This window comes from Cupriavidus sp. GW821-FHT02F09 (genome assembly GCF_059421605.1).
This window is the reverse complement of the sequence record NZ_JBWKVH010000055.1, coordinates 1-40,583: the sequence shown is the minus strand read 5'-3', so window position 1 is coordinate 40,583 and position 40,583 is coordinate 1. Positions and strand designations below refer to the sequence as shown.

Sequence of the window (40,583 nt, the reverse complement as noted above, 5' to 3'; positions counted from 1 at the left end):
GCCACCGCTACCGCCGTCATGTTGACGATGCGGCGGGTGGTAGCTTGCGGGTTGAGAATGTGCACCGGCTTGGCCGCACCCAGCAGGATCGGGCCAATGGTGACGCCTTGCCCGCCCGTGATCTTGAGCAGGTTGAAGGCGATGTTGGCTGCATCCAGCGTCGGCATGACCAGCAGGTTGGCGCTGCCGGCCAGCTTGGTGCCCGGCAGGAAGTGGCGGCGCACGTCCTCGACCAGGGCGGCGTCGCCCTGCATCTCGCCCTCCACTTCCAGATGCGGTGCCTCGCGGGCCAGGATCTCCTGGGCCGCGCGCATCTTCCTGGCCGACGGGCGGTCCGACGAGCCGAACATCGAGTGCGACATCAGCGCCACCTTCGGGTGCTGGCCAAAACGCGCGATCTCCTCGGCGGCCAGCTGCGTGATGGCGGCGAGTTCCTCCGCGGTGGGATCGTCATTGACGAAGGTGTCGGTGATGAACAGCGTGTACTTCTCGAGCATCAGCGCGTTCATCGCGGCGAACACCTTGGCGCCTGGCGCCAGGCCGATCACGTCCCGCACATGCTCCAGGTGGGCTTCGAAGCGGCCCACGGTGCCGCACAGCATCGCGTCGGCGTCGCCCATATGCATCAGCATGGTGCCGATCAGCGTATTGGAGCGGCGCAGCGCCACCTTGGCCATGTCCGGCGTGACGCCGTCGCGGCCGCGCAGCGCGTGGTAGGCCTCGTGGTAGGCACGGTAGCGCGGGTCGTCTTCCGGGTTGATCAGCTCGAAGTCCGTGCCGGCCTTCAGGCGCAGGCCGGCCTTGTCGATGCGCATCTGGATCACGTGCGGGCGGCCGATCAGGATCGGACGGGCCAGGCCTTCGTCCACCACGGTCTGCACCGCGCGCAGCACGCGCTCTTCTTCGCCCTCGGCATAGACCACGCGCTTGGGCGCGGCCTTGGCGGCCGTGAACACCGGCTTCATGATCAGGCCGGTGTGGTAGACATACTGGGTGAGCTGCTGGCGGTAGGCTTCCAGGTCCTTGATCGGACGGGTGGCCACGCCGGATTCCTCGGCGGCCTTGGCCACCGCCGGCGCGATCTTCTCGATCAGGCGCTGGTCGAACGGCGTCGGGATGATGTAGTCCGGGCCGAACTTCAGTTCCTGGCCACCGTAGGCGGCAGCAACGGCGTCGTTCAGCTCGGCTTCGGCCAGGTCGGCGATGGCCTTGACGCAGGCCAGCTTCATGGCTTCCGTGATCTTGGTGGCGCCGCAATCCAGCGCGCCGCGGAAGATGTACGGGAAGCACAGCACGTTGTTGACCTGGTTCGGGTAGTCCGAGCGGCCGGTGGCGATGATGCAATCCGGGCGCGCGGCCTTGGCCACTTCCGGGCGGATTTCCGGCTCAGGGTTGGCCAGTGCCAGGATGATGGGCTTGTCGGCCATGGTCTTGACCATCTCGGCGGTCAGCACGCCGGCGGTCGAGCAGCCCAGGAACACATCGGCGCCATTGACGATGTCGGCCAGGGTGCGGTTCGAGGTGTCTTGCGCGTAGCGCGCCTTGTTGGGTTCCATGTTGGCGTCGCGGCCCACATAGATCACGCCCTTGGAATCGACCACCGAGATGTTCGAGCGGGTCACGCCCAGGCTCACCATGGTGTCCAGGCAGGCGATGGCCGCGGCGCCGGCGCCCGAAACCGCCAGCTTGACCTTGGCGATATCCTTGCCGACCACCTTCAGGCCGTTGAGCAGCGCCGCGCCCGAGATGATGGCGGTGCCGTGCTGGTCATCGTGGAAGACGGGGATGTTCATGCGTTCGCGCAGCTTCTTCTCGATGTAGAAGCACTCGGGCGCCTTGATGTCTTCGAGGTTCACGCCGCCGATCGTCGGCTCCAGCGCTGCCACGATCTCGACGATCTTGTCCGGGTCGTGCGCATCGAGCTCGATGTCGAACACGTCGATGCCGGCGAACTTCTTGAACAGGCAACCCTTGCCCTCCATCACCGGCTTGCCGGCCAGAGGACCGATGTCGCCCATGCCGAGCACGGCGGTACCGTTGGTGATCACTGCCACCAGGTTGCCACGCGAGGTGTACTCGGCGGCCATCGCGGGATCCTTGGCGATCTCCTCGCAGGCGTAGGCCACGCCCGGGGAGTAGGCCAGGGACAAGTCGCGCTGGTTGGACAGCGCCTTGGTCGCGTTTACCTGGATCTTGCCCTTGGTCGGGCTGCGGTGGTATTCCAGCGCGGCCAGGCGCAATTGCGCTTCAGGACTGTTGGGGGCATGTTGCGGTGCATCACCGCCGGTCTTGCTGGTCATTATGCTCGTCCAGGAAGTGGCCCTGCCAGTGCCCGCCGAGGCCGCGCCGGTCGTATCCGGCGTGGCTTGCCGGAATCTTCCATTGCAGCTTTCAAAGACGGGCTCCGGCGGCTCGGGCCGAAAAATCGAGCCGTCATTCTAGCTCACCCAAGCCCGGCGCGAAGCCCCTCCCACTGGGGCATCCGGGGATTTAAGGCTTTTCGCCGGGCAATTCAGTTTTTACCACCGCACAGGCAATGCCTTGCTTGTGGCTTGCCACCTGCTACTTGTCATTCGGGTCCAGCGGCAATGTCACCCGCCGTGGCCGGCCGCTCTCCGCCGGGAACTGCACGAAGGCGCTGCGGATCAGGTAGGGCATCGCCGCCTGCAGGGACGCCCCCTCTGCGCGGTGGTTCGCCGTGACCTGGTAGACCCGGCGGCCGCTGGCGGCATCCTTGAAGAATACGCGCAGCGTGGACTGGGTGACCGGCACATCGCGCACCGTGGTCACCGGCGGCCAGTAGCCCGGGCCACCCCAGCCGTACGGGCCCCAGGGGCGGTAGTAAGGCCCCCAGTAAGGGCCGGGATAAAAGCCGGGGCCCCACGGGTCGACGTAGTTGGTCTCCTGGATCCGCATCAGCCGCGAGTTGCTGTCGTACTCCATGCTGACCAGGTAATGCGCCTGTGGCCGGGCCACCTGCTCGAAGCCGATTCCGGAGAGCGCCTGCGCCAGCCACTGCTCATAGGTCTGGTCCTCGAGCTGCGTCTGCTGGCCGCCGGTGCGATCGAAGGCATAGGTGCGCGGCGGATCGTTCTGCCAGTCGCCCTGGCGGAAGGCCGTCACCTCGGTGGTGACGGTGCTGGCGCAGCCGGACAGCAGCGCCACGCCGAGCAGCGCCGCGCCCGCCATCAGGCGGCTGCCGCGCCAGCCTTCGCCGGCTATCCGGCCCCAATCCTGACCAAGCTTCACCAGCTTTCCGAGCGTTGCCAGCCATCGTTTTGGCATCATGCCCCTCATCGATTCGTTGTCCGTTGTGTGACTCTGACCGTGCCGGGCCGGCGGAATTCCGTCCCGATCGGCCACCAGCGCCGCGCGCCCGAGCCGGGGCGCCCGCGCTTGGCTACAATGGGTTCTTCAGTGCCGTGGCACGCGGCCCGGCAGCGCCTTCCGCCCTGCCCGCCTGCCGTGACCATGGTGACCATGCCGCCCCAAGTGGCCCTCAGAGGACAGGATTCCTTCATGCTGCGCACCGACACGCCCGTTACCGTCCATCGCAAAGACTATACTCCGCCGGCCTTCGCTTTTGAGCACGTCGACCTCACCCTCGAGCTCGACCCGGCGCGCACGGTGGTCACCAATATCCTGCGCTTCACGCGCCAGGCACCCGGCCCGCTGGTGCTGGCGGGCGAGGCACTGGAGCTCGTCGGGGTCCGCCTCGACGGCAAGCCGCTGGAAGGCGCGCAGCAGACACCCGACAGCCTGACGCTGCCCGAGCTGCCCGCGCAAGGCACGCTGGAAATCGTCACCGCCTGCCAGCCGGCCGCCAACACGTCGCTGTCCGGCCTCTACGTTTCCAACGGCAACTTCTTTACCCAGTGCGAAGCCGAGGGCTTCCGCAAGATTACCTATTACCTGGACCGCCCCGACGTGATGTCGACCTTCCGGGTCACGCTGCGCGCGCAGCGCGCTGCCTACCCGGTGCTGCTGTCCAACGGCAACCTGATCAGCGAGCGCGAGCTGCCCGACGGCCGCTTTGAGGCTGTCTGGGAAGACCCGTTCAAGAAGCCCGCCTACCTGTTCGCGCTGGTGGCCGGCAAGCTGGAGTGCATCGAGGAGCGGATCCAGTCCGCCTCCGGCAAGGAGAAATTGCTGCAGGTCTGGGTGGAGCCGCAGGACCTGCCCAAGACGCGCCATGCCATGGATTCGCTGATCCACTCGATCCGCTGGGACGAGCAGCGCTTTGGCCTGGAGCTGGACCTCGACCGCTTCATGATCGTCGCCGTGGGCGACTTCAACATGGGCGCGATGGAGAACAAGGGCCTCAACATCTTCAACACCAAGTACGTGCTGGCCAACGCCGAGACCGCCACCGATGCCGATTTCGGCAATATCGAATCCGTGGTCGGGCATGAGTACTTCCACAACTGGACCGGCAACCGCGTGACCTGCCGCGACTGGTTCCAGCTCTCGCTCAAGGAAGGCCTGACGGTGTTCCGCGACCAGGAATTCTCAGCCGACATGATGGGCTCCGAATCCGGGCGCGCGGTCAAGCGCATCGAGGACGTGCGCATGCTGCGCCAGGTACAGTTCCCCGAGGATGCCGGCCCCATGGCGCATCCGGTGCGCCCCGACAGCTACGAGGAAATCAACAACTTCTACACCGTGACGGTGTACGAGAAAGGCGCCGAGGTCGTGCGCATGTACCAGACCCTGCTAGGCCGCGACGGTTTCCGCAAGGGCATGGACCTGTACTTCCAGCGCCACGACGGCCAGGCCGTGACCTGCGATGACTTCCGCGCCGCCATGGCCGACGCCAACGGCCGCGACCTGACGCAGTTCGGCCGCTGGTACAGCCAGGCTGGCACGCCGGTGGTCGCGGTGCGCACCGCGTGGGACGCGGCCACCGGCACCCTGGCGCTGACGCTGTCGCAAACCAGCCCCAAAGTCGGCATCGAGACGCGCCCCGGCACGCCGGACAAGCTGCCCTTCCATATCCCCTTCGCACTGGGCCTGATCGACGCCAGCGGCGCCGACCTTGCGCTGCAGCTCGAGGGTGAAAGCCAGCCCGGCGCCAGCACGCGCGTGCTGGATTTCACCGAGGCCGAGCAGACCTTCCGCTTCATCAACCTGCCGCGCGGCGCCGAGCCGCCGCTGGCGTCGTTGCTGCGCGACTTCTCCGCGCCAGTCATCATCGACGCCGAGTACAGCGAAGCGCAGCTGACCTTCCTGCTCGCGCACGACAGCGATCCGTTCAACCGCTGGGAGGCCGGCCAGCGCCTGACCACGCGCGCGCTGCTGCAACTGGTGGCCCAGAGCCAGGCCGGCCGCGAGCTCCAGCTCGACCCGGCGCTGGTGGCCGCGCTGCGCACCGTGCTCAACGACCAGCAGCTCAGCCCCGCCTTCCGCGAGCAGGCCCTGACGCTGCCGGCCGAAGCTTACCTCGCCGAGCGCATGGGCGTGGCCGATCCGGCGGCCATCCATCGCGCCCGCCAGTTCATGCGCGAGGCGCTGGCGTGCGCGCTCAAGGCCGACTGGCTGGCCGCGTTCGAGGCCAACGCCACGCCGGGCGCCTACAGCCCCGATGCGGTGTCCGCCGGCAAGCGCGCGCTGCGCAACCTGGCGCTGGGCTACCTGGCCGACAGCGGCGATGCCGCCATGCAAGCGCTGGCCGAAGCGCAATACAAGGCCGCCGACAACATGACGGACCGCTTCGCCGCGCTCAGCGCCATGGTCAACACCTTTGCCCCCGGCCGCGAGGCCGCGCTGGCCGATTTCTACCAGCGCTTCGAGCAAGACCCGCTGGTGATCGACAAATGGTTCTCGCTGCAAGGCACGCAGCGCGGCACCGTAGGGCCGCAAAGCGCCGGCCACAAGGGCAAGCACACCATCGACACGGTGCGCGCGCTGATGCAGCATCCCGCCTTCAACCTGCGCAACCCCAACCGCGCGCGCTCGCTGATCTTCAGCTTCTGCGCGGCCAACCCGGCCCAGTTCCATGCCGAGGATGGCTCGGGCTACGCCTTCTGGGCCGAGCAGGTGCTGGCGCTGGACGCCATCAACCCGCAAGTGGCGTCCCGCCTGGCGCGGGTGATGGATCGCTGGCAGAAGTACGCCCTGCCGCTGCGCGACCGCATGCGCGCCGCGCTGGAGCAGGTGGCGGCGGCCAGCGACCTGTCCCGCGACGTGCGCGAGATCGTGAGCAAGGCGCTGGCGCCGTAAGGCAGCGCCGGGCTGGCCGGGGCGCGGCTGGCAGCACCGCGCCCCGGCCCCGCCGACAGTACCCCACAGGCCGGTGGCATTGGCCTGGCGGGCTGGCGCCCATGTAGAATTGCGGCCATTCAAGGAGAATCCCCATGAGTCGCATCAGCCTCACCCGCTACCTGGTCGAGGAGCAGCGCAAGCACAACACGATCGAGCCCGAACTGCGGCTCCTGATCGAAGTGGTGGCGCGCGCCTGCAAGGCCATTTCCAACTCCGTGAGCAAGGGCGCCCTCGCCGGCATCCTCGGCTCGGCCGGCACCGGCAACGTGCAAGGCGAGACCCAGCAAAAGCTGGATGTGATCGCCAACGAAGTCCTGCTCGACGCCAATGAATGGGGCGGCCACCTCGCCGCCATGGCGTCCGAGGAAATGGACAGTTTCTACGAGATCCCGAACCGCTATCCCAAGGGCGAATACCTGCTGCTGTTCGACCCGCTCGACGGCTCGTCCAACATCGACGTGAACGTGTCGATCGGCACCATCTTCTCGGTGCTGCACATGCCCAAGCCGGGCCAGACCGTCACTGAAGCCGACTTCATGCAGGCCGGCAGCCGCCAGGTCGCCGCCGGCTACGCCGTGTACGGCCCGCAGACCACGCTGGTGCTGACCGTTGGCAACGGCGTGCACATGTTCACGCTGGACCGCGAGGCCGGCAGCTTCGTGCTGACGCAGTCGGACGTGATGATCCCGGAAGACACCAAGGAATTCGCGATCAACATGTCCAACATGCGCCACTGGGCCCCGCCCGTGCGTCGCTATATCGACGAATGCCTGGCCGGCGACGAAGGCCCGCGCGGCAAGAACTTCAACATGCGCTGGATCGCCTCGATGGTGGCCGACGTGCACCGCATCCTCACGCGCGGCGGCATCTTCATGTACCCGTGGGACAAGCGCGAACCGGAGAAACCCGGCAAGCTGCGCCTGATGTATGAAGCCAACCCCATGGCCATGCTGATCGAGCAGGCCGGCGGCGCGGCCACCAATGGCCATGAGCGCATTCTCGACATCCAGCCGGAAAAGCTGCACCAGCGCGTGTCGGTGATCCTCGGCTCGAAGAACGAAGTGGAACGCGCAACCCGCTACCACCAGGAAGAGAAAGCGGCCGGCTGATCGCTGGCGGCTTCATCGACGAAAAAGGGACGCCGCGGCGTCCCTTTCTCTATTGCGTCTATCGCGCCCGTGCGGCAACGTTGCGCGGCGGCCAGGGCGTAGCGGACGCGCCCAGTACCGGCTTGCCAAGCAGGGGCGTCGACAATGCGTAGGCGCCGTTCTCGGTGAAGGCCCAGAGGATATTGCGGTCGTACTCGGTGTAGATCGCGAATACGCCTTTGCCGGCGCGGCCCGCGAGGCGCGCCGGCGGTAAACCTCAATATAGCGGCACCGGTGCCCACCCTATAATCGGCGCATGGTCTTCCGCCCCACCAGGCGGTCAAAGCAATGTGCCTCATGTCCAGCCGTCCCACCGTTACCTTGAGCGACGTGATGCTGCGCCGCCTCAAGCTCAAGCCCCTGTTGATCTTCGATCGCGTGCTGCAGTCCGGCTCCATCGTGCGGGCAGCGCGTGAGCTGAGCCTGACCCAGCCCGCCGTCACCAAGGCGATCCAGGAGCTGGAAGAAGACCTCGAAGTCCCCCTGTTCGAGCGCACCAACCGCGGCGTGGTGCCGACCAGCTACGGCCTGCTGCTGGGCGAGCGCGTGAAGTCGGTCATCGCCGAGCTGCGCTACCTCACCGACGAGCTCAACAGCTTCCGCTCGGGCGACACCGGCAACGTCATCGTCGGCACGCTGATCTCCGCCTCGGCCCGGCTGCTGCCGCGCACCATCGCGCTGATGAAAACGCGCCGCCCCGGCATCCTGGTGACGGTGCGCGAAGCCCCCACCGACCGCCTCTTCCCCGCCCTTGCCACCGGCGAGCTCGATCTGGTCATCGGCCGCCTGCCGGAGAGCGATCTGCCGCTCGCCCGCATGTTCTCACTCACGCACACCGCGCTGTACGACACCGCAATGTGCGTGGTGGTGGCACGCGACAACCCGTTGGCGATCAGTGCCGGCCTGCGCCTGGCCGAACTGGCCGCGCATCCGTGGATCCTCCCGCTGAACGAATCTCCCGCGCGCCTGGCCGCCGAGCGCCTGTTCCTCGACGCCGGCCTGCAGGTGCCCGCCAACCTGGTGGAGTCGCTCTCGCTGCTGACCAATATCGGCCTGATGCAGGATCTCGGCGCCATCGGCCTGATGGCGCGCGATGTGGCCGATCATTTCGTGCGCCTCGGGCTGCTGGCCATCCTTGACCTGGGCGATATCGGGCGCTTTGGCACCATCGGCTATTCGGTGCGCACGGACCGCGCGCCGGCACCCGCCGCCGCGCATTTCATCGCCTGCCTGCGCGAAGCCGCCGCACTGCCGCCAGAGCGCTGAGCACTCCGAAGCCGGCCACCCTGGCCCCTTCCAGACATGCCATTTTGGAATACCAGGGGCCTTCTTCTTCATTATGCAAGGCCGGGGGGCGCTCCATATACTGGTCCTCGCTGCGCACCCTTCCCCCACCCCGCGCAGCACGGAGACCAACCCGTGCCCAAGCAAAACATTCCACTCATCCGGCACTACATCGACGGCGAGTTCGTCGCCAGCGCCGGCACTTTTCCCGACACCTGCCCGGTGGACGGCCAGCTTGTCGCCAACGTGTGCGAAGCCGATGCGGCGCTCGTGGACCGCGCCGTGCAAGCCGCGCGGCGCGCGCTGCAAGGCCCCTGGGGACAACTCGACGTACAACAGCGCGCGGCGCTGCTGCACCGCATCGCCGACGGCATCGAAGCCCGCTTCGACGCGTTCGTGGCCGCCGAGGTGGAAGACACCGGCCGCCCCGAGCACCAGGCCCGCACGCTGGACGTAGCACGCGCCGTCACCAACTTTCGCACCTTCGCCGACCTTGCCAAGACCGCCGGCAACGAACTGTACGAGACGCCCACGGCGGATGGCGCGGGCGCGCTCAACTACACGGTGCGCAAGCCCGTGGGCGTGGTCGGCATCATCTCGCCGTGGAACCTGCCGCTGCTGCTGCTGACCTGGAAGGTGGCGCCCGCGCTCGCGTGCGGCAACACCGTGGTGGCCAAGCCATCGGAAGAGACCCCGGCCTCGGCCGCGCTGCTGGCCGAGGTCATCCACCAGGCCGGCGTGCCGCACGGCGTGTTCAACCTGCTGCACGGCTTCGGCGGCGGCTCCACCGGCGAGTTCCTCACCCGCCACGACGGCATCGACGCCATCACGTTCACGGGCGAGTCCAGGACCGGCAGCACCATCATGCGTGCGGTGGCCGACGGCGTGAAGGAAATCTCCTTCGAGCTCGGCGGCAAGAACGCCGCGGTTGTGTTCGCCGACGCCGATTTCGACGCCGCGGTGGCGGGCGTGCTGCGCTCGTCCTTTACCAACGCCGGCCAGGTTTGCCTGTGCTCCGAGCGCGTATTTGTCGAGCGGCCGATCTTCGATGCCTTCGTGGCGGCGCTCAAGGCGCGCACGCAGGCGCTCAAGCTCGGCTACCCCGGCGACGATGGCGTGGACATGGGCCCGTTGATCTCGCGCGGCCACCGCGACAAGGTGGAGTCGTATTTCCGCCTCGCGGTGGAAGAAGGCGCCACCGTGGTCTGCGGCGGCAAGGTGCCGGTGTTCGGCGATGCGCGCGACGAAGGCGCGTACGTGATGCCCACCATCTGGACCGGCCTGCCGGACAGCGCGCGCTGCGTCACCGAGGAGATCTTCGGCCCGGTCTGCCATATCGCGCCGTTCGACAGCGAAGACGAAGTCGTCGCCCGCGTCAACGACAGCGCCTACGGCCTGGCCTGCGCGCTGTGGACCACCAACCTGACACGCGCCCACCGCGTAGCGCGCCAGGTGCGCGTGGGCCTGACCTGGGTCAACACCTGGTACCTGCGCGACCTGCGCACGCCCTTCGGCGGCGTCGGCCTCTCGGGCCTGGGCCGCGAAGGTGGACGCCACTCGCTCGACTTCTACTCGGAAGTGGCGAACATCTGCATCAAGCTCTGAGCCATGACAACCATGACAAACGAGACCCAACAACCCTCCAACGCCGACGCCGCCATCCGCGCCGCCGCCGACCTGCTGTGGCAGGCGCATGCCGGGCATGCGCCCTGCGCGCCGGTGCGCACGCTGATCGGCGAAACCGATCCGCAGGCCGCCTATCAGGTGCAGGAGATCAACACGCAGCGCTGGCTCGCCGCAGGCCGCCGCCTGGTGGGCCGCAAGATCGGCCTGACCTCGCGCGCCGTGCAACAGCAGCTGGGCGTGGGCGAGCCGGATTTCGGCATGCTGTTCGCCGACATGGCCGTGGCCGAGGGCGAGGAGATCGACCTGCGCCGCGTGCTGCAGCCCAAGATCGAAGCCGAGATCGCGCTGGTGCTGGCGCATCCGCTTGCGCATGAGCGCCACACCATCGCCGACCTGATCCGCGCCACCGCCTACGCCTTGCCCGCTGCGGAGATCGTCGGCAGCCGCGTGGCCAACTGGGATATCCGCCTGGCCGACACGATTGCCGACAACGCATCCAGCGGCCTGTTCGCGCTCGGCTCGCGCCCCGTCAAGCTGGCGGACCTGGACCTCATCGGCTGCGGCATGGTGATGGAGCGCCGCGGCGAACAGGTCTCGCTCGGCACCGGCGCCGCCTGCCTGGGCAATCCGTTGCACGCCGCATTGTGGCTGGCCGACACCATGGTGCGCGTGGGCCGTCCGCTGCAGGCCGGCGACATCGTCATGACCGGCGCGCTGGGCCCGATGGTGCCGGTTGCCGCCGGCGACGCCTTCGACCTGGAGATCGAAGGGCTGGGACGCCTGTCCACGCGCTTCGCCCCGGCCAACAAGGAGCCATCCGCATGAGCATGAACATGAGCATAAGCAAGCCATCCCGGACGCGCCTGCGCGCAGCCATCATCGGCTCCGGCAATATCGGCACCGACCTGATGATCAAGATCCTGCGCCACGGCCAGCACCTGGAAGTCGGCGCCATGGTCGGCATCGACGCCGCCTCCGACGGCCTCGCCCGCGCGCAGCGCCTCGGCGTGCCCACCACGCATGAAGGCATCGAGGGGCTGCTTGGCATGCCCGGCTTCGCGGACATCCGCGTGGCCTTCGATGCCACCTCGGCCGGCGCCCATATGCATCACAACGCCGTGCTGCAGAAGCACGGCATCCAGGTGATCGACCTCACCCCGGCGGCTATCGGCCCCTATGTGGTGCCGGTGGTCAACCTGGACGCCCACCTCAATGCGCCCAACCTCAATATGGTCACCTGCGGCGGGCAGGCGACGATCCCCATCGTGCGTGCCGTATCGCAAGTGGCGCCGGTGAGCTACGCCGAAATCGTCGCGTCCATCGCCAGCCGCTCGGCCGGCCCGGGCACGCGCGCCAGTATCGACGAGTTCACCGAAACCACCTCCAATGCGATCGTGGAAGTGGGCGGCGCCGCGCACGGCAAGGCCATCATCGTGCTGAACCCGGCGGAGCCGCCGCTGCTGATGCGCGACACGGTGTTCTGCCTGACCGCGGCCGATGCCGACCAGGATGCCATCCGCGCCTCGGTCGAGCGCATGGTGGCGCAGGTGGCCGCCTATGTGCCCGGCTACCGGCTCAAGCAGCGAGTCCAGTTCGAGCGCATCGACCCGGCGCGCCCGCTCACGCTGCCGGGCATCGGCCGCCTGGCCGGCCTCAAGGTCTCGGTGTTCCTGGAGGTGGAAGGCGCCGCGCACTACCTGCCCGCCTACGCCGGCAATCTCGACATCATGACGTCCGCCGCGCTGGCCGCCGCCGAGCGCGTGGCCGGGCACAAGCTGGCGCGCGCGCAAGGAGCAACGCAATGACCGCAGCACCACATCCCGCAGGCAATACCATGAAGAAAGTCCATGTGTCGGACGTGACGCTGCGCGACGGCATGCACGCCATCCGCCACCAATACAGCCTGCCGCAAGCCGTGGCCATCGCCCGCGCGCTGGACGCGGCACGCGTGGACAGCATCGAGGTGGCCCACGGCGACGGCCTCAACGGCTCGAGCTTCAACTACGGCTTTGGCGCGCACACCGATCTCGAATGGATCGCCGCGGTGGCGGCGGAACTCAAGCACGCACGCGTGGCCACGCTGCTGCTGCCCGGCATCGGCACCATCCACGACCTGCGCGCCGCCTACGACGCCGGCGCGCGCACCGTGCGCATCGCCACCCACTGCACCGAGGCCGACATCTCGCGCCAGCATATCGAGTACGCGCGCAAGCTCGGCATGGATACCGTGGGCTTTCTGATGATGTCGCACATGACCACGCCGGCGGCGCTGGCGCAGCAAGCCAGGCTGATGGAATCCTACGGCGCGCAGTGCGTGTACGTGGTGGACTCCGGCGGCGCGCTGTCGATGCGCGACGTGGCCGAGCGCTTCGATGCGTTCAAGCAAGTGCTAGATCCCGCCACCGAGACCGGCATGCACGCCCACCACAACCTGTCGCTGGGCGTGGCCAATTCCATGGTGGCGCTGGAGCATGGCTGCGACCGCGTGGATGCCTCGCTCGCCGGCATGGGCGCGGGTGCGGGCAACGCACCGCTGGAGGTCTTCATCGCGGCGATCGACCGCGCGGGCATTGCGCACGGCACTGATCTCTACGCGCTGATGGACGCCGCGGACGACCTGGTTCGCCCGCTGCAGGACCGCCCCGTGCGCGTCGACCGCGAAACACTGGCGCTTGGCTATGCTGGCGTGTACTCCAGCTTCCTGCGCCACGCCGAGGCTGCCTCCGCGCGCTACGGCATTGCCACCGTCGACATCCTGGTCGAGCTCGGACGCCGCCGCATGGTCGGCGGACAGGAGGACATGATCGTGGACGTGGCGCTGGACCTGTTGCGCCAGCGCGATCCGGCCACCAATCCCACCGCCCCCACCAACAACCCGATCGCGAGTGCCGCATGATTGCCGATCAGATTACCCAGTACGCCACGCGCCTCGACGACGCCGCGCGCCAGCGTGAAGCCATCGACCCGCTGGGTGGCGCCACACCATTTTCCATCGATGACGCCTACGCCATTCAGGCCGGCGCCATCGCGCTGCGCCACGCGCGCGGCGAGCGACCGATCGGCATCAAGCTCGGCTTCACCAGCCGCGCCAAGATGGTCCAGATGGGCGTGGACAGCCTGATCTGGGGCCAGCTCACCGATGCCATGTTGTGCGAGGAAGGCGCCGCGCTCGCGCTCGACGCCTTTATCCATCCGCGCATCGAGCCCGAGGTGTGCTTCCTGACATCGCGCGACATCGCTGGCCCGCTCACCTTGCTCGATGCCGGCGGCTACATCGAGGCGGTGGCCCCAGCCATGGAGATCATCGACTCGCGCTATCGCAACTTCAAGTTCTCGCTGGCCGACGTGATCGCCGACAACTGCTCGTCCGCCGCGCTGGTGGTGGGGCCGTGGTCGCGCCCGGACAGCGCGCTGGCCAACCGCGGCGTGCAGCTCGAGATCGACGGCCGCCCGGCGCTGCTGGGCACCACCGCGGCCATCCTAGGCAACCCGCTGCGCGCGCTGGTGCAGGCCTCGCAACTGCTGGCGCGGGCCGGCATGGTGCTGCCGGCCGGCTCGCTGATCATGGCCGGCGCTGCCACCGCGGCCGAGCCGCTGCGTCCCGGCTGCCACGTGCGCACCCGCGTGAGCGGGCTGGGGCAAGTCGAACTGAGCACACGCTGACAACCGGAGACCACGCATGACTACGCTTTCCAAAGTCCTGACCGGCAAGGCCACCCCGCGCGGCCGCTTCCCGCACGTGAAGCGGGCCGGCGACTTCCTGTTCGTCTCGGGCACCAGCTCGCGCCGTGCGGACAACAGCTTCGCCGGCGCCAGCGCCGACGCCATGGGCGTGACCGCGCTCGACATCCGCGAGCAGACCCGCGCCGTGATCCTCAATATCCGCGAGATCCTGCAAAGCGTCGGCTGCGATCTGTCCGACCTGGTGGAGATCACCACCTTTCTCGTCAACATGAACGATTTCGGCGGCTACAACGAGGTCTACGGCGAGTACTTCGATTACGACGGCCCGACCCGCACCACTGTGGCCGTGCACCAGTTGCCGCACCCGCACCTGCTCATCGAGATCAAGGCCGTGGCCTACCAGCCGCTTCCGCGCTGATGCGCTGATGCGCTGATGCACAGACACGCCCGACATCGCAACCGCAACCTCACCCGCACAAGAGACTCGCGCCATGTTCACCTACGGCATGCCCCTCAACTTCCCGCGCTGGCTGGACGAGCACGCGCACCTGCTCAAGCCGCCCGTGGGTAACCAGCAGGTCTGGCAGGACGCCGACACCATCGTCACGGTGGTGGGCGGCCCCAACCAGCGCACGGATTTCCATGACGATCCGCTCGAAGAGTTCTTCTACCAGTTCAAGGGCAATGCCTGGCTGGACATCATGGACCGTGGCAAGCGCGAGCGAGTGGACCTCAAGGAGGGCGACATTTTCCTGTTGCCCCCGCACGTGCGGCATTCCCCGCAACGCCCCGAAGCCGACAGCCGCTGCCTGGTCATCGAGCGCCAGCGCCCCGAAGGCGTGGTGGACGGCTTCGAGTGGTATTGCCCCGCGTGCAGCGCACTGGTGCACCGCGTGGAGGTGCAGCTCAAGAGCATCGTCACCGACCTGCCGCCGCTGTTTGCCGGCTTTTACGACAACGCAGCGCCGCGCCGCTGCGGGCAATGCGGCACGGTGCATCCGGGCCGGGCCTCGGCATCAGCCAGCAAGGACCCTGAATGAGCACCAACAGCGTGGTGGACATCCACAGCCACTTCTTCCCGCCCATCACCCGCCAGGAGGCCGCGGCGCTTGACCCCGTCGCCGCGCCCTGGCTGCAGACCAATGGCACTGACACGGCCATGATCATGACCGGCGACCAGCCGTTCCGCCCGGTCTACTCCGCGCTGTGGGACCCCGCGCGCCGCATCGAGGAAATGGACCGCTGCGGCGTCGACATCCAGTTGATGTGCGCCACGCCCGTGATGTTCGGCTACCGCTATCCGGCAGACGTCGCGGTGCCCTGGTCGCAGCGCATGAACGACTACGCGCTGGCGCTCTGCGCGCACCGTCCCGCGCGGCTCAAGGCGCTGGCCCAGGTGCCGCTGCAGGATATCGACGCCGCCTGCCGCGAAGCCTCGCGCGCCAAGGCCGGTGGCCATGTCGGCGTGCAGATCGGCAACCACCTCGGCGACCGCGACCTCGACGACGAAGGCCTGATCACTTTCCTCATCCACTGCGCCAACGAAGGCATTGCCGTACTGGTGCACCCGTGGGACATGATGGGCGCCCCGCGCATGAAAAAGTGGATGCTGCCGTGGCTGGTATCCATGCCGGCGGAAACGCAGCTCGGCATCCTGTCGCTGATCCTGTCCGGCGCGTTCGAGCGCATCCCGGCCTCGCTCAAGCTGTGCTTCGCGCATGGCGGCGGCAGCTTCGCCTTCCTGCTCGGCCGCGTCGACAACGCCTGGCGCCATCGCGACATCGTGCGAGAGGACTGCCCGCACCCGCCCTCGTCGTATGTCAACCGCTTCTTCGTGGACTCCGCTGTGTTCGACCCGCGCGCGCTCAAGCTGCTGGTCGACGTGATGGGCGAGGACCGGGTGATGCTGGGTTCGGACTACCCCTATCCGCTCGGCGAGCAACAGGTCGGCGCGCTGATCCGCGGGACCGATCTTGCCGACGCGGCGCGCCGCAAGCTGCTGGGCGCCAATGCAGCCGCATTCTTCGGGCTCGGGGATAACGAGTCATAAACGACAAACAACAAACAACAAGCCACAAACGACCAGCCACAAATGACGCCGCCCGCGCCCCACAAGGCACGGGCGTCGGGCAAACCAAGGAGGAGACATGGAACAAGGAAACGGGCAACGCCACGCAAGCGGAGGCTTCCAGCAAATCGTCCAGCGCGAGCAAGGCCTGCACCGCAGCCTCAAACCCGCTCAGCTCGCCATGATCGCCATTGGCGGCGCCATCGGCACCGGCCTGTTCATGGGCAGCGGCTTTGCCCTCGGCTTCGCCGGCCCCGGCGTGCTGCTCAGCTACGCCATCGGCGCGCTGGTCACGCTGCTGCTGATGGGCTGCCTGGCCGAGATGACGGTAGCCCACCCCACCTCCGGCTCCTTCGGCGCCTATGCCGAGCACTATGTCAGCCCGCTCGCCGGCTTCCTGGTGCGCTACGCCTACTGGGCCTCCATCGTGCTCGCGGTCGGCACCGAAGTCACCGCCGTGGCGCTCTACATGGGGTACTGGTTCCCGCAGGTGCCCGCCTGGTTCTGGATCGTCTCGTTCTCCGCCGCGCTGATCCTGATCAACCTGGTCGGCGTAGGCATCTTCGGCGCCGTCGAATACCTGTTCTCGATGGTCAAGATCATCGCCATCGTCGCCTTTATCCTGGTGGCCGCCTACATCGTCTTCGGCGCGCCCGGCAGCACCGGCAGCACCGGCAGCAGCGCGGCCGGCGCCGGCTTCCACCACTACACGGCGCACGGCGGCTTCCTGCCAAACGGTTTGTGGGGCATGTGGGTCGCGGTGATCGTCTCGATCTTCAGCTACCTCAGCATCGAGATGATCGCGGTCGCCGCCGGCGAAGCCCAGGACCCCGAGCGCGCCGTGCTGATGAACCAGGTGAAGAGGGCGCCGAACATGGAGATGGCCATCATCAGCAGGAAGGCGTCGCCGGGGTGATCTTCGTCACCCACTACCGCTTCCGCCGCCAATGGGCCGCCGCCGGCAACCGCCCCCTGGCCTTGCGCATGCGCGGCTTCCCCGTGCTCACGCTGCTAGGCGCCGGCATGCTGCTGGCCATCATGCTGACCACCCTGTTTACCGACGCCTTCCGCATGACGCTGCTCACCGGCATCCCCTTCCTGGCGGTGCTCAGCGTGGCCTACCTGCTCTGGTTCCGCCAGCGCGCCGAACCCGCGCCACTGGCCGCCAACGATGCCGCCTGAATGATCGTGCCGCCACCTGGCGGCGCGCCTGCGGGGACTCCCGGCAAAATTTTTGCGCCGGGGCTTCCCAGCAAAAAAAAACGCTGCTATGATTGCGGGCTTCATCCGGTTGTTGACGGATGGTGGGCCGAAGTAGCTCAGTCGGTAGAGCAGCTCATTCGTAATGAGAAGGTCGGGGGTTCGATTCCTCTCTTCGGCACCATAAGATTCAAGCACTTAGCCCAACCTGTCCGGTTGGGCTTTGTTGTTTCTGGACTTCGTGTAACCGCCTTGTAAGCGAATTTCGTCAACGGGGCACGGGCCACCCCCGGCAGCACCACCAGAAGTCCTTGGCCGACTTTTAGGGCGACTGCATCCCCTGTATCTCCGATCCCTTGTCCACACCTTCACCGGCGATCGGGGAGGCAAGCACATCGTGGGTGTAGGTATGAACCTTCCACGCGCCGCACTGCTTTCCCACCACTCAGAAGTGCCCTGCGTCGATCGCTACGATCTAGGAGTTACCGTGCAGCCAATGTTCATCGTCAGGGCTGATGGCATCGTTAGGCACGCAAAGGCCCCGTGAAGGACGAAATCGGCTTGCCAGTGGACTCGTCGTCATCCCCCCTCATCAATTTGAGGGAGGAAAGGAACTCGATATTTTCCTTTTCGGCCTGCCCAGGATTCAAGATGTCATCCGCGATCCCGACAGCGCCTACGAAACGCCCCAGATTGACGGGATCGGACCGGCTTCCATATACGTCTATTTGGCCGATCTTTCCTGCGCCGCTCACTTTCAGTAACAGCCCGACAGGATGATTTCGCTACTAAAGTTGCCGTTTGCTAAGTTCAGCCTTTTCAGCTCGTTGATTCCGCGCTGGAAACGCTCATCGTTCAGCACAACCACGATGCCATTCTTCGCCTTTCGCATTTGCCTGATCGTGTCGGAACCATCAGCTAGCGCAAGCGCATCGAACTTCGCGTGAAATGCCTCGGGAGTGAGGTCGCCCCACGGCTCGACACCGTTGCCGTTGCTCGGCGACGAACCTGTAGAGGTTTGCGCCAACGGTGGCGACTGACTCAATGAGGAAGAATCGGCAGCCGCGGCAACAGGCGGTGACGATTTCAGTTGCTGCTCCGTCGACTTAGGTGGTTCGTCGACTTAGGTGGTTCGTCGATTCGCCTTTTTCGACTTGCTCCACCACCGCCAGCTTAAAAGCCAGGCTGTCATCCCGCTGAGTTCGCTTTTCGACCGCTTCCAATGGACTCTCCTTCCTTGCAAGGGAAAAAGTGTCAACCTTAGTCAGGACGGGTCAGGTCAAAGAGAAAAGCCCGCGAACTGCGGGCTTTAAACGACGGATCGGTTCAAGCGATTAGCTCTTGCGATGCGAATGCGCCTTCCCGTTGGGCGCACGGGCACGCATCTCGCTCCGATCCGCTGCACGCGCATGACCTCTGTCACGGTCTATCGCGTCCGGACCGTTGGAGTTGCGCAAGCCGCTGCCGCTGATGTGGCTGTCCGAGCGGCCACCAAAATCGCCCCTGGCTCCAGCGGCTCCGCCGCCCATGCCGCCACCGCCGCGCTGGGCGAAGGCGGCCATCGAGCTCGTCGCCAGGATGGCGATAGCGATCAAGGATAGTACGCGGGTCTTGCTCATCAAATTCTCCTTTCTCTAATCAGCTTAGCAACGTCCTTTCTTGGCCTGCCCTGGTGGGCAGAAGCCAGAACTGGGGCCCGGATCTACGACCACCGCAGGTGTCTGAACGGCGACACCAGGCGTATAGACCGTGCAGCCGGTCACAAGCGTGGTGGCCAGCAGCGCGCCGAGTACGAATTTCATTTCTTGTTCTCGCTTGTCTGAATCGGGCGCCGGCGATGCCGGCACCCTTCCTTGCTTCGCGTCAGAATGCGAAGTTCTGGGTTACGTTACTCACGGTCACATTGACCTGCTGCGTGCTGACCGTCCCGCCGGAGCTCGTGGCCTGGATGCTGTACTTGCCTGCCGCAGTCGCGTCTGCCGCCAGCGGAATTGGCAGGGAGGTCTGGTAAGTCCCTACCGATGGTGCGCCCGCCGGCAGAGCCGGCTGCGTCGGGAACAGGCTGTAGGCACCGGTATCGGACGCGGCCGCAGTCGCGGCAACCTCGAAAGTGCCGCCGCCAGTCAGTTGCAGGGCGCGGATCGTCGCCTGCGCGCTGGCCGGAGTCACGGTACCGGAAACGGTGCGGAACACTGACGTCGGTAGGCTGATCGGTGCCGCTGCGGTCGCAACGGCGGTGCTGCCGCCCGCCACCACCGGCACGCTGCGCACGATGCCGGTGCCTCGGCCATTCGTCGAGGTCGGCACAATCACCACATCCACATTGCCGGCGGTACTGCTCTGTTCGATCGGCGACAGAGTGAAGTTGCCATTGGCATCAGCCGCGGTCGCCTTGACCACCACGCCGTTGCGTTCGGCATAGACCTGGGCGCCGGGCGCGCCGGCCAGCACACCTGTGACGGCGCCGCTCACGACGGTGGGCAGCGCCGTCACCACAGGCTTAAGACCAAAGGTGCCGTTGCCGCGCGTGACGATCGACTTGCAGGCATCGAAGTCCAATACCAGGTCGGTCAGGGTATTGGGCGCCACGGTGAAGGGGCGGATGATCTTGATGCCGGTCTGTACCGCGCTGGGCGTATCAAGGGCCTGCTCGGTACCGCCGGTTGGCACCACCGAATTAGCCGGCGCGCCGGCGCCGTTGGGTACGAGCACGAGGCGGATCTGCTGATACGTGCCGGCCGGCAGCGGGGTCTGGCCGAGCGTGGTGAGCACGCCATTGGTGAGCGAAAGCAGGTCGATTCGTCGCGCCGGGCTAAGCACAACGTCGGTCCAGCCGCTGCCGTTGATGTCGGCATTGGAATCGGTGTTGACGCGCACCCTGTCGACCGTGACGAACACATGGTCGAAACCGCAAGCGGGCGCGTCGGTCATCGACACGCTTAGCGTGCCCGAACCGCTTGTGCCGGACGACGAGCCATCACCCCCACCGCCACAGGCAGCAAGAGCAAGCGCGCCGAACGCAGCGCCTAGCGCGAGAGTGCGTCGAAACAAGGGGGAAATGCCTTTGCGATTCATAGTTGTTTTCGGCCAAGTGTTGGGGCAACAGGAGCATAAGTCCCCGCGAATGCCGCACGCTGTAAGAATTTGTAATGCGTGTCACAGATCTACCGCAGGGTTACGGAGACGCCACATCCCGTAACATTTGCGACGCATCGTCCAATCGACGGCGTTGGCCGTAGCCTCACGCGTGCTTCGGCCGCGGCGCCACTGGACCCGGCTCGGTAGCCGTCAGCTCAAGCGGATAGGGCCGCATGAAGCCGCGTGCCTGCCCTGCCTGGCGAAGAAGTTTGACGGCGCTTTGCCAACCTGGGGCAGCAGTGGCAAAAGAATCACCTGCTATGGGGCACCGTAAGATTTTGGGGTATGTAACGGGTATGAATTTCAATCAGAACACGAGATTCCCCAGCATAGGCCTGATGATTACAGCAACTTTTCGATTCCTCTGTTCCCATAAGAATTCCAAAGTTTGACCAGCATTGCCTAGAAACCCAGACACCGTAACGCTCTCCGGGTTTTTTGTTGCCCAGCGTTTGCAAGCTTTGCCCAGCGTCCACCACATTTCTGGGGTATGGGCCTTTAAGGGTACGCCATGCACATGTCCGGAATCCTGCGCCGCCATTCCTTGGTACCATCCAGCCCCGGACTCGCACGTGCCAAGGTGCACGCGTCGCTCCCTGCTATGCAACCCATGGAGATCATGCTGTGCAATACAAGAAGGTGCTGGCAGCAGTGGCCTGCCTGATATCAGCGGCTTGCACGACGCCCGTGCCATCCGCCGGCCGACAGATGTCAACCTATGACAGCGACACCGAATACACGGTGGAGTACGTCGCAGACGGTTTCACCCTCATGGTCAACTATCGCTATCCGCAGTTCTTCGTGCGCTCCAGCGCGGCGGAGGCGGCATGCAAGTCAGCGCTGACCAGCGTGGCCAACAGCCTGGCCGAGCGCCGGCAACGGCAGCTCGAGCCGGTCAACGAGCAACGCATCCAGGTCGCCACCAGCAGGACTTGGTCTGGAAAATTCGCCACCTGCTCTGCCTCCGCGCCGATAGCCTGGAAGCGCTGACAACGGGGCGACAGCCCCGGCCTAGCGGCGCTGCTGACGAAGGTCGGTGCGACACTTTATCGGCCGGGCCTGAATGAACGCGTGATCGCGACACGGCTCAGCGGCCATGGCCACCTCCGCGTCCGCCGTGGCGTCCCCCGCCATGGCCACGCCCGCCGAAGAAGACCGCACCGCCATAAAATCCAGGCCACCAACCGTAGTTGTAGTAGGGGCCGTAGGGGTAGGGATAGTAAGGCTCATAGGCGCCGTAGGCCGGGTAACTGTAGCCATAGGCATCATAAGCAGGCACTACCACGCAGCCGGCCAGCAGCAAGGCCGCACCGATTGTGAGGTTTCTGATATATGTGCTCATCGCGCCCTCCTGACGCGTTTGACCAGTTAGACACGAATCTCCCTTGTCCATTCCTGGCGTGAGCCGGTCCAGCGCTTTCGGCAGGTAGTATTTCGCCCACCGCGTTCCCCCGCACCGCCCACGTTACGTAACGCGTAACAGCGACGTAACAGCACCGCGCCATCCCCCACGCGGCGAGACTCAGCAGCCACCCCCTCCCCCGCCTCGGCCACAGCGCCCGCAACCCTTGCCTGGCAACACTTCCAGCCTGATCGCATCCGCCCCGTGCCGCCACTGCGCCGCGATCGCAATTGCCGTCATCCCTATGGCACGACCATTGCCTTAGTCCTTGTCATTCACGCGCGCATCGCGCAGGGACTTGCATGACGGGCCACGACGAAGAGAGAGAGCAAATGACATCAATTTTCAGCAGCGAGGAGTTGGACGCGTATTTCTCTTCGTACGCCGGCATGGAGGGAGGGAACATCGGCGCGGCTGTCTGGATATGCGATAAGGAGCCGCACCTGCTTGCGTCTTCGCCGGGTGCCTCGCTGGCGCCGGTGCATGAGCCGCCCGCCTGGGACAGCGCATTCCGCGAGCGCCACCGGCATGACATGCCGCGCTGGCAGACGCACCAGCGCCTCGCCCGCATCATGGCGGCGACGCGCGCGGCAACGCTGCGTGAAACCATGCCGGGGCTGGACTGGCGCGGCTACTTCGACCAGTACCTCTACGCGCCGCGCGGCTGGGAGTTCAAGATCAATATCTATCCCCTGCCCAAGCCGCAGCAGATGGACCTGGCGCAGATCGAGACCTTTCGCCGCAATCCGTGCCTCAGCCCGAACTGGCGCTATGTGGAATTCTGCCGCCAGGGTGGGCGCTTCCGCTTTATCGCGGAGCAGCGCCGGCGCATGCGCCCCAAGGTGATTCTCTGCACGGGGCAGGCCGAGGAAGAGGAATTCCTGCTGGCGTTCGGCTTCCAGGGCGTACCCTGCTCGGAGCATCACCTGCAGCCGGCGGACCTGGTCAAGACGCTGCGCGTGTACTCGCACGAGGGCACCCAACTGGTCATCTGCCCGAAGGTGGGCGGGCCGACCGGCATCAACTCGGACACGCTGCTCGACGCGATGGGCGCCTTCCTGTCGGTCTGGCTCGACGCAGCGGATTTTCCGGATGTGCGCGCGCAAGCCATGCGTGCGGAGGCACCCGCCGGCACCGCGCACCTGGCCTGGCGCGCGATGACGCACAGCCAGACTGGTTCCGCCAGCGCGTCTCCCGTATGAGACAAGCGCCGCTGCCACTGCCGCGGCGCTCGCCAGCCCGCATCGTCAAACGCGTGTTTGCCTGATTGCGCCATGCCCTGGCGCTGCCGCCTGGCAGCCGCCAGCGGCATATCACCCCTCCCCCTGCCTGCCTGCGCAAGCTCGCGCAATGTCCCCTTTTTACCGGAAGGTTGATATCCGCTTGCCCTCCAATCCCCTCCATAGGCTTACGGCATTCGATTGATTGAATCCCACGCGCCGAAGCACCAGACTGGTATCACGATAAATACAAAACCGGCCCGCCGATCCAATTGGCTGCCGGGACCGATGACGAAGCGGCCGCGCAGCACGCGGTACGCGTTCGCACTTGCCACGCAACCGGGGAACATCATGCACACCGCCGCCACCTAGGGCCGCCGGCGCCACGCCGGACTCGCGCAGGATGGCTGCGCCCGCACGCCGATTCGCGTCGCGTCCAGCCAGCTCCCAGCCAAGACAATCGACAAGGAAGCGGCCATGGATGCTTATCCAGTTCCTGGCGCGGCGAGGTATCGCCTTTTTCCGCGCAAGCTCCTGATGGTGTTTGCGCTAGGCGCATCTCTGTGGGCCGTCGCCGCCCGCGCGGATGACAGCACGCCGCCAGACACCCCGGCAGATCCGGCGCAGGTTACGCCGGCGCCCGCCTTCAGCCCCCAGGTCTGGCTGAACGCCGGGTTTTTCTCTTACCACTTCAATCATGCAGCGCACTACAACGCGGCCAACTGGGGCATCGGCGCGGATGTCCGCATCACCGAGGACTTCACCTTGTCGGCCGGCGAGTACCGCAACAGCATGCGCGATCACTCCACCTATGCCAGCGTCACCTGGCAGCCTTTGCATCTTGGCCCGGTGCGGATCGGTGCTACGGCGGGTGCGGTGCGCGGGTATCCGGATGTCAATCACGGTGGCTGGTCGCCGATGGCGGCGCCCGTCATCAGCATCGAGTATGGGCGCGTGGGTGCGAACCTGATCTACGTGCCGACGATGCGGGGGAAGGTGGATGGCTGCATCTCGCTGCAGCTCAAGATCCGGGTCTGGTAGGCGAAACCCGTGGTGCAGAGGTGGGGAAGGCGAGAAAAAAAAGCGCCGCATGCGAGAGCATGCAGCGCCACGGAAGGAGGGCCAAGGGATTAGGCCCTCTCGGGAAAACCACCCCCGGGGAGAGAGCGGTAAGTGGCTACTGTAGCGAGCGCACTCGCATCGGCCTACCAGCCGCTTCCCAATGCATGTGGAGAAATTTCCGCAAACCCTTCCGTTCCGGCTTATGGCTTGAACGTATCGCCCAGCACCACGCCTTCACGACGCGGATCGGCCCCGCCGACCAGCGCCGTCGACCCGCCCACGGTGGTGCGGATGATGGCGCTCAAGCCGCTCGACTGCGCCGTCACGTTGACCACGTGGCCGAGCCCGCGCAGGCCCTTGACCAGCGGATCGTTGTCGCCGGCCAGGCCGCCGGCCGGCTTGGTGGCATCCACGTTGGGATGCTCGCCGCCGACCATCATGCCGCTGGTGGCGCTGTTTGAGCCACCGAAGTCGATCATCGACACGGCCTGCTGCGCGTCCATCTTCCAGTCCAGCACGCCCACCAGGGTCTTGGCTACGTACTGGATGATGCTAGCGCCGCCCGGCGAACCGGTGGTCATGTAGAAGTCGCCGCGCGAGCCGTCGGCATTGCGCTTGAACACCAGCGTGGGCGCCATCGAGCTGCGCGGGCGCTTGCCCGGCTGCACGCGGTTGGCGATCGGCACGCCGCCGGCATCGGCGGGTGCCGCGTTGAAGTCGGTCAGCTGGTTGTTGAGCAGGAAGCCGTTGGTGAAGTGATATGAACCGAGGCCAGCCTCGATGGTGGTGGTCATCGAGACGACGTTGCCGTACTTGTCGGTCAGCGACAGGTGCGTGGTGCCGTGCTCGTTGATGACCGACGGGGCCAGCGGCACGGCGCCGAGGTCACCCGCGGCGACCGGCAGCGTCATGGAGCCCACCGTGCTGATCAGGTCCGCCCGCTTGCGCAGGTAAGGCTTGTTCAGCATGCTTTCCCAACTGCCGCCCGGCAGGCCGATGAAGTCGGTATCCGCCACATACTTGTTGCGGTCGGCATAGGCCAGGTTGCCTGCCTCGGCCATCAGGTGGACGCCGAGCACATTCGGGCGGCCGCCGTTCTTGTCCATGTTCGACGGCGCATAGCGCGACATCTCGTAGTTCTCGACGATGCCCAAGATCTGCGCCACCGCGATGCCGCCCGAGGACGGCGGCGGCATGCCGCAGATCTCGTACTCGCGATAGGTCGTGCAAACCGCCGTGCGCTTCTTGGCGACGTAGCTCTCCAGGTCGGCCAGCGTGGTCAGGCCTGGCGTGGCGGTGCCGCCGTACGTGTTCTGGATCTTGGCGACGATCGCCTGGGCAATCGGGCCGTTCTTGTAGAACGCATCCGCGCCGCCGCTGGCGACCGAGGTGAACACATTGGCCAGCGCCGGGTTCTTGATGATAGTGTTGACCGCGCGCGGGGTGCCGTCGGCATTGAGGAAGTAACCGGCCATCTCGGCGTCGCGCTTGATGCTGGGGGCCGTCACCGGGTTGCTGACCGCCGAGGCGATCGCGGCAGCCATGCGGGGCGGAATCGGGAACCCATCGGTCGCCAGCTTGATGGCGGGAGAGAACAAGTCCTTCCAGGCCAGCTTGCCGTGCTCGCCGTGCGCCAGCTCCAGCACGCGCAACGTGCCGGGCGTGCCGATGGAGCGCCCGCTGTGCGTCGCGTTAGGTGCCGGCGTAGTCTGGTCGGCGGCGGACTTCCATTGGATATAGTTGCCGTCGGCGGCGGCCGGCGCCATCTCGCGCCCGTCGTAGGCGGTGACCTGCTTGGTGGCCGCATCGTAGTACATGATGAAGGAGCCGCCGCCGATGCCGGAGGATTGCGGCTCGACCAGGTTCAGCACCATCTGCGCCGCTACCGCGGCGTCCACCGCCGTGCCGCCGTTCTTCAGCACGTCGCAGGCGGCCTTGGTCGAGACCGGGTTGTTGGTCACCGCCATATAGGTCTTGGCGTAGACCGTATTCTTGGGCGCATAGCCGGTGGCGATCTCCGGCGCGTTGGGGTCGCCCGGCAACACCACGGCTTCCCCGCCGGTGGTGCCGTTCAGTTCGCAGCCCGAGACCACCGTCGGGGTGGTCGAAGCCGGGGTGGTAGCAACGGGATCGTCGCCGCCGCAGGCACCCAGGGTCAGCGCCAAAGAGGCGAGCGCAATGGTGCTGAGCCGGGTCGGTGTGAAGCGGGTGCCGGCCGGATCCATAGGCAAGGTCACCGCTTCGTGAGCAGTTTGTGGCATGTTCTTCCTGTCTTATGTTGAGGCTTCAGAAAATCGACGCTTCCCTCGTCGATCGCCGCAACCGCTGCTGATGGGGGAGCGGTTGTGACGAAGGATCAACATAGACCTGCCATTCGCGATTCTGAATTGCTACATGTCTGTATTTACAGACATGCGAACGTGGTTCATACTTGGGAGTGCTGCAAGATGCGCATCTGGCTGTCGTGGACACGGACGCGTTGACGCTCTGCCCCCGCCCCCCCCCCAGTCACGCCTCATCCGCCCCGAGCAGCGCCACCGTGCATGCCAGCCCGTCCATGCGCCCCGCCGCGTCGATCGCGATTTGATGCAGCCGGAGTGGATTGAAGCACGGCTCAGGCAGCCAGCACCTCGGCCTCGAGCATGCTGCTGATGGCGGCTTCCAGGGTCACAAGCGCCGCTGTCTTGGGCAGGCAGCAGCAGATGCCGTAGCCCATCTCCGGCGGCGGCATGTGCAGCCACATATTGTCCGACAGCAGCAGCACCCGCTGGGCGGGCAGCATGCTCCGCAGCTTGCGCAGCAGGCGCCAGCCGCTGGTCACGTCCTGCGGCATGCCAAACACCAGCAAGCCGGCCTCGCGGATCGTCGTCCCGTGCATGGAGAGATCGTCGGGATCCACGCCGTCCACCTGCTCCACGCCAGGCATGCTCTCCAGCATGCGGGCCAGGCCGAGGCGCAGCAGCGCGCATTCGTCGATCACCACCGCCCTGAGCGGCACCGTGCCGTGCGACGCTAGCGGCAGCCTGGCAACCTGCCGCGCCGACATGGCCGATGGCACGCCCTGCGAGACACCTCGCGAGGTGATGCTGTCTACGCCTGCCCGGCTGGTGAGTGCCATGTCCATGATTCCTCCTTTTGTTTTTTTCTGGAACGGCGCCAGCGGGGACGCCTGACACGGTACGGTGCAAGGCACGTGCCAGCCGCCAGCGCGGGCTCTCTGGTGGAGCTGGGCAGGCCGCTGCGCCTTGTGGGGCAAGGGCTTGGCGCTTGCGCGGGGACTCGGGCGCCGCGGCCCGGGCGGGGCCGCGGCATGTTACGCGTCACGTAACGTGTTCCGCCTCGTGTTCCGTTCGGCACATGCGAAACCGCCGCGCAAAAAGCGCGGCGGCCGGCGTGCGACGGGACGCAGGGTGACTCAGACCAGCGCGATGCGGTCCTCCACCAGCCGGATATGGCCGCCCGGCTTGTCCTCCATGATCTTCATCGACTTCTGCCCGATATGCAGGCTGCAACCGCCGTGAATGCGCCGGCTCACCTCGATCACCGCCTCGGGAGACGGGCGAAGCTGCTCGGCGAGCTTGGCGAGCCTGGCGTCGAGCGCAATCGAGTCGCGGGTGAGCTTGAACAGCGTGGCGCGTGCCTTCTCGCGCAGGTCGCCCACCGCTTTCTCGGGATTCTTGGCGAAGAAGCTGACCAGTTGCTGCACCTTGGCCTGCTCCGCCTCCAGCTGGCGGCGCTGGGACTCGAGCTCGGCCTTCTCGGCTTCGGCATAGGGATTGGTGCCCACCTGCACGGTGGTGGCGGTACCCGCGGAGGCGCCGAGGGTAGCGGTGCGCACAGCCAGTTGCGCACGGCAGCGCCCGCCGGTGATGTTGCCCTGGCCACCCTTGGGGCTGCCGGCAACGATGCTGCGCCCGGCGCAGACGTCGCTCTGGCGGATGCCGCTTTCCACCTTGACCTCGGTGCCGGCCTCGACCACCGCGCTTTCGATGAAGCGCGCATGCAGCGAGCCCTTGCAGGTCACCCGCGCCAGCGCGACGCCCTCGGCGCCCTGTTGTGTGCCTTGATGCGCGCCTTGATGCGCGCCTTGATGCGCGCCCTCGGCCTTGCCGATGATGCCGCCTTTCACCACCACATTGCCGCCCGCCTCCACATGGGCAGCCTCGATGGTGCCGCCGACGATCACGTCGCCGGTCACGCGCACGGTCATGCCGGTCCTGATATCCCCATTGACGCGCAGCGTGCCGTCGAAGGTGACGTTGCCGGAGTGCATGTCCACCGCTTCCACATCGACCACCGGGCTCACCGATGCGCCCTGCGCCGACAAGGACGGCGAGCCCGAGATCGCCGCCACCAGTACCTCGGGATCAGCGGGATCAGCCGCCACGCCGGTCAGGCCGTCCGCAAATGGCGGGTCGGCGGCCGGCACGGCGGGCACGACCTTGCCGAAGACATCGATGCCATCGCTGCCCTGGCGGGCCGGGATGCGCCGCATCAGCGGCGTGCCGGGATTCACCAGCAACAGCGTGCCCAGGTCGCGCAGGTCGATGCGGCCGCTTTCGTCCTCGGCCACCAACGGCTTTGGGGGGGCCAGCAGGCTCTCGAAGCGCGCCGGCATGCCGGGCAGCGGCGGGCGTCCCGTGGCAATCTCGAGCCCGTCGCAATAGCCCGCCTCGACCGCGCCACGCAGGGCCGCGCTGTCCGGCTCGACTTTGATGCCGCGCTCGGCCAGCGCGGCACGGATCTCGTCCCGTGACACCTCGCGCCCGCCTTGCGGCGGCAGCAGGTTGAGCCGCACGCTCAGGTTGTCGCTGCTGACGCTGAGATCGAAATAGCCGTCGGTCAGCTCGCCGATCAGCGCCTCCACGGGCGTCCCCTCGGTGGCGCGCTGGCATTGCGCGAGAAAGGCGCCGATTGCGGCGGTGTCCAGCTTCGCCTGCGCCCAGCCGCCCCTGGCCAGCGCCTCTTGCAGCGCGGCGCGGTCCGGCGCCATGCGGCCCGGCATGGCAGCATACGCCGCGCGAAGCTGCCGCGCGCTATCGTCCAGGCTAACCCGTAAGCCGCCGGCCTCTGTGTCTTGTCCCCGGTTTTCCATTCGGTTGTTCCATTGATGGATCATGTCCGGACGGCTCCGCCCCGTCCTCGGGGCCATCCGCAATCCCAGCCTCGGCAGTGCCGCGCCGCCGCTGCGCCATGGCGCGGCCGCCCGGTGCCCGTGGCCTGCCAGGCAGGCCTTTGAAGCCGGGGATGTCATTGACGCGCCACGGGATCTCGGTCCCTTTTGACGCACACAACACCATCGGCCGTTTCGCCGAAAACTTGAGCCGCAGCGCAGCCCGCACCCCACCGCCCGAGGCGAAAAATGTACACTTCTGCCCATCGACGGAACGCCGTGCCGCAATGCCAGGGGATCACAGATGATTGTGCGAGACCGCCCATCGGGACTGAGGTTGTTCCTGGTCCTGCGAGGCTCGATCCTGTCGCGCATCTGGCGCGTGCTGCTGGTGAACTTGCTGGTAGCGGTTGCCGTCACGCTCAGCCACGGCGCGTTCTTCCAGCACAAGGTCACGCTCACGGCCATTCCCTTCACGCTGATCGGCCTGCCGCTGGCCATCTTCCTGGGCTTTCGCAATACCGCCGCCTACGATCGCTTCTGGGAAGGGCGCAAGCTGTGGGGAGAGCTGGTGGTGCGCAGCCAGAACCTGGCACGGCAATGCCTCAGCCTGATCGCCGACAACGTGCCGGACAGCGCCGGCCATAAACCGGCGGGCCTGAGCGACGCGCGCGTGCGCATGATCTCCCGCACCATTGCCTACGCGTACGCGCTGCGCAACCGTTTGCGCGGCGCCAGCGCCGCCACCGGCCTGGACCCCGCGTGGCTGCGCCCGGCGGAACTCGCAGACCTGCAGCGCACCACCAATGCGCCCGCCTTGCTGATGATGCGCATGGGCGAAGACCTGGGCCAGTGCGTGCGGCAGCACCGCGTCGAGCCCTGCCTCGCCGCCGGCATCGACGACACCTTGTCGGCCATGATGGCCACGGCGGTGGCGTGCGACCGCATCCACAACACGCCCATCCCGTTCTCGTACACGCTGCTGCTGCACCGTACCGCCTACCTGTATTGTTTTTTGCTGCCGTTCGGACTGGTGGATACCATCGGCTTCGTCACGCCCGTGGTGGTGGCCATCGTGGCCTACACCTTCTTCGGCCTGGATGCGCTGGGCGATGAGCTGGAAGAACCGTTCGGCACCAGCGCCAACGACCTGCCGCTCGATGCGCTCTGCCGCACCATCGAAATCGGCATGAAGGAAGCGCTGGGCGAGACCGCGCTGCCGCCACCGCTGGTCCCCGTGGATTACTGCCTGCTATAGCGGGCCTCTTCAGGGGGCCTGTTTAGGGGGCCTGTTTAGGGGGCCTGTTTAGGGGCCCGGCAAGGCGGCGCCGGCATGCGCCGGTTGCACCACTCGCCCCGGGCAAGCGCGACTTTCGGTAAACTGCCGCTGTACCGGCGCAGCGTCGTCCGGCTTTGGCGCACGCCTCACCGCTTTTCCCCAGGTTCCAGACATCCCAGATGGCCCAGAAGTCCCCGGCGTCCAAGACGCCCGCCGCACCGGCGCCCAGCCCCCACGAAATCCGTCCCGGCCAGTCCATCGAGCTGCTCAAGGCGCTGCATATCCTCACGCGCGACGGCAAGATGAACCAGGACAGCCGCCGCAAGCTCAAGCAGGTCTACCACCTGTTCCAGTTCATCGAGCCGCTGCTGCAGGACCTCAAGCAGGATCACCCCGACGTGACGCTGGTCGACCACGGCGCCGGAAAGTCCTACCTCGGCTTCATCCTGTATGACCTGTTCTTCAAGGCACAGCTCGACCAGTCGCACATCTACGGTATCGAGACGCGCGAAGAGCTGGTGCGCAGCTCGCAGGAGCTCGCCAGCCGGCTCGGCTTCAAGGGCATGTCGTTCCTGAACCTGTCGGTTGCGGATTCGATCACGTCCGATCAGCTTCCGCCCACCATCGACATCGTCACCGCGCTGCACGCCTGCAACACGGCCACGGACGATGCGATCCGTTTCGCGCTGGAAAAGCACGCCAAGTACATCGTGGTGGTGCCGTGCTGCCAGGCCGAGGTGGCGGGCGTGCTGCGCAAGAACAAGGGCAAGCTGCTGGCCGGCAATCCGCTGACCGAAATCTGGCGCCACCCGCTGCATACGCGTGAGTTCGGCAGCCAGGTGACCAACGTGCTGCGTTGCCTGCAGCTCGAGGCGCATGGCTACCAGGTCAGCGTGACCGAGCTGGTGGGCTGGGAGCACTCGATGAAGAACGAGCTCATCATCGCGCAATACAAGGACCTGCCGCGCCGCCGCCCGGCGGAGCGGCTGAACGAAGTGCTACGCACGCTGGGACTGGAAGAGATGGAAGCGCGCTTCTATACGCAGGAGCCGGCTGCTGCCGGCTGAGACTGACTCGCGCCATGCGTGCGGCGCGTTGCCGTCCGCAAGTTGAAACGCGCCGCTTTGACGGCGCGTTTTTTATGTCCCGCTGGCCTCGGTCATCAGCTTGCGCCAGCCGTCGTGGCCGAGCCGGCGCATGGTTTCCTGGTTACGCTCGTAGATATCCGACGCATCGGGAAAAGCCGCCACGGCTCGCGCGATGCTGTCCTCGCGCAGCAGGTGCAGGATGGGGTAAGGCGCGCGGTTGGTGTAGTTCTCGATGTCGTCCGGCTCGCTGCCGCCGAACTCGTAATGCGGATGGAAGCTGGCGATCTGCAGGATGCCCGCCAGGCGCAGGCTCTTGAGCAGACGCTCGGCGAAATAGAGGAAATCGTTGTAGTCGAGAAACCCGGCCAGCGCGTGTGGCACGATCAACAGGGTCGTGTCGATCTCGGCAGGGTCGGCATCGGCGAGCGTGCGCAACTCGGTTTCGAGATCGGCGAGCACGCCCTCGGTATCGGTGGCATCGCTCACCGTGTAGCGGATCTGCCGCTTCACGTGCACGGCCTTGGCGAAGGGGCACAGGTTGAGGCCGATCACCGCGCGTTCCAGCCATTGCTGGGTGGCGTCTACGATGAATTGGCTGGATGGTGAAGCGATGGGCATGGCGATGCGTGACGAAGGGAACAGCGCTAAACCGCTATTTTAGCCTCCCGCCCAAGCAGGCCAAAGGCGCTCAGCGCCGCGGCCCGTAGATCTGCCTGGCCAGCGCGTCCGCCTGGCGCATGGCCGCATCGCGCTCGGTCGTGCTCAGCTTTGCGCAGACGTACTCCAGGTTGGCGGTGTCCAGGTCGGTGACATGGCGCTCGCCAGACAGCACGATCACCTTGCGCCACATGCAGGCCTTGACGCGGTCGCGCTCCAGCCCGAGGCAGCCGGACTGCAGGCAGTACGAGAGGTTGCGCTGGGACAGGAAATCGCCTTTCATTGCCTTTTCCTGCAGCCCCTGCGCGGTTTCCTGCGCGAGCGCCGGGTGCACGCCGGCTACAAGACCCAGCAAGACCAGCAGGACCAGCACGAAGGCCCGCGCGGCGGGAAGAGGCAACGACAAGCGGGACGGCAAGGGCATGAGAGGCGCGGGAGACCCATGGCACGAGGCAAGGGGCGATATTAGCACTTGCCCCTGGCCTATATAATCCGATCCGCCGCACCCTGCCTTGCGCCCCTTTGCGCGATCGACCGCCTTGCCCCGGATTCAACCCATGTCTGCACCCACCGCCCCCCTCCCCGCCGCCAGCGTCGCCGTGATCGGCGGCGGCCCCGCAGGCCTGATGGCGGCGGAGGTGCTGGCCGCGCGCGGATTGCGCGTGGACGTGTATGACGCCATGCCCTCGGTTGGCCGCAAGTTCCTGATGGCCGGGCGCGGTGGCATGAACCTCACGCATTCCGAAGCGGCGCAGCCCTTCCTCGGGCGCTATGGCAAGCGCAGCGCGCAGATCGCGCCGCTGCTGGCCGGCTTCGATCCACAAGCGCTGCGCGGCTGGGTGCACGGCCTCGGCATCGAGACCTTCGTCGGCAGCTCGGGCCGCGTCTTCCCCACCGACATGAAAGCCGCGCCGATGCTGCGTGCGTGGCTGCACCGCCTGCGCGAGGCCGGCGTGCAGTTCCATATGCGCCATCGCTGGCTGGGCTGGGACGATGCATCGGGCCGGCTGCGCTTTGCCACGCCCGATGGCGAGCTGCTGGTCCGGCCCGATGCCACAGTGCTGGCGCTTGGCGGCGGCAGCTGGGCACGCCTGGGTTCCGACGGCGCATGGGTACCGCTGCTGGCCGCGCGCGGCGTGGACATCGCCCCTTTGCGCCCCGCCAACTGTGGCTTCGACGTAGCCTGGAGCGAGCACTTCCGCACGCGTTTTGCCGGCCACCCGCTCAAGGCCGTGGCCATCGGGCTGCGCGAGCGCGATGGCGTGGAGCACTATCGCCAGGGCGAGTTCGTCATCACGGCCGGCGGCATCGAGGGGAGCCTGGTCTATGCGCTGAGCGCGCCAATGCGCGACCTGCTCGAAGCCACGGGCGAGGCCACGATCCATCTCGACCTGGCGCCCGGCCTGCCCGCCGCACGCGTGGCAGACGCGGTGCAGCGCCCGCGCGGCGCGCGCTCGCTATCGAGCCACCTGCAGAGCAAGCTGGGCATCACCGGCGTCAAGGCCGGCTTGCTGCGCGAATGCTTGTCAAAAGAAGAATTTGCCGACCCCGCGCGGCTGGCGGCGGCGCTCAAGGCGCTGCCCGTGCGCCTGCTGCGCGCGCGCCCGATCGATGAAGTGATCAGCAGCGCGGGCGGCGTCGCGTTCGAGGCGATGGACGCGCAATTGATGCTGCGCGCCGTGCCGGGCGTGTTCTGCGCCGGCGAGATGCTGGACTGGGAAGCGCCCACCGGCGGCTACCTGCTGACCGCCTGCTTTGCCAGCGGGCGCGCGGCCGGGCTGGGAGCCTCGGCCTGGCTGGAAGCGACCGGGGCTGCCGGGCGCTAAGCCAGCCTGGGCTCGCTCAGGCCGCCTTGCCGTTGACGATGCTCAACGCCACGGCCTCGGCCACTTCGATGCCATCGATGGCCGCGGAGTAAATGCCGCCCGCATAGCCGGCGCCTTCGCCGGCCGGGTACAGCCCTTCCACGTTCATGCTCTGGTAGTTGTCCTTGCGGCGGATGCGCAGCGGCGACGACGTGCGCGTTTCCACGCCGGTCAGCACCGCGTCATGCATGGCAAAGCCGGCGATCTTCTTGTCCAGTTCCGGCAGCGCTTCGCGGATGGCTTCGATGATGTAGTCGGGCAGCGCGGTGGACAGGTCCGTCGGCGTGACACCCGGCTTGTAGGAGGGCTCGACCGCGCCCATCGCCGTGGACGGCCGGCGCGCGATGAAGTCGCCCACCAACTGCGCCGGCGCGTTGTAGTTGCGCCCGCCAAGTTCGAACGCGCGCTCTTCCCAATGGCGCTGGAAGGCAATGCCGGCCAGCGGGCCGCCGGGGAAATCCTCCGGCGTGATGCCCACCACGATGCCGGCATTGGCATTGCGCTCGGCGCGGATGTACTGGCTCATGCCGTTGGTCACCACGCGGCCCGGCTCCGAGGCCGCGGCCACCACCGTGCCACCCGGGCACATGCAGAAGCTGTAGACCGCGCGTCCGTTGCTGGCGTGGTGCACCACCTTGTAGTCCGCCGCGCCCAGCAGCTTGTTGCCGGCGAACTTGCCAAAGCGGCTGCTGTTGATCATGCCCTGCGGATGCTCGATGCGGAAACCCAGCGAGAACGGCTTGGCCTCCATGAACACGCCGCGCTCATGCAGCATCTCGAAGGTGTCGCGCGCGCTGTGGCCCACCGCCAGGATAACGTGGTCGGCCTGCAGGTACTCGCCGTTGGACAGCTTGAGGCCGCGCATCTTGCCGCCCTCGATATCCACGTCCTCGACGCGGGTCTCGAAGCGGACCTCGCCGCCCAGCGCGAAAATCTCGGCGCGCATCTTCTCCACCATGCTGACCAGGCGGAAGGTGCCGATGTGCGGGCGCGCGAGGTAGAGGATGTCCTCCGGTGCGCCGGCCTTGACGAACTCGTCGAGCACCTTGCGGCCGTAGTGCTTCGGGTCCTTGATCTGGCTGTAGAGCTTGCCGTCGGAGAAAGTGCCCGCCCCGCCCTCGCCAAACTGCACGTTCGACTCGGGGTTCAGCACGCTCTTGCGCCACAGGCCGAAGGTGTCCTTGGTGCGCTCGCGCACTTCCTTGCCACGCTCCAGGATGATGGGCTTGAAGCCCATCTGCGCCAGGATCAGGCCGGCGAGCAAACCGCACGGGCCCATGCCGATCACCACCGGGCGCAGCGTGGTGCCCGGTGCGGGTGCCTGGGCGACGAAACGGTAGGCCATGTCCGGCGTCACGCTCCAGTTCGGCTTGCCGGCCATGCGCTGGATCGCCGCGGCTTCGTCCTTCACCGCGATATCGAGGATGTAGGTGAGCTTGATATCCGAGCGCTTGCGGGCATCGTGCGCGCGGCGGTACACGGTGAACCCGGTCAGGCCATCGGCCTTGACGCCGAGCTCGGCGAGGCGGGCGAGGACCACGGCCTCGAGATCGCTCTCGGCGTGGTCGAGCGGGAGTTTGACTTCACTTAGACGTAGCATGGGAACCTGGAATTCTGCGGCCGGGGGGTCAGCCCTGGAAGGGGCGCTGACTGCACTCTGGTTGAGCGTCGGGCTGGCCGGACCGCAATTTTATCGTTTTTAGGGCCAGGGTCCGCATTCTCTGCCACGAGCGTGCGAAATTGTGAGATCTTCCGCACCCCGGCAAGATAACCAGCAAGGAAGAAAGATGATCGATGCACTAGTCAGCGGCCGGCTCCACGGCCACGCCAGCGAACGTTCCGGCCAGGGCGGCAGCCAGTACGTGACCGCCAAGCTCAAGGCAGCGATCAACGATGGCGACACCGTCATCGTCAATGTGATCGCGTTTGCCGACAAGGTGCGCGCAGGGCTGCTGGCGCTGGAGGACGGCGAATCGGTCGCGCTGTCAGGCAGCCTCACGCCCAAGGTCTGGACCGACAAGAACGGCGACACGCGGCCCGCCCTGGACCTGGTGGCCCATGCCATGCTGAGCGCGCACGGCCAGCAGGACTGACCGCCCCAGGGCGGCCGTCCCGGCCAAGTGCGCGTCAGGCCTGCACCGGCCGCAGCCAGCGGGTCCACCAGGGCCCGGCCGCGGGTGCCTGCAATCGCAGCGTGGCCGCCTGCCGGGCCAGCACTTCCACCCAGCCGGGTGACAGCGCCACCACGCTGCCGGCAGGCAGACGGCGCGGCTGCCGCCACACGGTGCCGGCCAGCCAGCGCGGCGCCTCGGTGAGTTCGATTTCGCCCTCCAGCACGCACAGGGTGGTGCCGGCCATGGCATGGAAACGCAGCACGCGGCTGCTTTCGAGGTCGATTGCCTGCGCTTGCGGCTCAGCGCCAGCCGGCATGGCTGGCGTGGGCTGCACGGGCTGGACAGTGGGGATGATCGGGTCTGAACGATAGCTTTGCATGATGCCGGCTCCCTGGCTTTGACAGGATTCCAGACTACCGATGCGGGCCGGACCAAAACAGGCACACGCCCGTGGCTTGTGAACCGTAACAGAGGCATAACAGAGCATCTGTTACGATACAGAAGACCCAGATCTGTATCTGTTGCACTGGCCGCCGCCGCGCCACCATGCCGCATGGAATCCGCCCCCCTCTACCGCCAGCTTGCCCAGCACTACCTGCACGCCATTGAAACGGGCGTTTTGAAGCCGGGGGACCGCGTGCCCTCCGTGCGCACGCTGATGGAGCTGCACGGCGTGAGCCTGTCGACCGCGCTGCAGGCCTGCCGGCAGATGGAAAGCGATGGCCTGCTCGAGGCCAGGCCGCGCTCGGGCTACTTCGTGCGGCACCGCCGGCACAAGCCGCTGGCGCCGATCGAAGAGCCTGCCGCCACGTTGCCGGACCCCGCGCAATATGTGGGCATCCATGAGCGCATTTCCGCCATCACCGCGCGCGGGCGCCAGCAACCGGTCGCGGTGAACTTTGCCGGCGCCTGTGGCGCGCCCGCGCTGTACCCGGCGCAAGACCTGCGCAATGCGGCGGCGCGCGCGCTGCGCCTGCACCCGCAGCTGTTCGGCAGCGCGGCAGATTCCGGCGGCCATCCAGCCTTTCGCGCCGTGCTGGCGCGCAACGCGCTGCTCTCGCGCATCACGGTCGCGCCGGAAGATATCCTGGTGACCCACGGCTGCACCGAGGCGCTTAACCTCGCCCTGCGCGCGGTGGCACAGCCCGGCGACGTGATTGCCGTGGAGTCGCCCACCTACTACGGCCTGCTGCAGATCCTGGAGAGCCTGGGCATGCGCGCGCTGGAGATTCCCAGCAGCCCGCAGACCGGCATCTCGCTCGAAGCGCTGGAACTGGCGGCGCAGACCTACGACAACATCCGCGCCGTGGTGGTGGTGCCAAACCTGCAGAATCCGCTGGGCAGCATCATGCCGGACGCCAACAAGGCACAGCTGGTGGCCTGGTGTGACGCGCGCGCCATCGCGCTGATCGAGGACGATTGCTTCTCCGCCCTGGCGGACGGGGACGCGCCGCTGGCCGCCCTCAAGGCCTGGGACCGCAGCGGCGGCGTGATCCATTGCGCCTCGCTGCACAAGATCCTGGCTCCCGGCATGCGGCTGGGATGGATCGCCGCGGGCAAGTGGCAGGCGCGCGTGGAAATGCTCAAGCACAGCCAGTCGCGGCCCAACGAGTTGCTGGCGCAGATGGCCGCGGCCGAGTTCATGGGTTCTGGCGCGTTCGAGCGGCACCTGCGGCGCCTGCGCGAGCAATTGCGCAGCCAGCGCGCGCAGGTGGCGCAGGCGATTGCCGCCGAGTTTCCTGCCGGCACGCGTGCCTCCAACCCGAACGGCGGCCTGCACCTGTGGGTCGAGCTGCCGGGCTCGGTCCCGTCCGAGGCCGTGTTCGACCAGGCCATGGCGGCCGGCATCCGCGTCGTGCCCGGCGTGATGTTCTCCAACTCCAACCGCTTCGACCATTTCCTGCGGCTCAATTGCGGCACGCCGTTCACGCCTGAGATCGAGCGCGCGTTGCGCACGCTCGCCGCGGTGGTGGCGCGCTTGGCGGACCAGCCCTAGCGACCGATGGTGGATGGCAGGCGGCGGGCATGGCGCGCCACATCCGTCGCCTCGCGCCACCATTCGCTCCTGGCATCGCGCCGTTCATCGCAGCGCGCTTGGCGGCGGCGGACCGGCCCGGCATCCTTGCGAGCATTGCCGAAACCGGCAGGCCGCGCTCCCAAGGAGAACCATATGCCGCACCCCTCCCTCCCGCTCGCCATCGATACCGTGGGCTCCGCCCTGCGCCTTTGCACCGCCCGCCGCGCCGACCCGGCGCATCGCCTGGCACGCACCGATGCCAGGGCTGGCCTGGACACCAAAGACAACGCCGCGCGCACGGAGCATGACCAGGGACAAAGCAGCCCCCCCCGGCTTGCCGATACCATCGGCCGGGTTCCTGTCCAGACCTTGACTGAGATGACTCATGCCAACCCCGCTGCCAGCGGCAAGCTCAATGAACTGCGCACCCTGGCTTCGCACCTGACCGCCGGCTCGCTGTTGCAGGCGGCCACGCTGCAATTGATCGCCGAGCAAGAGAACGCGCAGCACCGGTACGCCCCCGCGCGCATCGCCGAGCTCTCCCGCCAGGGCTGACGCGCCGGCGGGCGCCAAGTGTGGGTATTTACGCCACACACCACCCATTTCCTCCCCTGCTGCCCTATGCTATCGCTCGCAGCGAGCATGGCGGCGGCCCCGGCAAATCCGAGGCGGCGCAAAGCCAGCCGTGCCACACGCGTGCCAGCTCTGGCCCGCGCCGAACAGGATTTGGATGGGGGATGGGATTGGGAAAAGACGCATTGATGGCAACGACCGACACGTCGCGGATCGACAACGAATACAAAGCCTTGTTCCAGCTGGCGCCGGTCTCGCTGTGGCTGGAAGACTTCAGCGCCGTGCGCGAACAATTCCAGGCCCTGCGCGCGCAGGGCGTGACCGACCTGCGCAGCCACCTGCGCGCCAATCCGGAGGAAGTCGCGCACTGCTCGGCACGGATCCGCGTGCTGGACGTGAACCAGCGCACGCTGGACCTCTTCCGTGCCGCCGACCTCACCGACCTCGTCAATAACCTCGACACCGTCTTTCGCGACGAAATGTTCGACCAGCACGTCGAGGAACTCGGCCAGCTGTGGGACGGCGAATTGCGCTTTTCAAGCCAGACCGTCAACTACACGCTGGAAGGCAAGCGGCTGGACATCCGCCTGGATGCCACCGTCATGCCCGGCCATGAGGCCACCTGGGAACGCGTGCTGCTGTCGATCGAGGACATCACCGCGCGCGTGGCCACCGAACGCGAGCTGCGCCGCAGCGAGCAATACGCGCTGGGCCTGTTCGAGCATTCTCCGGTCTCGCTGTGGGTCGAGGATTTCAGCGCGGTCAAGGTGCTGCTCGATGAAGTCCGCGGCGCGGGCATCTCGGATTTCCGCACCTTCCTCAACGTGCATCCGGATTTCATTTCCCGCTGCATGCAGGAAATCCGCGTGCTCGACGTCAACCAGCAAACCCTGCTGATGTTCAGCGCGTCGACCAAGGAAGAGCTGCTCTCGCGCCTGGGCGACGTGTTCCGCGACAATATGCGCATCCAGTTCGCCGAGCAGTTGATCGACCTCTGGAACGAGAAACTCTGGCAGCAGCGCGAAGTCATCAACTACGCGCTGGATGGCCGGGCCGTGGACGTGTTCATGCAGTGGTCGGTGTTCCCCGGCCGCGAGGCGGAATGGGACCAGGTGCTGGTGTCGCTGACCGACATCACCGCGCGCAAGAAGGCCGAGGCCTACGTCGAATTCCTCGGCAAGCACGACGTACTGACCAAGCTCTACAACCGCGCCTACTACGAAGATGAGCTCGCGCGGCTGGGCCGCAAGGGCCCGTGGCCGGTCAGCGTGATCGCGGTCGACCTGAACGGCCTGAAGCAGGTCAACGACCAGCTCGGCCACGGTGACGGCGATGCGCTCCTGCGCCGCACCGGCGAGGCGCTGAAAAAGGCCGTGGGCGACCAGGCCTGCGTGGCGCGGGTCGGGGGCGACGAGTTCATGGTGCTGCTGCCAGCGCGCGACGAGCGCGGCGCGGCCACAGTGGTCGAGCAGATCCACCAGGTGGTGGAGCTCAACAACCAGTTCTATCCGGGCACCGCGCTCAGCCTGTCGATCGGCACCGCAAGCTGCAGCGCATCGGACCGCCTGAGCGACGCCGTCAAGCTGGCCGACGCCCGCATGTACCAGGCCAAGCGCGCCCACTACGAGGCGCTCGACGACGAGCGCGAGCGGCGGCGCCGATAGGCCATCGCCGATGGGCAAAAGAAAGGGCCGGCATCAGCCGGCCCTCAGATTGCTGACGAACCCCACATTTTTCGGAGTGTGGGGTTTTTTGTTTGCGACGGTGCTGGCGTCAGGCCAAGT

General features: G+C 66.7%; 34 protein-coding genes, 1 tRNA gene and 1 pseudogene. 23 read left to right on the top strand and 13 right to left on the bottom strand.

The genetic code is table 11. The features are described 5' to 3' along the window. Both AC07XB_RS34740 and AC07XB_RS34735 read right to left on the bottom strand, forming a co-directional pair. The coding region (locus AC07XB_RS34740; protein ID WP_494752822.1) for an NADP-dependent malic enzyme at window positions 1–2,300 on the bottom strand (2,300 nt) is incomplete at its 3' end. A gap of 262 nt (window positions 2,301–2,562) precedes the next feature. Further along, window positions 2,563–3,189 (bottom strand): DUF4136 domain-containing protein, encoded by a 627-nt coding sequence (locus AC07XB_RS34735; protein WP_492374131.1) that lies wholly within the window; start codon window positions 3,187–3,189, stop codon window positions 2,563–2,565. 330 nt (window positions 3,190–3,519) lie between these two features. Here AC07XB_RS34735 and pepN point away from each other — a divergent pair, with 330 nt between their 5' ends. The 13 genes and pseudogenes from pepN (at window position 3,520) to AC07XB_RS34670 (ending at window position 17,455) form a co-directional block, all read left to right on the top strand. Next, window positions 3,520–6,219, top strand: coding sequence for an aminopeptidase N (gene pepN, locus AC07XB_RS34730; protein WP_492832153.1), 2,700 nt, complete (start codon window positions 3,520–3,522; stop codon window positions 6,217–6,219). A gap of 134 nt (window positions 6,220–6,353) precedes the next feature. After that, on the top strand, window positions 6,354–7,370 hold the full coding sequence (locus AC07XB_RS34725) for a class 1 fructose-bisphosphatase (RefSeq protein ID WP_416047949.1): 1,017 nt from the start codon (window positions 6,354–6,356) through the stop codon (window positions 7,368–7,370). A gap of 336 nt (window positions 7,371–7,706) precedes the next feature. Next, complete coding sequence (locus tag AC07XB_RS34720) at window positions 7,707–8,675, top strand: LysR substrate-binding domain-containing protein (RefSeq protein WP_492832151.1); 969 nt, start codon at window positions 7,707–7,709, stop codon at window positions 8,673–8,675. A 153-nt stretch (window positions 8,676–8,828) separates the two neighbouring features. Then, window positions 8,829–10,298 carry a 2-hydroxymuconic semialdehyde dehydrogenase gene (locus tag AC07XB_RS34715; RefSeq protein WP_492832149.1) on the top strand — a complete coding sequence of 490 codons (1,470 nt, stop codon included), beginning with the start codon at window positions 8,829–8,831 and terminating at the stop codon, window positions 10,296–10,298. Window positions 10,299–10,310: 12 nt separating this feature from the next. After that, complete coding sequence (locus AC07XB_RS34710; protein WP_492374100.1) at window positions 10,311–11,144, top strand: 2-keto-4-pentenoate hydratase; 834 nt, start codon at window positions 10,311–10,313, stop codon at window positions 11,142–11,144. 8 nt (window positions 11,145–11,152) lie between these two features. After that, on the top strand, window positions 11,153–12,124 hold the full coding sequence (locus tag AC07XB_RS34705) for an acetaldehyde dehydrogenase (acetylating) (RefSeq protein ID WP_492832147.1): 972 nt from the start codon (window positions 11,153–11,155) through the stop codon (window positions 12,122–12,124). After that, a complete protein-coding gene (gene dmpG / locus AC07XB_RS34700) occupies window positions 12,121–13,215 on the top strand; it encodes a 4-hydroxy-2-oxovalerate aldolase (protein WP_492809842.1) in 1,095 nt (364 codons plus the stop codon). The genes AC07XB_RS34705 and dmpG overlap by 4 nt, the downstream gene beginning before the upstream one ends. Next, window positions 13,212–13,982, top strand: coding sequence for a 2-keto-4-pentenoate hydratase (locus AC07XB_RS34695; protein WP_492832145.1), 771 nt, complete (start codon window positions 13,212–13,214; stop codon window positions 13,980–13,982). Before dmpG ends, AC07XB_RS34695 begins: the two co-directional genes overlap by 4 nt. Before the next feature lie 16 nt (window positions 13,983–13,998). After that, entirely contained in the window at window positions 13,999–14,421 is a 423-nt protein-coding gene (locus tag AC07XB_RS34690; protein WP_006162383.1) for a RidA family protein, read from the top strand. Between the two features lie 73 nt (window positions 14,422–14,494). Beyond that, the gene (locus tag AC07XB_RS34685; protein ID WP_492832142.1) at window positions 14,495–15,043 is read left to right on the top strand and encodes a 3-hydroxyanthranilate 3,4-dioxygenase; all 549 of its coding nucleotides are present in this window, start codon (window positions 14,495–14,497) and stop codon (window positions 15,041–15,043) included. Beyond that, entirely contained in the window at window positions 15,040–16,053 is a 1,014-nt protein-coding gene (locus AC07XB_RS34680) for an amidohydrolase family protein (protein WP_492374094.1), read from the top strand. Before AC07XB_RS34685 ends, AC07XB_RS34680 begins: the two co-directional genes overlap by 4 nt. 97 nt (window positions 16,054–16,150) lie before the next feature. Then, a pseudogene (locus AC07XB_RS34675) lies at window positions 16,151–17,253 on the top strand (amino acid permease). A gap of 126 nt (window positions 17,254–17,379) precedes the next feature. Beyond that, window positions 17,380–17,455: transfer RNA gene (locus AC07XB_RS34670), tRNA-Thr, on the top strand. A 573-nt stretch (window positions 17,456–18,028) separates the two neighbouring features. Here AC07XB_RS34670 and AC07XB_RS34665 read toward each other — a convergent pair. The 3 genes from AC07XB_RS34665 to AC07XB_RS34655 form a co-directional block, all read right to left on the bottom strand. Continuing rightward, window positions 18,029–18,298, bottom strand: a complete 270-nt coding sequence (locus AC07XB_RS34665; protein ID WP_492832140.1) for a hypothetical protein — start codon at window positions 18,296–18,298, stop codon at window positions 18,029–18,031. Window positions 18,299–18,605: 307 nt separating this feature from the next. Continuing rightward, complete coding sequence (locus AC07XB_RS34660) at window positions 18,606–18,890, bottom strand: hypothetical protein (RefSeq protein ID WP_492809854.1); 285 nt, start codon at window positions 18,888–18,890, stop codon at window positions 18,606–18,608. A gap of 244 nt (window positions 18,891–19,134) precedes the next feature. After that, on the bottom strand, window positions 19,135–20,346 hold the full coding sequence (locus AC07XB_RS34655) for a DUF4382 domain-containing protein (RefSeq protein ID WP_492809856.1): 1,212 nt from the start codon (window positions 20,344–20,346) through the stop codon (window positions 19,135–19,137). A gap of 687 nt (window positions 20,347–21,033) precedes the next feature. Here AC07XB_RS34655 and AC07XB_RS34650 point away from each other — a divergent pair. Beyond that, window positions 21,034–21,399 carry a hypothetical protein gene (locus tag AC07XB_RS34650; RefSeq protein WP_492374090.1) on the top strand — a complete coding sequence of 122 codons (366 nt, stop codon included), beginning with the start codon at window positions 21,034–21,036 and terminating at the stop codon, window positions 21,397–21,399. Between the two features lie 97 nt (window positions 21,400–21,496). Here the strand turns inward: AC07XB_RS34650 and AC07XB_RS34645 are convergent, their stop codons facing one another. Beyond that, entirely contained in the window at window positions 21,497–21,751 is a 255-nt protein-coding gene (locus AC07XB_RS34645) for a hypothetical protein (protein ID WP_492809860.1), read from the bottom strand. Between the two features lie 392 nt (window positions 21,752–22,143). On the opposite strand from AC07XB_RS34645, the gene AC07XB_RS34640 reads away from it, so the two are divergent. After that, a complete protein-coding gene (locus AC07XB_RS34640; protein WP_492376657.1) occupies window positions 22,144–23,013 on the top strand; it encodes a transcriptional regulator in 870 nt (289 codons plus the stop codon). Window positions 23,014–23,508: 495 nt separating this feature from the next. Then, window positions 23,509–24,072 carry a hypothetical protein gene (locus AC07XB_RS34635; protein ID WP_492376656.1) on the top strand — a complete coding sequence of 188 codons (564 nt, stop codon included), beginning with the start codon at window positions 23,509–23,511 and terminating at the stop codon, window positions 24,070–24,072. Window positions 24,073–24,293: 221 nt separating this feature from the next. Here AC07XB_RS34635 and AC07XB_RS34630 read toward each other — a convergent pair whose 3' ends face one another. From AC07XB_RS34630 to AC07XB_RS34620, 3 genes are all read right to left on the bottom strand, one after another. After that, entirely contained in the window at window positions 24,294–26,318 is a 2,025-nt protein-coding gene (locus AC07XB_RS34630; RefSeq protein WP_492809993.1) for a gamma-glutamyltransferase family protein, read from the bottom strand. A gap of 389 nt (window positions 26,319–26,707) precedes the next feature. Continuing rightward, window positions 26,708–27,217, bottom strand: coding sequence for a response regulator (locus AC07XB_RS34625; RefSeq protein ID WP_492809863.1), 510 nt, complete (start codon window positions 27,215–27,217; stop codon window positions 26,708–26,710). A gap of 291 nt (window positions 27,218–27,508) precedes the next feature. Further along, on the bottom strand, window positions 27,509–29,212 hold the full coding sequence (locus tag AC07XB_RS34620) for a flagellar assembly protein A (protein WP_492832136.1): 1,704 nt from the start codon (window positions 29,210–29,212) through the stop codon (window positions 27,509–27,511). Window positions 29,213–29,510: 298 nt separating this feature from the next. Here AC07XB_RS34620 and AC07XB_RS34615 point away from each other — a divergent pair, with 298 nt between their 5' ends. Together AC07XB_RS34615 and AC07XB_RS34610 are read left to right on the top strand one after the other, a co-directional pair. Continuing rightward, entirely contained in the window at window positions 29,511–30,464 is a 954-nt protein-coding gene (locus AC07XB_RS34615; protein ID WP_492809867.1) for a bestrophin family protein, read from the top strand. A 200-nt stretch (window positions 30,465–30,664) separates the two neighbouring features. Next, window positions 30,665–31,552, top strand: coding sequence for a class I SAM-dependent methyltransferase (locus AC07XB_RS34610; protein WP_052494454.1), 888 nt, complete (start codon window positions 30,665–30,667; stop codon window positions 31,550–31,552). Window positions 31,553–31,624: 72 nt separating this feature from the next. On the opposite strand, the gene AC07XB_RS34605 is transcribed toward AC07XB_RS34610, so the two are convergent. Continuing rightward, a complete protein-coding gene (locus AC07XB_RS34605; RefSeq protein ID WP_492376652.1) occupies window positions 31,625–32,191 on the bottom strand; it encodes a DUF1415 domain-containing protein in 567 nt (188 codons plus the stop codon). A gap of 70 nt (window positions 32,192–32,261) precedes the next feature. Continuing rightward, window positions 32,262–32,654, bottom strand: a complete 393-nt coding sequence (locus AC07XB_RS34600) for a hypothetical protein (RefSeq protein WP_492809869.1) — start codon at window positions 32,652–32,654, stop codon at window positions 32,262–32,264. Between the two features lie 133 nt (window positions 32,655–32,787). Here AC07XB_RS34600 and AC07XB_RS34595 point away from each other — a divergent pair, with 133 nt between their 5' ends. After that, window positions 32,788–34,056, top strand: a complete 1,269-nt coding sequence (locus AC07XB_RS34595) for a TIGR03862 family flavoprotein (RefSeq protein WP_492387117.1) — start codon at window positions 32,788–32,790, stop codon at window positions 34,054–34,056. A gap of 16 nt (window positions 34,057–34,072) precedes the next feature. Here the strand turns inward: AC07XB_RS34595 and AC07XB_RS34590 are convergent, their stop codons facing one another. After that, complete coding sequence (locus tag AC07XB_RS34590) at window positions 34,073–35,695, bottom strand: NAD(P)/FAD-dependent oxidoreductase (RefSeq protein WP_492809871.1); 1,623 nt, start codon at window positions 35,693–35,695, stop codon at window positions 34,073–34,075. A gap of 187 nt (window positions 35,696–35,882) precedes the next feature. Between AC07XB_RS34590 and AC07XB_RS34585 the strand changes: the two genes are divergently transcribed. After that, entirely contained in the window at window positions 35,883–36,188 is a 306-nt protein-coding gene (locus AC07XB_RS34585) for a single-stranded DNA-binding protein (RefSeq protein WP_150986262.1), read from the top strand. 34 nt (window positions 36,189–36,222) lie between these two features. Here AC07XB_RS34585 and AC07XB_RS34580 read toward each other — a convergent pair whose 3' ends face one another. Beyond that, the gene (locus AC07XB_RS34580) at window positions 36,223–36,588 is read right to left on the bottom strand and encodes a hypothetical protein (protein WP_492832134.1); all 366 of its coding nucleotides are present in this window, start codon (window positions 36,586–36,588) and stop codon (window positions 36,223–36,225) included. A gap of 174 nt (window positions 36,589–36,762) precedes the next feature. Between AC07XB_RS34580 and AC07XB_RS34575 the strand changes: the two genes are divergently transcribed. From AC07XB_RS34575 to AC07XB_RS34565, 3 genes are all read left to right on the top strand, one after another. Next, window positions 36,763–38,205 carry an aminotransferase-like domain-containing protein gene (locus tag AC07XB_RS34575; protein ID WP_492375019.1) on the top strand — a complete coding sequence of 481 codons (1,443 nt, stop codon included), beginning with the start codon at window positions 36,763–36,765 and terminating at the stop codon, window positions 38,203–38,205. Window positions 38,206–38,379: 174 nt separating this feature from the next. After that, window positions 38,380–38,781, top strand: coding sequence for a hypothetical protein (locus AC07XB_RS34570; protein WP_492375018.1), 402 nt, complete (start codon window positions 38,380–38,382; stop codon window positions 38,779–38,781). A gap of 206 nt (window positions 38,782–38,987) precedes the next feature. Then, a complete protein-coding gene (locus AC07XB_RS34565) occupies window positions 38,988–40,463 on the top strand; it encodes a sensor domain-containing diguanylate cyclase (protein ID WP_492375017.1) in 1,476 nt (491 codons plus the stop codon). The last annotated feature ends 120 nt before the right edge of the window (window positions 40,464–40,583 follow it).

Bases quoted from the DNA above. Each gene is read 5' to 3' on its own strand.
- AC07XB_RS34655 (WP_492809856.1), bottom strand. From the start codon at position 20,346: ATGAATCGCAAAGGCATTTCCCCCTTGTTTCGACGCACTCTCGCGCTA.
- pepN (WP_492832153.1), top strand. From the start codon at position 3,520: ATGCTGCGCACCGACACGCCCGTTACCGTCCATCGCAAAGACTATACT.
- AC07XB_RS34735 (WP_492374131.1), bottom strand. From the start codon at position 3,189: ATGGCGGGCGCGGCGCTGCTCGGCGTGGCGCTGCTGTCCGGCTGCGCC.
- AC07XB_RS34720 (WP_492832151.1), top strand. From the start codon at position 7,707: ATGTCCAGCCGTCCCACCGTTACCTTGAGCGACGTGATGCTGCGCCGC.
- AC07XB_RS34590 (WP_492809871.1), bottom strand. From the start codon at position 35,695: ATGCTACGTCTAAGTGAAGTCAAACTCCCGCTCGACCACGCCGAGAGC.
- AC07XB_RS34565 (WP_492375017.1), top strand. From the start codon at position 38,988: ATGGCAACGACCGACACGTCGCGGATCGACAACGAATACAAAGCCTTG.
- AC07XB_RS34690 (WP_006162383.1), top strand. From the start codon at position 13,999: ATGACTACGCTTTCCAAAGTCCTGACCGGCAAGGCCACCCCGCGCGGC.
- dmpG (WP_492809842.1), top strand. From the start codon at position 12,121: ATGACCGCAGCACCACATCCCGCAGGCAATACCATGAAGAAAGTCCAT.
- AC07XB_RS34645 (WP_492809860.1), bottom strand. From the start codon at position 21,751: ATGAGCACATATATCAGAAACCTCACAATCGGTGCGGCCTTGCTGCTG.
- AC07XB_RS34570 (WP_492375018.1), top strand. From the start codon at position 38,380: ATGCCGCACCCCTCCCTCCCGCTCGCCATCGATACCGTGGGCTCCGCC.
- AC07XB_RS34635 (WP_492376656.1), top strand. From the start codon at position 23,509: ATGGATGCTTATCCAGTTCCTGGCGCGGCGAGGTATCGCCTTTTTCCG.
- AC07XB_RS34695 (WP_492832145.1), top strand. From the start codon at position 13,212: ATGATTGCCGATCAGATTACCCAGTACGCCACGCGCCTCGACGACGCC.
- AC07XB_RS34615 (WP_492809867.1), top strand. From the start codon at position 29,511: ATGATTGTGCGAGACCGCCCATCGGGACTGAGGTTGTTCCTGGTCCTG.
- AC07XB_RS34660 (WP_492809854.1), bottom strand. From the start codon at position 18,890: ATGAGCAAGACCCGCGTACTATCCTTGATCGCTATCGCCATCCTGGCG.
- AC07XB_RS34725 (WP_416047949.1), top strand. From the start codon at position 6,354: ATGAGTCGCATCAGCCTCACCCGCTACCTGGTCGAGGAGCAGCGCAAG.
- AC07XB_RS34595 (WP_492387117.1), top strand. From the start codon at position 32,788: ATGTCTGCACCCACCGCCCCCCTCCCCGCCGCCAGCGTCGCCGTGATC.
- AC07XB_RS34610 (WP_052494454.1), top strand. From the start codon at position 30,665: ATGGCCCAGAAGTCCCCGGCGTCCAAGACGCCCGCCGCACCGGCGCCC.
- AC07XB_RS34685 (WP_492832142.1), top strand. From the start codon at position 14,495: ATGTTCACCTACGGCATGCCCCTCAACTTCCCGCGCTGGCTGGACGAG.
- AC07XB_RS34600 (WP_492809869.1), bottom strand. From the start codon at position 32,654: ATGCCCTTGCCGTCCCGCTTGTCGTTGCCTCTTCCCGCCGCGCGGGCC.
- AC07XB_RS34580 (WP_492832134.1), bottom strand. From the start codon at position 36,588: ATGCAAAGCTATCGTTCAGACCCGATCATCCCCACTGTCCAGCCCGTG.
- AC07XB_RS34625 (WP_492809863.1), bottom strand. From the start codon at position 27,217: ATGGACATGGCACTCACCAGCCGGGCAGGCGTAGACAGCATCACCTCG.
- AC07XB_RS34620 (WP_492832136.1), bottom strand. From the start codon at position 29,212: ATGATCCATCAATGGAACAACCGAATGGAAAACCGGGGACAAGACACA.
- AC07XB_RS34680 (WP_492374094.1), top strand. From the start codon at position 15,040: ATGAGCACCAACAGCGTGGTGGACATCCACAGCCACTTCTTCCCGCCC.
- AC07XB_RS34585 (WP_150986262.1), top strand. From the start codon at position 35,883: ATGATCGATGCACTAGTCAGCGGCCGGCTCCACGGCCACGCCAGCGAA.
- AC07XB_RS34705 (WP_492832147.1), top strand. From the start codon at position 11,153: ATGAGCATAAGCAAGCCATCCCGGACGCGCCTGCGCGCAGCCATCATC.
- AC07XB_RS34575 (WP_492375019.1), top strand. From the start codon at position 36,763: ATGGAATCCGCCCCCCTCTACCGCCAGCTTGCCCAGCACTACCTGCAC.
- AC07XB_RS34605 (WP_492376652.1), bottom strand. From the start codon at position 32,191: ATGCCCATCGCTTCACCATCCAGCCAATTCATCGTAGACGCCACCCAG.
- AC07XB_RS34710 (WP_492374100.1), top strand. From the start codon at position 10,311: ATGACAAACGAGACCCAACAACCCTCCAACGCCGACGCCGCCATCCGC.
- AC07XB_RS34640 (WP_492376657.1), top strand. From the start codon at position 22,144: ATGACATCAATTTTCAGCAGCGAGGAGTTGGACGCGTATTTCTCTTCG.
- AC07XB_RS34630 (WP_492809993.1), bottom strand. From the start codon at position 26,318: ATGGATCCGGCCGGCACCCGCTTCACACCGACCCGGCTCAGCACCATT.